At 67.6% G+C, this 54888-nt stretch carries 61 protein-coding genes (1 of these 61 only partly in view); 39 read left to right on the forward strand and 22 right to left on the reverse strand.

The window, feature by feature from the left end; genetic code table 11:
* Positions 1–12: 12 nt before the first annotated feature.
* The 4 genes from BLU84_RS15425 to BLU84_RS15435 all read right to left on the reverse strand — a co-directional run bounded on the left by BLU84_RS15425 (position 13) and on the right by BLU84_RS15435 (position 1619).
* Positions 13–390, reverse strand: coding sequence for a hypothetical protein (locus tag BLU84_RS15425; RefSeq protein ID WP_074869083.1), 378 nt, complete (start codon positions 388–390; stop codon positions 13–15).
* 3 nt (positions 391–393) lie between these two features.
* Positions 394–570 carry a hypothetical protein gene (locus BLU84_RS27225; RefSeq protein WP_170849179.1) on the reverse strand — a complete coding sequence of 59 codons (177 nt, stop codon included), beginning with the start codon at positions 568–570 and terminating at the stop codon, positions 394–396.
* A gap of 3 nt (positions 571–573) precedes the next feature.
* A complete protein-coding gene (locus tag BLU84_RS15430) occupies positions 574–777 on the reverse strand; it encodes a hypothetical protein (protein WP_074869086.1) in 204 nt (67 codons plus the stop codon).
* 308 nt (positions 778–1085) lie between these two features.
* Positions 1086–1619, reverse strand: a complete 534-nt coding sequence (locus BLU84_RS15435) for a helix-turn-helix domain-containing protein (protein WP_170849180.1) — start codon at positions 1617–1619, stop codon at positions 1086–1088.
* 94 nt (positions 1620–1713) lie between these two features.
* On the opposite strand from BLU84_RS15435, the gene BLU84_RS15440 reads away from it, so the two are divergent.
* Positions 1714–1938: a hypothetical protein gene (locus BLU84_RS15440; protein ID WP_074869095.1), complete on the forward strand. Its 225-nt coding sequence runs from the start codon at positions 1714–1716 to the stop codon at positions 1936–1938.
* An 89-nt stretch (positions 1939–2027) separates the two neighbouring features.
* On the opposite strand, the gene BLU84_RS26600 is transcribed toward BLU84_RS15440, so the two are convergent.
* Positions 2028–2333, reverse strand: a complete 306-nt coding sequence (locus tag BLU84_RS26600) for a hypothetical protein (RefSeq protein ID WP_139175035.1) — start codon at positions 2331–2333, stop codon at positions 2028–2030.
* 344 nt (positions 2334–2677) lie between these two features.
* On the opposite strand from BLU84_RS26600, the gene BLU84_RS15445 reads away from it, so the two are divergent.
* The 35 genes from BLU84_RS15445 (at position 2678) to BLU84_RS15615 (ending at position 27798) form a co-directional block, all read left to right on the forward strand.
* Positions 2678–3028 carry a hypothetical protein gene (locus tag BLU84_RS15445; protein ID WP_074869098.1) on the forward strand — a complete coding sequence of 117 codons (351 nt, stop codon included), beginning with the start codon at positions 2678–2680 and terminating at the stop codon, positions 3026–3028.
* Positions 3025–3240 carry a hypothetical protein gene (locus BLU84_RS15450; RefSeq protein ID WP_074869102.1) on the forward strand — a complete coding sequence of 72 codons (216 nt, stop codon included), beginning with the start codon at positions 3025–3027 and terminating at the stop codon, positions 3238–3240. The genes BLU84_RS15445 and BLU84_RS15450 overlap by 4 nt, the downstream gene beginning before the upstream one ends.
* Entirely contained in the window at positions 3237–3455 is a 219-nt protein-coding gene (locus tag BLU84_RS15455; protein WP_074869106.1) for a hypothetical protein, read from the forward strand. Before BLU84_RS15450 ends, BLU84_RS15455 begins: the two co-directional genes overlap by 4 nt.
* A gap of 142 nt (positions 3456–3597) precedes the next feature.
* Positions 3598–4068: an endonuclease domain-containing protein gene (locus BLU84_RS15460; RefSeq protein WP_170849181.1), complete on the forward strand. Its 471-nt coding sequence runs from the start codon at positions 3598–3600 to the stop codon at positions 4066–4068.
* Complete coding sequence (locus BLU84_RS15465; protein WP_074869113.1) at positions 4068–4901, forward strand: YdaU family protein; 834 nt, start codon at positions 4068–4070, stop codon at positions 4899–4901. Before BLU84_RS15460 ends, BLU84_RS15465 begins: the two co-directional genes overlap by 1 nt.
* Positions 4822–5265, forward strand: a complete 444-nt coding sequence (locus BLU84_RS15470; RefSeq protein WP_139175036.1) for a hypothetical protein — start codon at positions 4822–4824, stop codon at positions 5263–5265. Before BLU84_RS15465 ends, BLU84_RS15470 begins: the two co-directional genes overlap by 80 nt.
* 244 nt (positions 5266–5509) lie before the next feature.
* Entirely contained in the window at positions 5510–5827 is a 318-nt protein-coding gene (locus tag BLU84_RS15475) for a hypothetical protein (RefSeq protein ID WP_139175037.1), read from the forward strand.
* A 23-nt stretch (positions 5828–5850) separates the two neighbouring features.
* Positions 5851–6018, forward strand: a complete 168-nt coding sequence (locus BLU84_RS27230) for a hypothetical protein (RefSeq protein WP_170849182.1) — start codon at positions 5851–5853, stop codon at positions 6016–6018.
* Positions 6018–6317, forward strand: coding sequence for a PDDEXK family nuclease (locus tag BLU84_RS15480; RefSeq protein WP_074869123.1), 300 nt, complete (start codon positions 6018–6020; stop codon positions 6315–6317). Before BLU84_RS27230 ends, BLU84_RS15480 begins: the two co-directional genes overlap by 1 nt.
* Positions 6318–6444: 127 nt before the next feature.
* Complete coding sequence (locus BLU84_RS15485; protein ID WP_139175038.1) at positions 6445–6801, forward strand: Ref family recombination enhancement nuclease; 357 nt, start codon at positions 6445–6447, stop codon at positions 6799–6801.
* Positions 6798–7196, forward strand: coding sequence for a hypothetical protein (locus BLU84_RS15490; protein ID WP_074869131.1), 399 nt, complete (start codon positions 6798–6800; stop codon positions 7194–7196). Before BLU84_RS15485 ends, BLU84_RS15490 begins: the two co-directional genes overlap by 4 nt.
* A 104-nt stretch (positions 7197–7300) precedes the next feature.
* Positions 7301–7603, forward strand: a complete 303-nt coding sequence (locus BLU84_RS15495; protein ID WP_074869135.1) for a Gp49 family protein — start codon at positions 7301–7303, stop codon at positions 7601–7603.
* A gap of 7 nt (positions 7604–7610) precedes the next feature.
* On the forward strand, positions 7611–8048 hold the full coding sequence (locus tag BLU84_RS15500) for a lysozyme (RefSeq protein ID WP_074869139.1): 438 nt from the start codon (positions 7611–7613) through the stop codon (positions 8046–8048).
* A gap of 14 nt (positions 8049–8062) precedes the next feature.
* On the forward strand, positions 8063–8305 hold the full coding sequence (locus BLU84_RS15505; RefSeq protein WP_139175039.1) for a hypothetical protein: 243 nt from the start codon (positions 8063–8065) through the stop codon (positions 8303–8305).
* Entirely contained in the window at positions 8302–8616 is a 315-nt protein-coding gene (locus BLU84_RS15510) for a hypothetical protein (protein ID WP_074869145.1), read from the forward strand. The genes BLU84_RS15505 and BLU84_RS15510 overlap by 4 nt, the downstream gene beginning before the upstream one ends.
* Entirely contained in the window at positions 8616–8894 is a 279-nt protein-coding gene (locus BLU84_RS15515; protein WP_074869147.1) for a hypothetical protein, read from the forward strand. Before BLU84_RS15510 ends, BLU84_RS15515 begins: the two co-directional genes overlap by 1 nt.
* Before the next feature lies 1 nt (position 8895).
* Positions 8896–9363, forward strand: a complete 468-nt coding sequence (locus BLU84_RS15520) for a lysis system i-spanin subunit Rz (RefSeq protein WP_139175040.1) — start codon at positions 8896–8898, stop codon at positions 9361–9363.
* Between the two features lie 2 nt (positions 9364–9365).
* Positions 9366–9821, forward strand: a complete 456-nt coding sequence (locus BLU84_RS15525; protein ID WP_074869151.1) for a terminase small subunit-like protein — start codon at positions 9366–9368, stop codon at positions 9819–9821.
* Positions 9818–10615, forward strand: coding sequence for a hypothetical protein (locus BLU84_RS15530; protein ID WP_074869153.1), 798 nt, complete (start codon positions 9818–9820; stop codon positions 10613–10615). The genes BLU84_RS15525 and BLU84_RS15530 overlap by 4 nt, the downstream gene beginning before the upstream one ends.
* Entirely contained in the window at positions 10615–12198 is a 1584-nt protein-coding gene (locus tag BLU84_RS15535) for a terminase large subunit (protein WP_083382673.1), read from the forward strand. The genes BLU84_RS15530 and BLU84_RS15535 overlap by 1 nt, the downstream gene beginning before the upstream one ends.
* The gene (locus BLU84_RS15540) at positions 12198–14288 is read left to right on the forward strand and encodes a portal protein (protein WP_074869157.1); all 2091 of its coding nucleotides are present in this window, start codon (positions 12198–12200) and stop codon (positions 14286–14288) included. Before BLU84_RS15535 ends, BLU84_RS15540 begins: the two co-directional genes overlap by 1 nt.
* 44 nt (positions 14289–14332) lie before the next feature.
* The gene (locus BLU84_RS15545; RefSeq protein ID WP_074869160.1) at positions 14333–15289 is read left to right on the forward strand and encodes a hypothetical protein; all 957 of its coding nucleotides are present in this window, start codon (positions 14333–14335) and stop codon (positions 15287–15289) included.
* An 82-nt stretch (positions 15290–15371) separates the two neighbouring features.
* Complete coding sequence (locus BLU84_RS15550; protein WP_233431161.1) at positions 15372–16520, forward strand: P22 phage major capsid protein family protein; 1149 nt, start codon at positions 15372–15374, stop codon at positions 16518–16520.
* Between the two features lie 71 nt (positions 16521–16591).
* Positions 16592–16912: a hypothetical protein gene (locus tag BLU84_RS15555; protein WP_074869166.1), complete on the forward strand. Its 321-nt coding sequence runs from the start codon at positions 16592–16594 to the stop codon at positions 16910–16912.
* Positions 16913–17332, forward strand: coding sequence for a packaged DNA stabilization gp4 family protein (locus BLU84_RS15560; RefSeq protein ID WP_074869170.1), 420 nt, complete (start codon positions 16913–16915; stop codon positions 17330–17332).
* A complete protein-coding gene (locus BLU84_RS15565; protein WP_074869173.1) occupies positions 17329–18732 on the forward strand; it encodes a packaged DNA stabilization protein in 1404 nt (467 codons plus the stop codon). Before BLU84_RS15560 ends, BLU84_RS15565 begins: the two co-directional genes overlap by 4 nt.
* Entirely contained in the window at positions 18729–19295 is a 567-nt protein-coding gene (locus tag BLU84_RS15570; RefSeq protein WP_074869176.1) for a hypothetical protein, read from the forward strand. The genes BLU84_RS15565 and BLU84_RS15570 overlap by 4 nt, the downstream gene beginning before the upstream one ends.
* Positions 19296–19297: 2 nt before the next feature.
* Positions 19298–19918, forward strand: a complete 621-nt coding sequence (locus BLU84_RS15575; protein WP_139175041.1) for a hypothetical protein — start codon at positions 19298–19300, stop codon at positions 19916–19918.
* Positions 19918–21453 carry a hypothetical protein gene (locus BLU84_RS15580; protein WP_074869183.1) on the forward strand — a complete coding sequence of 512 codons (1536 nt, stop codon included), beginning with the start codon at positions 19918–19920 and terminating at the stop codon, positions 21451–21453. The genes BLU84_RS15575 and BLU84_RS15580 overlap by 1 nt, the downstream gene beginning before the upstream one ends.
* Positions 21453–23468 carry a hypothetical protein gene (locus tag BLU84_RS15585; protein WP_074869186.1) on the forward strand — a complete coding sequence of 672 codons (2016 nt, stop codon included), beginning with the start codon at positions 21453–21455 and terminating at the stop codon, positions 23466–23468. The genes BLU84_RS15580 and BLU84_RS15585 overlap by 1 nt, the downstream gene beginning before the upstream one ends.
* Before the next feature lie 496 nt (positions 23469–23964).
* Entirely contained in the window at positions 23965–24801 is an 837-nt protein-coding gene (locus BLU84_RS15595; protein WP_074869190.1) for a hypothetical protein, read from the forward strand.
* Positions 24801–25919 carry a hypothetical protein gene (locus BLU84_RS15600; protein ID WP_139175042.1) on the forward strand — a complete coding sequence of 373 codons (1119 nt, stop codon included), beginning with the start codon at positions 24801–24803 and terminating at the stop codon, positions 25917–25919. Before BLU84_RS15595 ends, BLU84_RS15600 begins: the two co-directional genes overlap by 1 nt.
* Entirely contained in the window at positions 25919–27025 is a 1107-nt protein-coding gene (locus BLU84_RS15605) for a hypothetical protein (protein ID WP_074869199.1), read from the forward strand. The genes BLU84_RS15600 and BLU84_RS15605 overlap by 1 nt, the downstream gene beginning before the upstream one ends.
* Before the next feature lie 2 nt (positions 27026–27027).
* The gene (locus BLU84_RS25805; protein ID WP_211664556.1) at positions 27028–27399 is read left to right on the forward strand and encodes a tail fiber assembly protein; all 372 of its coding nucleotides are present in this window, start codon (positions 27028–27030) and stop codon (positions 27397–27399) included.
* A 45-nt stretch (positions 27400–27444) separates the two neighbouring features.
* Positions 27445–27798 (forward strand): hypothetical protein, encoded by a 354-nt coding sequence (locus tag BLU84_RS15615; protein ID WP_074869202.1) that lies wholly within the window; start codon positions 27445–27447, stop codon positions 27796–27798.
* A gap of 6 nt (positions 27799–27804) precedes the next feature.
* Here the strand turns inward: BLU84_RS15615 and BLU84_RS15620 are convergent, their stop codons facing one another.
* The 5 genes from BLU84_RS15620 to BLU84_RS26610 form a co-directional block, all read right to left on the reverse strand.
* Positions 27805–28947: a tyrosine-type recombinase/integrase gene (locus tag BLU84_RS15620; protein ID WP_074869207.1), complete on the reverse strand. Its 1143-nt coding sequence runs from the start codon at positions 28945–28947 to the stop codon at positions 27805–27807.
* Positions 28948–29144: 197 nt separating this feature from the next.
* Complete coding sequence (locus BLU84_RS15625; protein WP_233431162.1) at positions 29145–30242, reverse strand: XVIPCD domain-containing protein; 1098 nt, start codon at positions 30240–30242, stop codon at positions 29145–29147.
* A gap of 276 nt (positions 30243–30518) precedes the next feature.
* The gene (locus BLU84_RS26605) at positions 30519–31133 is read right to left on the reverse strand and encodes a hypothetical protein (RefSeq protein WP_139175043.1); all 615 of its coding nucleotides are present in this window, start codon (positions 31131–31133) and stop codon (positions 30519–30521) included.
* Positions 31134–31832: 699 nt separating this feature from the next.
* Positions 31833–32675 (reverse strand): HNH endonuclease, encoded by an 843-nt coding sequence (locus tag BLU84_RS15635; protein WP_074869213.1) that lies wholly within the window; start codon positions 32673–32675, stop codon positions 31833–31835.
* 118 nt (positions 32676–32793) lie between these two features.
* Positions 32794–34581, reverse strand: coding sequence for an SGNH/GDSL hydrolase family protein (locus BLU84_RS26610; RefSeq protein ID WP_139175044.1), 1788 nt, complete (start codon positions 34579–34581; stop codon positions 32794–32796).
* A 541-nt stretch (positions 34582–35122) separates the two neighbouring features.
* Between BLU84_RS26610 and BLU84_RS15645 the strand changes: the two genes are divergently transcribed.
* Positions 35123–36151: a saccharopine dehydrogenase family protein gene (locus tag BLU84_RS15645; protein WP_211664557.1), complete on the forward strand. Its 1029-nt coding sequence runs from the start codon at positions 35123–35125 to the stop codon at positions 36149–36151.
* 7 nt (positions 36152–36158) lie between these two features.
* On the opposite strand, the gene BLU84_RS15650 is transcribed toward BLU84_RS15645, so the two are convergent.
* The 9 genes from BLU84_RS15650 to BLU84_RS27935 all read right to left on the reverse strand — a co-directional run bounded on the left by BLU84_RS15650 (position 36159) and on the right by BLU84_RS27935 (position 43335).
* Positions 36159–37514: a sensor histidine kinase gene (locus tag BLU84_RS15650; RefSeq protein WP_074869224.1), complete on the reverse strand. Its 1356-nt coding sequence runs from the start codon at positions 37512–37514 to the stop codon at positions 36159–36161.
* On the reverse strand, positions 37511–38251 hold the full coding sequence (locus tag BLU84_RS15655; RefSeq protein WP_074869229.1) for a response regulator: 741 nt from the start codon (positions 38249–38251) through the stop codon (positions 37511–37513). Before BLU84_RS15655 ends, BLU84_RS15650 begins: the two co-directional genes overlap by 4 nt.
* Positions 38252–38555: 304 nt before the next feature.
* Positions 38556–39113 carry a thioredoxin family protein gene (locus BLU84_RS15660; protein ID WP_083382677.1) on the reverse strand — a complete coding sequence of 186 codons (558 nt, stop codon included), beginning with the start codon at positions 39111–39113 and terminating at the stop codon, positions 38556–38558.
* 25 nt (positions 39114–39138) lie between these two features.
* Entirely contained in the window at positions 39139–39783 is a 645-nt protein-coding gene (locus tag BLU84_RS15665) for a ferric reductase-like transmembrane domain-containing protein (protein WP_074869233.1), read from the reverse strand.
* On the reverse strand, positions 39780–40568 hold the full coding sequence (locus tag BLU84_RS15670) for an HvfC family RiPP maturation protein (RefSeq protein WP_074869236.1): 789 nt from the start codon (positions 40566–40568) through the stop codon (positions 39780–39782). The genes BLU84_RS15665 and BLU84_RS15670 overlap by 4 nt, the downstream gene beginning before the upstream one ends.
* Positions 40561–41418 carry an HvfB family MNIO-type RiPP peptide maturase gene (locus BLU84_RS15675; protein ID WP_074869239.1) on the reverse strand — a complete coding sequence of 286 codons (858 nt, stop codon included), beginning with the start codon at positions 41416–41418 and terminating at the stop codon, positions 40561–40563. The genes BLU84_RS15670 and BLU84_RS15675 overlap by 8 nt, the downstream gene beginning before the upstream one ends.
* Positions 41419–41517: 99 nt before the next feature.
* Positions 41518–41940 (reverse strand): EF-hand domain-containing protein, encoded by a 423-nt coding sequence (locus tag BLU84_RS15680; protein WP_074869242.1) that lies wholly within the window; start codon positions 41938–41940, stop codon positions 41518–41520.
* Between the two features lie 119 nt (positions 41941–42059).
* Positions 42060–42761, reverse strand: coding sequence for an HvfX family Cu-binding RiPP maturation protein (locus BLU84_RS15685; protein ID WP_074869247.1), 702 nt, complete (start codon positions 42759–42761; stop codon positions 42060–42062).
* Between the two features lie 187 nt (positions 42762–42948).
* The gene (locus tag BLU84_RS27935; RefSeq protein WP_074869250.1) at positions 42949–43335 is read right to left on the reverse strand and encodes a winged helix-turn-helix transcriptional regulator; all 387 of its coding nucleotides are present in this window, start codon (positions 43333–43335) and stop codon (positions 42949–42951) included.
* Between the two features lie 123 nt (positions 43336–43458).
* On the opposite strand from BLU84_RS27935, the gene BLU84_RS15695 reads away from it, so the two are divergent.
* Positions 43459–44061 carry an FMN-dependent NADH-azoreductase gene (locus BLU84_RS15695; protein WP_074869252.1) on the forward strand — a complete coding sequence of 201 codons (603 nt, stop codon included), beginning with the start codon at positions 43459–43461 and terminating at the stop codon, positions 44059–44061.
* Positions 44062–44076: 15 nt separating this feature from the next.
* On the opposite strand, the gene BLU84_RS15700 is transcribed toward BLU84_RS15695, so the two are convergent.
* Complete coding sequence (locus BLU84_RS15700) at positions 44077–44700, reverse strand: LysE family transporter (protein WP_074869257.1); 624 nt, start codon at positions 44698–44700, stop codon at positions 44077–44079.
* Positions 44701–44765: 65 nt separating this feature from the next.
* Between BLU84_RS15700 and BLU84_RS15705 the strand changes: the two genes are divergently transcribed.
* Positions 44766–45695: a LysR substrate-binding domain-containing protein gene (locus BLU84_RS15705; RefSeq protein ID WP_074869260.1), complete on the forward strand. Its 930-nt coding sequence runs from the start codon at positions 44766–44768 to the stop codon at positions 45693–45695.
* A gap of 24 nt (positions 45696–45719) precedes the next feature.
* Here the strand turns inward: BLU84_RS15705 and BLU84_RS15710 are convergent, their stop codons facing one another.
* Entirely contained in the window at positions 45720–50339 is a 4620-nt protein-coding gene (locus BLU84_RS15710) for a non-ribosomal peptide synthetase (RefSeq protein ID WP_074869263.1), read from the reverse strand.
* Positions 50336–54888 carry the 3' portion of a non-ribosomal peptide synthetase gene (locus tag BLU84_RS15715; RefSeq protein ID WP_074869267.1) on the reverse strand. 541 nt of this gene lie beyond the right edge of the window, so only the last 4553 of its 5094 coding nucleotides appear in the window; the start codon falls outside the window, past its right edge; the stop codon is at positions 50336–50338. Before BLU84_RS15715 ends, BLU84_RS15710 begins: the two co-directional genes overlap by 4 nt.

A 54888-nucleotide genomic window follows, 5' to 3' on the forward strand; every position in this document is an offset into this window, starting at 1 on the left:
CGGCCCCGGCGCTCACAGAGCCACCCGCGCACGGCCGCGCTGGAACAGGTCGCCGATGGCCTCGGCGGTGCGGACCTTCCGGTAGCCGGTCTCGTCGCCCACGTCGCGCTTGGCGAAGCGGAGGAGGACAGCGGTCACCAGCGCGTTCTCGCGAGTCTCCAGCGCATGACGATCAGCCGGACGCCCCGTCATGAACGCCTTGACCCGCAGCGCCATCAGCTCGTCAGTGTGGTCGCAGTCGACCTCGTTGATGGCCCGCTCGATCGCGTCCGGGCACTTCTCCAGCTCCGAGACCCGAGCCGAGACGGCCTCGCTGTAGCGGTCCCAGCGCTCGCCCTCGGCGTCGTGCTGGCTGTCGTACTGACGTTGCGCTTGGTGGTAGGAAGCCATGGCTCAGACCTCCACGATGCCGAACCGCAGCGCCAACAGCTGGCGACGGTCGTCGTTGGTCATGCGGTTGCCGTAGTAGTTGCCGCGGATCGCGCTCTGCGCGCGGATTGCGGTCTCTCGGTCGATCTGGCCAGCGCTCAGCGCCAGGCCGATCAGAGCGGAAGCGGCGGAGACGGTCATGGCTCAGGCCTCCGAACCGTCGGAGTTGATCGCGACCGGGAAGGTGCCCCAGTCCTGCTCTTCCATGCGGAAGCACGGGCCGGAGATGGCCTCGACGACCGCCTGCAATTGAGGGGTCACGTATTCGCCGCGATGCACTTCCCGGCGGCAGAACTCGATCAGAACCGCCAGCTGTTCCGGAGTCGCTTCGAAAGTCTGGGTTGCCATGTCCTTGCCCCGTGGTTGCCGGCTCAAGTAGCCGTTTATGGCTAGTACGATACGGCAAAAAACGGCCCTGTCAAGCCGTTTATGGCTAGTCCAATGAACATTTTTATGAATAGGGCTATTCGCCCCGGCGAGGTCTTCCAGGGGGTACGCCTGATTTCCGCAGTTGGTGCGCGGCAGCGCGTGGACGGAAGGGGATGACGTTGCCGCCAGGCCCGAGGATTAGTTCGCGTTGTACTGGTGCTTGAGGGGTGTCAGCCAACCCCTCGATCCTCGCCGCCAAGCGGACTGCTAGTGCCCAAAGTTTGCCATCAGACCACTCGTCCATCGTCGTCATCCCTCGATCTCAGCCACTCGGCTAGCTGCTCTGATGCATCCTCCAGATCGAAATCGGAGGGCCGCAGCGACACGATGTCGTAGGCCTGAGCGAGGGCGGTTCCGTCAGCTGAAACGTCGACCCGTCCACGCAGAATCCGTGACACAAACGACAGTAAGCGCATCGCGTGGCTGAGGGTTACAGGGTCTGGTCGCCCAAGTTGCGACGCTGGATGAGACTGCAACAGCTGTGCTGATGGGAGGCCAAGTGCTTCGGCCATTCGCTGATCAGCAGCTGTCAGAACACGGCCCTTGACGAGGTAGTCCACAGAAACGGTATAGGCATCTGCGATCCGCTCGACGTTGTCGACGCTGGGGTTAACCTCGCCGCGGATGATTCGGCCGATCGTCGCCTGAGGGACGCCTGATTTTTGCTCGAGCGCCGTCTGCGTTCCCAGGTCGGCCGAGACTTTCATAAGGGCATCAATTCGGCGCCCGATATCGGGCCTGGGGGACTTGGGTTTAGCCATGGGCGAATGGTTGCATTCGCGGATAGCCATAAGAGGCTTGCACTAATAGCCATAAACGGCTAATGTCGGTCGGGACACTCAAGGAGGCTGGCCAATGCCATCCCGTAAGCCCGAGCCGATGCTCGATTACATTCGCCGCCGCCTGACTGAGCTTAAGGGGCAGTGGCCAGAGATCAGTCGTCGTGCCGAAGTCCCCTATTTCACGTTGTCCAAGCTGCATTCCGGTGCGGTGAAGAACCCCCGGGTCGAAACCTGTCAGGCGCTGCACGACGCCTTGCGTGCCATGGAGAAACAGCCCCCCAAGGGCGAGGCGGCGTGAGGTGGACGCCTTTGGCCAGGGCCCTTGGGGCGAAGAACACGAGCGAATGCTCGCCGATGCCGCCGAGCGGGCAAAGAAACTCGACCAAATCAGCCCGCTGTTGGCGTACCTGCTCCTGAAGCGGGCTTCGGGAAAAATGCCAGCCATCTTGCTGCCGCCTCGGCCATCGCCGTTTGCATCTGGCGAGTCGTTGCTGGCGGCAATCCAATTGCAAACGCGTCGTTGCTCAGTGCTGCTTCTGACTCCGGTAGCAGCACTTGGAAGGCTGCTTTCACGGATTCTGGGCTGGGGTGCGTCGCGATGAGCGCCCTGATCATCAAGTCCCTGACGTGCCCGACTGTCGTCATGTCCATGACGATGGCTTCCAGTGCCGCTACGCGCTTCTCCAGTTCCATGACGGTCTCCGGTGTAGGTGAGGGTGGGTCGCACCCCCAAGCCTACGCCGGAGCCCGTCGCCATTTCTCGGCTGGCGCGCACTCAGCGGCCTCGCCGACTGGCCCACGGGAATACCACGACCTGCGCAACGCGTCCTTTGGGCGCCGGCGCGGGGCAGGGCAGGCGTCGAATCCGCACGCCGTCCTCGCGTCGCGTCACAGCGAACGCATTGCCGCACACGCGCTTCAACTCCGTCACCGGCTCGACCTTTCCTGACTTCTTCACGGGGCTCGTTCCTTCGGGGTGAGCCCTTTTTATGGCCCACACAACAAAGTTGACGAAAGTTGACGAAGGTAGATCGGCGATGACGTTCCTCCCGAACCGCATTGAAGCGGTCCCGTCTGCAAAGCCCGCAAGCGACGACGTGCTGCGCCTATGCCGCGATGAGCGGGACGCGTTCCTGGTGTCGGTGCAGCTGTCTGGCCTGACCTATCAGGAGATCGGCGCACGCATCGGCGTGTCGAAGCAGGGCGTTCACAAGTGGCGCGAACAGGGTGTCCCGCATCGCCGCACCCGCGCCTTCTGCAACGCCACAGGGACGCTTCTGGTGATCCAGTTCCGGGAGCTGCAGAAGGCCCTGCGCGTCGCCCAAAACCGAGTTCGCGAAGCCGATCGCATCGGCTACATCGCCTCAATGCAAGGGGCCGCGGCATGAGCGCGCTCAACACCCAGATCGGCGGCGACCACTACCGCGGCCGAGCCATCCAGCCAGTCCAGTACATCGAGGCAAACGCCTTGGGGTTTCTAGAGGGCTGCGTAATCAAGCGCCTGACCCGCCACGCCCGCCCGACGGGCAAGGGGCGTCAGGACATCGAGAAGGCTATCCACGAGCTGCAGCTTTTGCTGGAGCTGAGGTATCCGGCATGACCCGCAACCTGACCGACGAAGAGATCCGTCTGATCCCGGACAACGTCCAGGAGGCGCGTATCCGCTTGCTCAAAGCGACGATCCCCGCAGACCAGCGTGAGTTGTCCAGGCACCTCCGCGAGCGTCGACGTCGGGAGCGGGCGCACAAGCGTCGGCTAGCTCGTGAGGCTATTGCCCTCCTGGCTGCAGAAGCTCAGGGGGCCACATGCGCCTGATTTTGGCCCTTGTCCCGTCGCTAGGACGGATGGCGTGACCTCGTTACAAGCCCCCTCACGTGCCGGTAGCTCCGGCGCGGACAGCCCGAACCTGGCGGGTTGGGGGTTCTTTCTTCCAGGGCACCAGGAGACGGATATGGCAATGAAGATTCAGGATTGGGTGATTCGTCGCTTCCCGCTGGAGAAGGCCGAGAGCCCAATTGAGGCACTGTTCTACGCCTCCTTCGTCTTGTTGCGACCTCATCTGAGGCTGCCCGACTCGCCGGTGGTGATCCTCGAGCCTCAGGCAGCGCTCGGCGCTTACCGGGCCGACTTCTTGTTCAAGATCAAGTCGCAAGCCGGCGACGTCAAGCGCTTAGTCGTAGAGCTTGATGGCCACAACTTCCACGAAAAGACGAAAGAGCAGGCCAGCACGGACAAAGCCCGTGATCGATGGATGACGGGCCAGGGAATCGTCGTTCTGCGGTTCAGCGGGTCGGACGTTTGGAACAACCCCTTCGCATGCTGCCAGGAGGTGGCTGATCGCATCTACATGCTGCTCTACGGGGTCAGCAGGAAAGAGGCGGCCGCTCGCGCAGGATTTGAGGCCATCCGGCGAATTCTGGAAGAGTGATGAACTACTACGAGCGCCACCTTGGAGACTACGCGCGCGACACCGGGCACCTGTCGATGCTCGAGCACGGCGCCTACGGCCAGCTGATGGATCGCTACTACGCGACCGAGCAGGGCATCCCGGATGACCAGCGCTATCGCATCACGCGCGCCGCCTCCAAGGCCGAGCGCGCTGCAGTGGACTCGGTGCTCAAGGAGTTCTTCCGACTCGCAGAAGGCGTGTGGGTTCATGGTCGGATCGAGGCTGAGCTGACCAAGGCGACGGATCGCATCAATGCAGCTCGAGAGAATGGCAGGAAGGGCGGGAGGCCCAAGAAAGAAAACCCAGTGGGTTCTTCTCAGAAACCCGATGGGTTTTCGCTGGGTTATGAAAACGAAACCCAGAAAAAAGCTCACCAAGCACCAGACACCAGTATCTATCCAGTAGCTAACGCTACTGGCGCTGACGCGCCGCCGAACGGGCCTCCGTCTGACCCGATCTGGGGATCAGGCCTCGCCTTCCTGATCCGCAAGGGCATCCCCGAGAAACCTGCTCGAGGGCTGCTCGGCCAACTGCGCAAGGCTGCTGGTGACGTCGAGTGCGGGGCAATCCTCGCCGACGCCGAAGCGAAAGACATTTCGGACCCCGCGGCATGGCTGATGAAGGCCGCCGCCAACGCGCGAACCAACCGCGGCCCACCCGGATCACCGGGAGGTAACCGTGCGCCCCAAAGCAAGACAGGACAGGCAATCCAAGCACTCGAGGAGATGAAACGTGGACTGGCTGGGAACGGAAATTCTGACGGGTTTTCAGAAGCTGCTCTGCCTGGGCCTCGATCGGCAGCCGGCTGGTGAGGTCATCCCGGGAACTGTGCGGGCTTGGCTCGAGGCGCTGACGACCGGCCGCGTCTGGGACCAGGAGCGCGATACGGCGCGGATCCGGCAGGCATTCGTGCTGCTGGCTCAGACCCAGCGCACCTGGCCGGCGCCGCGGGACTTCCTAGACGCACTGCCTCCCTCGCCGATGCCGGTGCTCAGGCTGGCTCGCCCGGCCTCCAACCCCGAGGTGGCCAAGAAGGCCTTGGCCGAGATCGGGCGGATGGTTGGGTCGAGTGGCCCGGCTGAGCCTAAGGCGCCTCGGCAACGTCAGCCCGAGGCCATCCCGCTCTCCCAGGTCCAAGCCGAGCTCGAGCGCCACTACCGAGGCGACAAGTCATGACCGCGGGCTGGAACGCGATCCCGCTGCCGAGCCCCTGGCGAGTCCGCCAGCTCCCACTGGGCGAGCGCCGATCCCGCCAGATCAGAGCCCTGTATGCGGAGCGCTGCAGCCCCGCCGAAATCGCTGCGCACTTGCAGATCGGGGTCGACGAGGTCCGTCGAACTCTGCATCGGCCAGGGCGTGAGCACTAACCAATCCGCCGGCATCGCGCGCGCGCGAACGGCACCGACCGGAGCAACAACCGATGAGCGATCCGACTGACTTCCGTACCCGTATCGCGAACCTGATGGGCGAACTGGAGATCGAGCTAGCCTCGGTCGATCCCAGTGAAATGGTGGCACGCAAGAAGCTGCTCGATGAGGTCGTCAGCCGTCTCGCCAATGTTTGGTGGGGCTCTGAGCGTCCGCAGCCGTCAGGAAACGCCGCTACGCCGGCCGCGAGCCGGTCCTGGCGCGACGCCTACGAGGGCGCGCGCGAGGACTTGCTCGACTGGAAAGACCGAGCGCTACGCGCTGAGGCTGCGTTGCAGGCGCGCGGGACCGTTCTGGGGCGGGACATTTAAACGAGCGGCACGAGGAGAGATCGATGGCTGAGCGCGAACAACGACAGCTGCCGCCGAATTGGCCATTCGCGACGGCTGAGGAGCTTGCGGCACACCGCGACCTGCAGCAACGCGGCTATGCGCTCCTGCGTCAGGCTCACGAGCGGTTCTCGGATGCCCATGAGCGGCGACGCGAGGCGGCCAAGCAGTGATGCGGCCCAAGGCCCGCAAGGACGCCAACCACGCGAGGATCGCGCGGCACTTCGAAGCGCTGGGCTGCAGCGTTGTCGAGCTGCCGCACGCCGGCGTCGCCGGCTTCCCTGACCTGGTCGTGGGCTGCATCGGGCTCAATCGCCTGGTCGAGATCAAGAACCCCGAGACCGCCTACGGCCGCGCCGGCCTCAACCCCAACCAGCAGGCCTTCAACCGCGACTGGCGAGGCGAGCCCATGTTCGCCGTGTGCAGCGAGGACGAGGCTACGGCGCTGGTGCAGAACTGGAGAAGGCCATGAGTGAATCAAAGGCTGTGCTTATCGCCGTCCTGCTGTCGCCAGTTAGCGTGGCGTCGCTGCTATTCGGATTCTGGCTTGGCGGCCTTCGACTTGGCAGATTTCTTGACAAGCGGAGAGGCGGCAAGAAGTGAAGCGAGGCCGATCAACCGGCGCACCGACCAAGGCTCAGGTCGAGCGCTTCGAGATGATTCGGGAGTGCGGCTGCGTGGCCTGCCTGATCTACGGCCTAGAGACCTACCCAGAGATTCACCACCTCACCGTCGGCGGTCGCCACGGCCAGAAGCGGCGTGGGCACGACTTCACCATCGGGCTCTGTTCCTGGCACCACCGCGGCGATCCGGGCTTCAGCACCCGCGACCTGTGCGAGCTCGCCTACGGCCCCAGCTACGCCCTACAACCCAAGCGATTCCGCGAAACCTTCGGCCAAGACGACGAACTCCTGGCCTACCAAAACAGGCTCATCGGCCAAAGCGAGGCAGCATGATCGACCGAACCGCACTCGAATCCCGCCTTCGCAACTGGGCCGAGGAATACGGCGGCAGCAAGTACGCCAACGTTGGCTGGCCGGGCCAGAACATGATCCAGACGCTGGTGGAGCACAAGGGCTTCGTGCCGGACTCCCGCGGCTTCATCCCGGTGCCGATCCGCTCCCAGGCCGACGAGGTCGAAACCGTAGTCCGCGAGATGGAGCAGGGAGACTACATGCGCCAGGCCAAGGTGCTGCGGTGCGACTACTTCCACCCGGGCATGGCGATCGATGCCCGGCTCTACGCGATGCGTCGGATCGGCCTCGGCATCAGTCGGACGGCCTACTACGACCTCCTGGCTCAGGCGAAAGCGATGGTGGCCGGAGCCTTGTCAACGGCGAAGGCTGCCTAGGGCTTGCGTCCGGACGAAATGTCCGAATAATCAGGCAACATCGAGCACTGACCCTCAAGCCCTGGCGCGCAAGCGCTGGGGTTTTTCCGTTTCTGGAGCCCAAAATGACTGACCAGCAGATCGAGAACGAGATCCAGTCCAAGGGCTTGACCGCGCCGCGCGTTACGCCTGCCGATGTCGAAGCCGCCATCGTGGGCGAGACATACACCGTGTTGCCGAACGGCCGCACCACGGTATGCCAGCTCACCCTCGCCAATGGGTTCACCGTCGAGGGGCTTTCGGCAGCCGTCAGCCTCGCGAACTTCGACGCCGAGATCGGCCAAAAGATCGCGCGACAGAACGCCGTGAGCCAGGTGTGGCCGCTGCTGGGCTTCCGTCTGGCTGACAAGCTCGCCGAGCACGGCTGATACGGCGATGTCCGCCCTGGCCCAAGCTGTCGCCCTCATCAAGCGCTGGGAGGGCTGCAAGCTCGTGGCGTATCCGGATCCGGCGACGGGCGGTGATCCGTGGACCATCGGTTTCGGCGCCACTGGGCCGGGCATCAGCCGCGGTGTCCGCTGGACGCAGGCACAGGCTGACGACCGCCTCGCGCGCGACGTCGACCGGTTCCAGAAGGGCGTGGCTTCGGTGCTGAAGCGTCAGGCCACCGAGCAGCAGCTCGGCGCCATGACCAGCTTGGCCTACAACATCGGCGTCAAGGCCTTCACGAGCTCGACGCTGCTCCGCAAGTTCAACGCTGGCGACGTAGCCGGCGCCGCGGCTGAGTTCCTGCGCTGGAACAAGGCTGACGGCAGGGTCATGCGTGGCCTGACGAATCGTCGCCAAGACGAGCGAGAGGTGTTTCTGTCGTGAACGACTCGATGGACGTGATCGTCCGCCTACTCGCCATCGTGGTGCCGGTCCTGACGATGGTCATGGCCGGCCTGATCGGCTGGGTGTGGCTGCTCTGGCAGGACCACAACAAGCACAAGCTGTACTGCGCCGAGAACCTGCTGAAGTCCGGTGCGATGCAGGAGGTCAAGGACGAGATCCACGGCCTGCGAAACATCGTCTACCAGATCGCGCTGAAGATGGACGTGCCGGTCTTTACGGAGCCCTACCGCCGATGAGCGAGGAGCTGGAACTGGCCCGGGAGTTCCGCGTGGGCATGGAGCGTCTGGAGGTGGCCTTGAGCCGCCTGGACCGGGGCAACGGCAGCAACGCGACGATCAACGTCAACGCCGGCGGCATCGGCGTCTGGCTCGCGGCTACGTGCTGCCTGGCGATGCTAGCGGCAGGGTTCGTCGGCGGCCTGTGGATGGTCAGCGATCGCGCCGAGATCCGATCCCAGTTGCGCGAGCGCCGCGACGGCGAGAACGCCATCCGCGCCTACATCAACACTGGCGTCCTGAAGCCCAGGGCCGAGCCGGAGAAGAAGTGATGTCCGAGGAAGAGATCATCATCATCGGTGGTGGCCCCAAGAAGCCGCCGCAGCCGCTGACCAGCCTGAAGCCGCAGGGCGTCGAAGGCGCGAAAGTCATGGCCAAGAAGTACACGACCTACGTCTGGGGCTTCGTGGCTGCGCTGCCGACGCTCTACACGAGCCTGCTGGCGCTGGGCCCGGTCCCGGCGAGCATGGAGCGGATTCTCTGGGGCACCGCGGCCTTCGGGCTGTTCTGCTCCTGGGTCCGCCAGCGCGTGGACCATCCGGGCGAGTGACGTGACGATCCTGGCGCGCGTTCTGCTGGCGGCACTCGTGGCCATGGCAGTCCTGGCGCTGTGGCAGCGCGGGTCGCTGGCGAAGGCTGAGCGCGCCCAGGACATCGCCCAGGCTGCCCAGCGCCTCGCCGAGGCCGAGCGCGACAACGCCAACCACCTCATCGCCGTCGAGCGCCAGCGCGCCGACAAGGCCAGCGCCATCGCGGCCAGGTTCGAACAGGAGAAGCGAGATGCTGAATCGAAAGGTGCGGCTGTCGCTGCTGACCTGCGCGCTGGCAACCTCCGGCTGCAGCAGCGTTGGGCCGGCTGTGAAGCCCGAGTGCCCGCGGCTGGCGCCGGTAGCCCCGAGCCTGATGCAGCCGCCGCAGACCGAGCAGAAGGTGCGGCAGATCTTGTTCGAGTCGCCGCCGAGTGCGACGCCACCGTCCGCGGGCTCCAAGCCCAGGTGACGGCGGATCGAGGCCAATAACCATGCGCGCGACCAAGTACACCGCCGAGCTAGCCGCAGAGATCATCAAGCGGATCAGCAACGGCGAGACCCTGGCCGAGATCTGCCGCAGCGACCACATGCCAGCCGTTCGGACGATCAGCGACTGGAAGGCGGCGAACCGGGCCTTTGACAAGGACATGCGCGAGGCCCGAATCCTTGGCTTCGACGCCATCGCCGAGCGCACCCGCCTCACTGCTCGTGGCAAGACCACTGTGGATGGGGGCGACTCCTCCGGCGACGTGCAGCGCGACAAGCTCATCATCGAAACCGACATCAAGCTCCTCGCCAAATGGTTCCCGCAGCGGTATGGCGACAAGGTCCAGCTCGAGCACAGCGGTGAGATCGGCGCCAAGACCGACAACGAGATCGATGCTCGCATCGCTGAACTGCTGGCGAAGTTCGGAGCCGACGAGAAGCCAAAGAGGAAGCCGCGATGACGACTTTTCGGCCCATCGCCGACGCCGGCGTAGCGTTCTCGTTCCAGCAGTTGGGTGGCAGCCCGCAGTTACAGGGTTCGAATGTCGTAGCCACTGAGGACGAAGGACCTTCCTGGACGATCCTGTTCGATGACGAGCAACCGCGCCCTGTCCGCATCACGATTCAGTCCTACAACAGCGTGCGACGGCAGTTGAGTGAGGCCCCCAGCTTCTTCGAGCTCTACGCAGGGTCTGACCCAGCAGTCATCGTCACCAACCAAATTCCAGACGACGCGACAGAGTTCGTCCCGAACCCGGTTTCAGGGTCATACGGTCAGGTGGTTTACACCGCTGGCTTTGGTAGCGAGTTGTCCCGCATCGAGACCTTCTCGATGCTGGTCGAAGTAGACGCAGCGCCCGCTGAAACCTGCGAGGAGCTTGGACGCGTCTCGCGCTGCTACGTCTCGGCACACGACCGATCCCGCATCCACGACACGCGTCTCTACCCGACCGAGAAGCGGTGCCTGGTCGCCAATTTCAACGGCGCCGTCGCCAAGGGTCGCACGATCGTGAAGGCCGAATGGCGCATGCAGCCGGTGCTGGCGGTGTCGATGGCCAACCCGGCCATCGATGGTCGCGAGGCGAGGGTCATGATCCAGGCCGCCTACCGCGGCGAAACCTCGATCAAGTGCACGGTGACATTCGACAGCGGCGAGATTTACACCCAGTTGTTCCGGGTGCTCACGCTGCCGGGGCCGTTCTTCGGCGACGAGTTCACGACGGGCGGCCCAGCCTTCTTGCAGGTGACCGCGTGATGTTCGACGCCGCGACCGACGACGAGCGCCGCGAATTGCACGCTCTGCTTGAGGAGAAGGAGCGGCGCGTCCTCCGCGTCGAGCCGGACCTGGCCAATTTCGCAAAGGAATGCCTGCGAATCCGCGCCAAGTCGGGCAAGACCCAGGCGTTCCGGTTCAACCGCGCCCAGGCCTTCATCCACGAGCGTCTGGAAGAGCAGCGCGCGAGAATCGGTCGCGTTCGCGCGCTGATCCTCAAAGGGCGCCAGCAGGGCTGTTCGACCTATGTCGGCGCCCGGTTCTACCGCAAAACAACCCTCGCGACGGGCATCCGCACCTTCATCCTCACCCACGAGGATGCGGCCACGCAGAACCTGTTCGAGATGGTGAATCGCTACCACGAGAACTGCCCGGACGGCGTGCGCCCAAGTACAGGCGCGGCGAACGCCAAGGAGCTGTTCTTCGATCAGCTCGACAGCGGCTACAAGGTCGGCACTGCCGGGACCAAGGGTGTCGGCCGGTCGAGCACCATCCAGTTGTTCCACGGCTCCGAGGTTGCGTTCTGGCCACACGCTGACACGCACGCCGCCGGCGTGCTTCAGGCGGTGCCGGACGAGCCAGATACAGAGGTGATCCTGGAGTCGACGGCGAACGGCATCGGCAACCTGTTCCATCAGAAGTGGACTGACGCCGAGCGCGGCATCGGCGATTTCATCGCTATCTTCGTGCCCTGGTTCTGGCAGGACGAGTATCGCAAGCCGGTGCCGGATGCCTTCGTCAAGTCCGACGAGGAAACGCAGTACGCCGCCAACTATGGCCTGGACGACGAGCAAATCGCCTGGCGGCGCAACAAGATCGCAGAGCTGAAAGACGCGACGCTGTTCAAGCAGGAGTACCCGGCGACCGCGGCCGAGGCCTTCCAGATGTCGGGCCACGACAGCTTCATCAAGCCGGACAAGGCGGCCACAGCGCGCGCGGCGAACCTGGAGCCCTCGGGCCCACTGGTGATCGGCTTCGACCCGGCGCGGTTCGGCGAGGACGGTTCCGCGATGGCGCGCCGACGTGGCCGGAAGGTCATCAAGGTCGATCGCCGGGAAAAGCTCTCCACGATGGAGGGCGCCGGCTGGGTCAAGCAGGTGATTGACACCGAGAAGCCGGCCCGCGTCTTCATCGACGTGGGCGGGCTCGGCGCCGGCGTATACGACCGGCTGGTCGAGATGGGTTACGGCGACATCGTGCGCGCAGTTAACTTCGGGAGCGCGCCGCTGGAGCCGCCCAAGTTCGACGAGCACGGCCGAGAGATCGGCGGCGGCCCGGCCAATCGCCGCGCGGAGATGTGGATGGCGTCACGCGACTGGCTCGACCAGGAAGGCGGAGCTGACATCCCCGACGACGACGCGCTGCAGGGAGATGCCTGCGGGCCTGGCTACAAGTACGACAGCAACTCGCGCGTCCTGATCGAACGAAAGGAAGACATGCGCCGCCGTGGCGTGAAGAGCCCGGACGGCTGGGACGCCGTCGCGCTCACCTTCGCCGAACCCGTGGCTGTGGCCACTCGCGTCGCGATCCCCGACATCGCTGACTGCCCGGTGGACTATTACTGATGAACGACACCGCGAAGGCCACACGCCGAAAGGACACGGACGGCATCGACGAGATGCGCGACCGGTTCAAGAAGGCGAAGGAGTACTGGCAGCCGAAGTTCGATGAATGCCTGGCCGATATCAAGTTTGTGGTCGTGCCTGGCCACCAGTGGGACGACAAGCTCAAGAAGCGCCGCGGCAACCGGCCGACCTACGAGTTCCCCAAGCTGCGGATGCACACGCAGCAGGTGATCAACGAGATGCGACAGACGCGGCCGCAGGGCAAGGTGCGCGGTGTCGAGGAATCGGACCGCGGCCTGGCCGAGTTAATGCAGGGCATTTGCCGCAACATCGAGGCGACCAGCGACGCCGACACCGCGCATGACATCGCTTTCGAACCGGCGGTTCAGGGTGGTTTCGGCGCTTGGCGCATCTGCACCGACTACGCCAACGACGACGACTTCGACCTCGACATCATCATCGAGCCGATCTGCAACCCGTTTTCTGTGTTCTTCCAGCCGGCGGCAAACAAGATCGATCGCCGCGACGCCGAATGGTGCTTCGTGCTTGACCGGATCGCCAAGGCGCAGTTCGAGCGCGAACACCCAGGCGCCAGCGTGTCGGACTTCGACCAGGACGCGGCCTGCGCCGATTGGCGCGACCGCGACCTCATCCAGCGCGCCGAGTACTGGTACAAGAAGCCGATGAAGCGCGAGCTGTTGGCGATCAAGGGCCCGACCGGCCAGTTGGAGGTCGTGTTTTCCGATGACGCCAAGCTCGACGACGCCACCGCGGGGCGCCTGGGCATCCAGATCATGCGCCGCCGCGTGGTGAATTCGCACAAGGTCTACATGCGGCTGACCAATGGCCACGAATGGCTGTCGGAGCCCTACGAGTTCCCATCGAAGTTCATCCCGATCATCGTGTGCTGGGGCAACATCCAGAACATCGATGGGGACGACTACTTCAGCGGCATGGTCCGCTATGCGAAGGACGGTCAGCGCCTGCACAACGTGCACCGGACCGCGGCCGTCGAAGCAGTCGCCAAGGCCCCGAAGGCTCCCTTCATCGCCACGCCTGAGCAGATCGCTGGCCTGGAGTCGATGTGGAATGCCGCCAACGCTGAGGACCGACCCTATCTGCTCTACAAGAACGTCGATGGGCTGCCTGCGCCCCAGCGCACGCGTCAGGCCGAGGTGCCTGCCGCGTTGATCCAACTGGCCGGCATGGACAACGACGACATGAAGGCGGCGACGGGGCAGTACGATGCCAGCCTCGGTGCGCGATCCAACGAGACCAGCGGCATTGCGATAAACTCGCGCAAGCAGCAGGGTGCGACCGCTACCTTCAACTACATCGACAACCTCGTGCGCTCGATCCGCTACGAGTACCAGATCTTGGTCGACATGATCCCGCGGGTCTACGACACCCCGCGCGTGGTGCGCGTGCTCGGCGACGACGGCGGCGAGAAGTGGCGGCAGCTGTATCAGACCGTCGAAGACCCTGAGTCCGGCCAGCAGATCACGCTGAACGACATCAGCAAGGGCAAGTACGACGTCGCGGTGACGGTCGGCCCGAGCTACGCCACGCAGCGCATGGAGGCCGTCGAGGCCTTCACCCAGCTCGCTGGCCAGCTCGGCAGCAGCTTCCCCGCGATCGCGCCACTGGTCGCTTACCAGGTCATCAAGAACCTGGACCTGCCGGGCAGCGATGAGGTCGAGAACGCACTGCGCAAGACGCTGGTGGAGCAGGGCATCATGCCGCCGCGTGAGGGCGAGGAGCCGCCCCCGGCGCCACCGCCGGATCCGCGACTGCAGGCCACTGTCGACAAGATGATCGCCGACGCCGACAAGGCGCGCGCCGCCGCGCGGCAGTCGAACGCCAACGCCGCCAAAACCGAGGCCGAGACCCCGACCGTGCAGCCGCTGGCCGAGGCCGACTACGCGAAGACCATGTCTGAGGTCGCAGCCAGCCAGATCGTGGGGCTGACCCGCGCCGGCCGGATCGGCCAGGCCATGGGCCTACCACCCGACCAAGCATTCACCCTGGACGAACCGGAGCCCGCGCAAGCGGGCTTCGCCGCATCTGGGGCCCCCGAATTCACGGGCTGAGCCCGTCCGCTACGGCCCGGTTCGGCCGATCCCCCGAGGACGCAATGAGCGACAACACCAGCACCGCGCAGAGCGGTGGCGGCGAAGCATTGGCCGCGCAGCCCCAGCAGCCCACCCAGCAGCCAGCCGCGCCGGCACGCGCGCCGCGCAACGACGCGGAGGCAGCCCAGCAGGCCGCGGCCGCGACCGAGGCGCAGCAGCAGGCCACCGAAGCGGAAGCCGCAAAGAGCGAGGCAGCCGCGAAGGAACACAAGAACCGCACGCGCAGCTACATCGAGCGCCTGCAGCAGGAAAACGCCGAGTACCGCCGCCAGCTCGCCGGTGGCGGCCAGCAGCAGCCGACCCAGCGCCCTGCGCAGGGATCCCAGCAGCAGCCGGCCAAGGCGCCGCCGACGCTGGAGGAATGCGACTTCGACCACGAGCGGTGGCTGAAGGAGCAGGTGCAGCACGGCGTCCGTGAAGCGCTCGCGTCGAGCCAGAGCGAGCAGCAGCAGCGCCAGGCCAACGAATCGGCCGTCAAGACCGAATCCGCCTATCAGGCGCGGGCGAACGAGTTCGCCGAGCAGCATCCCGACTACGACGAGGTCGTCTACAGCATCCCCTACGAGCTGTCGGAGCAGTTGCAGCTCGCGATCAAGACCCACGAGAAGGGTCCGGAGATCGCCTATTTCCTCGGCAAGAACGATGACGAGGCCTGGTCCATCGCCAGCCTACCGCCGCACCTCGCGGCCGCCGCTGTCGACCGCCTCGCCAAGCGCCTGACCGGCGCCAACGCTGCCGCGCCGCAGCAGCCCCAGAACGCCGCCGCGGCGGCCGCGCCCGCGCAGCCCAGCGCGCCCCAGACGCCGCCGGTCGCTGCCGCGGCGCCCGCCAAGCAACTCACCAACGCCCCGCCCCCGGCGCCCACGCTCGGCGGCCGCTCTCCGACGGATACCCCTTCGGAAAAGCTGACCGACGACCAGTGGGCGAAGCGCGAACTCGAGCGCCGCCGGAAGCGCTAAGGGCTCCCGACTACCGAATCAGAGGAAACCCACCATGGGACAGGCTCTCACCCACCAGATGATCGCGCGCGAAGCTGCGCTCATGCTGGTCCAAGAAAACCCCGTCGTGAAGAACGTCAACACCGACCGCAAGGTCGAGTTCGGCGAAGAGGTCAACGGCTACAAGAAGGGCGATACGGTCCGTATCAAGGTCCCCCCGGTTCCGGTCGTGTTCGACGGCTCCGTGTTCGCCAACGGCGGCAGCGCGCCGCTCGCCCAGGAAACCGAGGTCGCGCTGACCCTGGACACCCAGAAGCATGTCGCGCTGACCTTCGGCGCGAAGGAAAAGACCCTGGATCTCTCGGACTTCCGCGAGCGCTTCCTGCGGCCGGCGATGAACTCGCTGGGCGCCGTGGTCAACGCGGACCTGCTCACCCGGATGAAGAACCAGACCCCGAACGTCGTCGGAACCTGGGGCACCATCCCGGCCACGCGCACGACCTATCGCAACGCCAGCTCCACCCTCGACCGCTTCCTGGCGCCGACCGACAACCGCAGCATCCACTTCACCTCCGATGCCAACGACGCGCTGGCCGAGGCCAACGCGACGTTGTTCCACAGCAAGCAGGAGCTGGAGGCCGAGTTCGACAAGAACGCGGTCGGCATGTTCGCGAACCTGCAGTTCTACACGCAGCAGTCGATCCCGGTTCACACCAACGGCGCCGGCACGGGCTACGTCACCAACGGTGCCGCCCAGACTGGTGCGCTGCTGGCGGTCGACACCGGTACCGGCGCGGTCACCAAGGGCTCGGTGATCACCATCGCCGGCGTGAACGCGGTGAACCCGCTCACCGGCGAGGACATCGGCCGGCCGCGAGCGTTCGTCGTCACGGCCGACTTCGCCGGCGGCGCGGGCAACATCGCCATCTCGCCGGCGATCGTGCAGAACACCACCAGCCAGCGCGGCAACGTGACGGCTCTCCCCGCAGACGGCGCCGCGGTGACCATCTTCGGCACCGCCAGCCAGTCGAAGGCCCAGAACCTCGCGTTCCACAAGGATGCGTTCGCGGTCGCCTTCGCGCCGCTGCCGGTTCTGGCGTCGTGCGAGGGCTACACCGCCACGATCAACGGCATCAGCGTCCGCGTGATGACCTTCGGCGACGGCTACCAGGACAAGGAGCACACCCGTATCGATGTGCTCTACGGCGAAAGCGGCGTGCGCACCGATCACGCCGCGCGCGTCACCCAGTAAAGCCGCCGCGTCAGTGGCGATTCGAGGCGCCTTCGGGCGCCTCGTTCTTTTGGGGCCCAGGAGTCCAGACCATGAAGCAGAGCTACCCCCGCATGCTGTATCCGGCCGGCGACGCCGCGGCCGATCCGGTGATCGTGAACGACGAGGCCGAGGAGGCTGCGCGCCGGAAGGACGGCTATCAGCGCCTGGGCGATCAGCCGAAGGCGAAAGAATCGAAGCCGGCGGCGCCGCCGACGCCGCCGGCCGATTCGCCGAAGTCCGGCGAGACGGCCAAGGGCGATACCCCGCTCGACGCGCCGGCCGACGCCGCTACGGCGCCGGTGACCGCCAGTAAGCCCGAGGCGCCCAAGCGCGGCCGTCCGCCGAAGGCCGCCAAGACCAAGGCCAAGTAAATGACCGCCGTCGCCGACATCATCCGCGACGCGCTGTCGCACCTGCGCGTGCAGGATCCGCGGCAGCCGGTAAAGCCCGAGAACGCGCGCGACGCGATTCGCGCGCTGAACCTGATGATGGCGGCGTGGGAAGTCGAGGGCGTCTCGGTCGGCTGGTCCGCGGTCGTAGAGCCCACCGACGAACTGCCAGCGCCGCCGGAGGCTGAGGGCGCCATCGGCTACAACCTCGCACTTCGGCTGCGCCAGCGCTTCGGCGTCCCGCTGCAGCCCGACCTGGTGGGGCTGGCGCGCGACACGCTCGCCACGCTGCACGCGCAGGTGCTGGCCAACGTGTTCGTTCGCGTCAGCTACGAAGACCTGCCGTCCGGCGAAGGCCAGCGCTACGGCCGCGGCGACTGGCGCGAGGGCTTCACCGGATGAAGTGGCGACCGCTCCAGATCGTCGGCGGCGCCTATTCCGACGACACCAAGCCGTGGACCTGCCAGGACGCGGTCAACTGGCTGCCGCTGCAGGCCGAGCGGCCCGGCGCGCGCTCCGACGCGATCATGCGCAGCGCGCCTGGCTTCCGGCAGTTCGCCACCACGCAGAACAAGCCGGTGCGCGGCTCTCATGACGCCGAGGGCCTGTTCCTGGTCGTCGCCGGTACGACTCTTTACCGCATCAACCCGGACGGCACCTCGACTTCGCTGGGCAGCATTCCGGGCGTCAACCGCGTCTCGATCGCGCACAACCAGATCGAGAACGGCAACGAAATCGTGCTCGTCAACGGTCAATCCGGCTACGTCTTCAACACCACGACCAGCACGCTGGTCCAGATCACCGACGAGGCTTTCCCGGGCTCCTACATCGTCGACTTCATCGACGGTTACATCCTCGGCGTCGACCCGTTCGGCCGGTTCTGGTTCACAAGCGACCTGACCCAGGCGACTCAGTACAACAGCCTGGACCGCGCGGACGCCGAGGCCGCGCCGGACAAGATCGTCTCGCTGATGGCGCTGGGCGACCTGGTTGCCGTGTGGGGCGAGCGCACGCTGGAGTTCTTCCAGAACACCGGCGCGACCACCGGCACGTTCCAGCGCGTTTCGAACCTTTCGCAGAACATCGGATGCGCATCGCCGTATGCGCGCGCGCAGCTCGATAACTCGGCGTACTGGCTTGGCGACGACGGCAACGTCTACCGGCTCCAGGGCACGTCGCCGGTGCGCATCAGCACCGCGGCGATCGAACAGGCCATCTCCGGGCTGAACTGGAACAACGCCTTCGCGACCACGTTCGAAGACCGCGGCCACAAGGTCTTCTACCTGACCTTCCCGGACGGCAACACCTGGGGCTACGACGTGCTGTCGCAGGAGTGGCACCGGCGCGAGTCGCACGGCATGTCGCGTTGGCGCCTGAGCACGCTGACGCGTTGGCGCCGGCGCTGGTACGGCGGCGACATGCAGAACGGCAAGGTTTACCTGCTCGACTGGGACGAGATGACCGAGGATGGGCAGCCGCTGACCTCGATCCGGCGCACGCCGGTGGCGCACGCGGACGGCAATCCGATCATCGTCGACGGCTTCAAGGTCGTGTTCGACGTCGGCCGTATCCCTGTGGGCCTGTCCGACCATTCCTGTGCGATCAGCTACAGCGACGACGGCGGCCACAACTGGTCGTATCCGGCCATCGAGTCGATCGGCGCGGCTGGCCAGTACCGGCAGACCGTCGAGGTGACGCAACTCGGTATGGCCGAGACTCGAGTCTGGGAAATCCGCGTGAGCAGCCCCGGCAAGCGCGACGTGATCGCAGCCTCCTGGCAGGCCGGGGTGGCCGACTCGTGAGGATCGCGACCGGCCCTGAGTTCCTGGAGTCGATCGCCAACCATCCGCGCGTCTTCCCGTCCGTTTCGCGCGCCGGCGACGGGCCGATCTCGCTTGCGGCGGCGTGGCCGGAATGCATCGGGATCGAGTTCGACACCGGTGGCTGGCTCGCGCATCGGCTCGCCCCGGGCCTGTACGAGCTGCACACCCTGTTCCTGCCGAAGTCGCGCGGCGTGCGGGTGGCGGCGGCGCAGATGCTGCGCTACCTGTTTTGCGCGCGCGACGCCATCGAGCTCGTGACGCGCGTCCCTGCGGATCTTCCGCACGCGCGGCGCCTGGCCGAGTGGGGCGGCTTCCAGCATCAGTTCACGCGGCCGGCGTCCTGGCCGCGCGCCGCCGGCGCGGTCGACGTCGACCACCTCCGGCTGCCGCTCGACACCTGGATCACGCACGGGGCGGCCGACGCCGTCGCGGCTTATCGCGCCTACCTCGACACCTGCAACCAACTGGGTCAGCCGGCGAAAGGCCGCTGGGCCTGGGACCGCTTCGCGATCTTCGCGGGGCTCGAAGAATCGGAGAACTGAACATGCCCGCAGCAGCAGTGGGACTGGCCGGTGCGGCCATCAGCGCCTACTCGCAGAACCGCGCCAGTAAGAAGGCCGCGGGCGCGCAGACGGCCGCGAACGATGCCGCCATCGCCGAATCGCGACGGCAGTACGATCAGAATCGCCAGGATCAGATGCCGTGGCTGGAAACTGGCCGCAACGCGCTCGCGCGACAGAACGCATTTCTCAACGGCGATACCAGCGGCTTCGATAACTCGGCCGACTACAAGTTCGCCGTCGACCAGGGGTTCAAGGGCCTCAACCGCGGCCTGGCGCGCAACGGCGCGCTTTGGTCCGGCGGCGGCGACGCCGACCGTATCGCGCTGGGCCAGGGCCTGGCCACCCAGTACGCGAACAACTACTGGAACAAGCTCGCCGGGCAGGCCGGCCAGGGCCAGCAGTCCGCGCAGAGCCTGGGCGCGTTCGGTCAGAACGCGGCCAACAACGTCGGGAATCTGCTGGTGAACAGCGGCAACGCGCGCGGGTCGGCCTACCAGCAGCAGGGCGACACCATGTCGCAGCTCGTCGGTGTCGCCGGCAACGCGGTCGGCAACTGGCTCGGCCGCCGCAACAGCACCGGCTTCAACCTGGGGGGCTACTGATGGCCACGAATCTGCTCGGCCTCAACGACTACATCCGCAAGGGCTACGAGGAGGGGCGCGCGCAGGGCGATCAGCAGCGCCTGCGCGGCCTCGCGCCGCAGGTGCTCAGCGGCGACGCCGGCGCGACTGCCCAGGCCTACGCCATCGACCCGCAGGCCGCCCAGGCCTACGAAAAGGGCGCCGACCGCATCGGCACCCAGGTCTACAACGTCGCCAGCAGCATCAAGCGGCTCATGGGCGCCGGCCAGGAAGCCTCGGCCGCGAATCTCTATCGCCAGTTCGCGAACTCGTCCGGCGTGCGCATGCGCTTCCCCGACATCCCGCGGGACTGGGACAAATCGTCGATCATGCCGGTGGTCGATCAGATCATGGCGCAGACGATGGGCGCGAGCGGCGCCCCGACCAACGAGATGCGAACCTTCAACGCGATGACCGAGGGCTTCACCCCCGAGGACCGGCTGAAGGCGCAGCGCGTCAACGCCGGGCTCGACCCGCGCGCGGTCACCGGCGCGGTCAAGTTCGGGACTATCGTTGGCGCTGACGGCCGCACGCGCGCGACAAGGCAGAACCCCGCGACAATGGTGATGGAGGTCTACGACGACGCGGCCGGCGACTTCGTGCCGCTTGGAAGCGGCGCTGGAGCCGCTTCCGTGCCGCCTACCAGCGGCTCTGGCATTGCTCTGGCGCCGGCGCGTGCTGGCGGGAATACCAGCGTCGCCCTCGACGGTGTTCCGCAGGAACTGCAGCAGCGCATGGCCAACATGGCCGCGCTCATGCAGCAGGCCGGCTACCCCGCCGAGCAAATCGATGCCTGGATGGGCTCGCAGTTGGACGGCCAGACCCGAAACGTGAGCCCGCAGCAATTCGCCGCGCCGGCGCCTCGGCCTGCCGCCAGTCCCGCGCTGGGCGTCAGCCGCTCGCCCGAGGAGCAGGCCGCGCTCACCACCACCGCCCAGGAGCAGGCCAAGATAAACGCCGAAATGGGCGCATACACCCGTATGACCGGTTTGGAGGCCGATCGGGCGGCCGCGGTCGAGGGCGCCAAGGCCGGCGCCAAGACGCAGGCCGAGGTCTCCGCGCAGCGGGGCACCCGCGCGCGCGACGCACAACAGGTGCTGATGTTGCTCGATGAGGCCGAGCGCCTGATCCCACAGGCTACCGGTGGATCCGCCGGGGCGCTGATCGATCAAATTGCCGGCGCCGCAGGCCACGCGACTGAGGGAGCAAAGGCGACGGCTGCGTTGCGCACGATCGCTGGCCAGCTCACCTCAAAGCAGCCGCGCATGGAGGGTCCGCAGTCCAACGCTGATGTCGAGATGTACAAGCAGATGGCCGGCGACCTGGCCAACCCAAACCTGCCGCGAGAACAGCGCCTAGCAGCAGCGAAGCAGATCCGGCGCCTTAACCTGAAATACGCGTCGCAGAACTCATCTGGCGGTACCAGCGGCCAGGGACCGGCTGTTGGCGCAGTGGAGGGTGGCTACCGCTTCAAGGGCGGCAATCCTGCCGACCCTAATGCCTGGGAGCGCATCTGATGGCAGGCCCGTGGGAGAAGTACCAGCAGGCGGCCGCTGCCGCAGCAGTATCAGCGCCGACTGACACGCCGGCAGAAGGCCCTTGGACGCGCTACCAGCAGCCTGCTGCCGACTTCAGCGACGTTCACGCTGGCGTGTCGTCCACCGACCATGCCAGCCCCAGCGTCGATCGCTATGCTGCAGCCGGTATCAATCCGAACATCAATCCCGCGGACGGCGAATCGTTTCTCGACAACGTCGCTGCGGGGTTCGGTTCCAGCTACGTCGATCTCAAGAACTCAGCGCGCCAGCTGCTCGTCAACAACGCGGCGCGGCACACCGGTGCCCTGCGCGAACTCCAAGAACAGGTCGGCGCTATCGAACCGGCCAAACGTCTAATCCAGGGTGCGGACAACGCCGCACAGTCCTATCGTAAGGGCGTTCAGGCCGAGATCGACGAGAAGAAGCGCAACGACGAGAGCCTGCGAGGAACCGGCGGAGGCTTCACTGGCAATGCGCTGGGCCTGCTAAGCCAGGTGCTTCTCCCCGCAAGCGGACTGCGCGTGGCTGCGGCTGGCCCCGGCGCCGCGTCAAGCGGCGTCAATGGCTTGCTATTGGGGGCTGCGCGCGCGCTGATGCCCGCGACCATTAAAGGGTCTGCTGCCCAGGGCCTCGTGCTTGGCGCCCTGCAGCCTGTCGCCAGCGACGACAGCCGCGGCGTCGACACACTGATTGGCGGCTTGGCCGGCGGCGCTGGCGCGACACTTGGCAAGGGCATCGGCGCTGCGGCGTCTGCGGCCTACCAAGGGACGCGAAATCTCCTCGCACCGACCGTCGCCAATATCGAGCAGCGTGTCGCTCAAGTTCTACGTCAGGAGGCGGCTAATCCCGGGCTGCTCCTGTCTGGGCAGCCGTCGCCGATCCCCGGCGTGCAGCGGACGCTAGCCGAGGAAACCCTAGATCCTGGTATAGCGCGTCTTGAGCGACTCTTGCGGAGTAAGGGGGGAACTTGGGGCGACCTGGATCGGGCGAACAACGACGCGCGCGTGTCCGTGATCCAGCAGTTTGCTGGAGATCGTGCAGCCATCGAATCGGCGAAAAGGCAACGGAGCGCCGCGGCGAAGCCGCTGCTTGACCAAGCCCTGCAAGTCACCGGCGTCGACATCAATGCAGCGGTGAAGACCCTAAAAGACGCAGCCCGTGGCGCGGAAGGTCGCCCAGCGGTGCAGGAAGGATTGGCTCGCGTAGCTTCTTTGCTCAAGCGGGCTGCACCCGGCGGCCAGGGCACTGTTGCCGAAGATCGTCTGAGCGTTCTGTACAACGTGCGCAAAACTATAGACGACATGCTCGCCGGCAAATACGGCGGAGAATCGGCAGCGGCGCTGGCTGGTTCGCGTGAATTGATGGGCGTGAAGGAGTCACTCGACGACGTCATGATCGCGGCTTCGCCGGAGTTTGGTCAGTATCTCGACGCCTTCCGCAAGGGGTCGATACCGATTGGTCGAATGCAGATCGGGCGTGAATTGCTGGAAAAAGGCGGGGCGGTCCCCGATGCCGTCTCTGGAAACATCGTTCTTACGCCTGCGCAGTTTTCGAAGGCGACGCGAGATATGGATCGCGTTGCGGCGAAGGCGACAGGGTTCAAGAAGGCAGAAGCGGATCGATACCTTCAGCCTGCGGATGAAGCCTCAATCGCGGGCATTCAAGATGATCTGCAGCGCCGCGCTTTCGCAGCCAGCGCCGGCAGCGGCGGGAACTCGCAGACCGCTGAGCGATTGCTGGGTAATGAGCGACTCACGAAGGGAGTAACGGGTCGCGTTGCATCGCGCATCCCGCTGTTCGGCGCTGCCTCCGAGTATCTGCGCGAAGCGGGCCAGCAGCGCCTGGAGAGCAAGCTCGCCGAGGTTCTGATGAATCCGAAGCAGGCGAAGTCAATCCTTACGAGGCTCCCACCCAATGATCGGCGCGCTCTCCAGGCTGCGCTGACCCGGGCGGGCAACTACGTGGGCGCCGTCAGCGCGAACGCGAACGAATAGCCGGTTTTTGATGCGGCCGGCCGGAAGCGCGTACCAAAGAACGATCGCCAAAACGCGCGCGCTTCCCCAGAAGAACAGCAACAGCAAGATTCCGAGCACCGGTTTCAGCATCAGTCCTGCAATCCACGGATGTTCGGTTACGAATTGGTCCATAGCTCATTCCCCCCAGCTGTACCCATTGGCTCCGCAATTCCTTTCGAGCGAGTTCATCACCTCGTCGGCGGAAAACTCCTTTTTTCGATATGAGTCGACGTTGGCTTGCACTATTGCGCGACAGTTTTTGGGCAGACCGGTCTCGCCGTAGGTCGGCTTCGCATTTGGGTCGAGCCTGTCGCATCCACTGACAGCCGCGGCGATAGCAATTCCTGAAAAAAACTTTCCCCAACCATCCATGACCCGCACCCGCTAGGGCGCCCCACGGCGCCGGCGCGCCAATCCTACCCCAGCCCCCCAGAGCCCCGCCAAGTGCGGGGCTTTCGCTTTTGGAGCCCCCGCAATGGCCAGCTTCCGCATCCTCGACCGGCTGCGCGTCTTCTACAACCTGAACGGCACCGCGCCGGCGTCTGGCGGCCGGGTCGACTTCTTCGAAGCCGGCACGACCGCCCCGAAGGCGGTTTACGCCAACCCGGAGCTGAGCGTTTCGAACGGCAGCACGATCCAGCTCGACGCGGCCGGCCGGCTGCTGCTCGACTGCTGGGGGGAGGGCGCCTACAAGGTCCGCCAGTACGACGAGGATGGCACGTTCGTCGCCGAGATGGACGATGTCGAGATCCCCGGCGGCGCCGACCTGCAGATCCCGACACCGCTGGAGTCCGGCGCGGTGCTGTCGAACAACGGCTCCATCCTTCTCTGGCTGGCGACCCTGCTGATCCCCGATCCGACCGGGCAGGCCAATAAGGTCCTTTCGAATAACGGCGCTGGCCTGCTGTGGAAGGAGATCAACATCCCGACGCCGCCGGCGCCGGACATCGTGCTGAGCGGTGACGGTGCGTCAGGTCTCTTCCGGTTCGGCACCAGCGCGGTAGCGAAGAAGGCGGTGATCCTGTTCGGCAGCGATAGCATGCCAGCGAGCGGCCAGATCCAGGCGGCGGGCAGCTTCAGTTTCAAGCTGGGCACCGACCCGTTCTCGTTTGATGAGCCGCCGCGGGTGTTCGTGATCCCGACCACCTCCGCAGCGACATCCCAAGGCGACATCCCTGGCTGCGCGGTCGTGGGGTCGACAACGACCGGTTACGCGGTGGCGATGTCGACGACCTTCGGGCAGACCAGCGCGCGCATCCAGTCGCCTGTGCCATTCAACTTCGTCGCCATCGGCTTCAAGACGGTGCCTTGATGGCTGACCTAGGCATTCCGCGGCCAGGACATCGGCTATTTGAGGTCGACCGGTTCGGCACACCACTGCCGACGAAGGACTGGTATCGCTTCTGGCAGCAGATCGCGGAGCGCGCTCTCGCGGCGGGCGTGCCGCTATCCGACTTCACCAGCCTGCTGCTGTACCTGGGCTCGGACGATGGCACGCTTGCCGGGCTTCCGCCCTACAACCCGGGCGGCGGCGGCCTGCCGGCGAACGCCAACGTCCTCGGAACCCTGTCCGTGGAGACCAGCGGCGCGCTGTCGCAGGGCGTCGTGCTGGTCAACCTGATCAACGACGTCGACATCCCGGCGCCGACGACCTACTACGGCGCCGACGGCACCGGCGCCAAGGGCTGGTTCCCGATCGCGGATGCCTTCGCCGCGCAGCCCGAGATCACGCTGACGGTTGGCTCCGACGGCGTCACTACCATTTCGATCACGCCGGTTCCCGACAGCGGCGCCGGCACGCTGCAGGCGATCACCCGCAACAGCCTCGGCCAGGTGACCGGCACGCGCGACGCGACAATCACCGGCACGGCAGACCGCATCAACGTGGCCAACGGCGACGCCGCGGCCGGGCTGCCCACGATCGACCTGGCCACGGTGCCCAACACCGCCGGTGGCGTCTTCCGCGTCTTCGACGTGGACAACTGGGGGCGCGTCACCGCGCGCACGGCGCGCACGATCAGCGGCACGGCGGGACAGGTCGCGGTCACCAACGGCACCGGCGCCGCCGGCGACCCCACGGTAGCGCTGGCCCCAGTGGCGAACGCTGGTGGCGGCACGCTGCAAAAGACCACCTTCGATAGCTTCGGCCGCGCCTCGGGCTACAGCGCCGCCACTACCGATGACCTGACCGAAGGTGCCGGGAATCTCTGGTTCACCGCGGAGCGCGCGCAGGACGCCGTTGGCGCGGCCATTGCGGCCGGCACCGGGGACGGAGTGACGCTGTCCTACAACGACGCCGGCAACGCGATCAACGCCACCAACACCGATAAGGGCAGCGTGGCCGTCGCCGCGCACGTAGCCGCGGCCGACCCACACCCGCAGTACACCACCACCGCCGAGGCCCTGTACCTCGTCTCGCTGAGGTTCTGATGATCCTTCTGAACAACCTCCAGTCGCTTCAGGTCGTGCTGGCCGCCGCCGTGGCGACGGCGCAGCCGCAGTTCTATGCCGGCTATGTCGACCTCGCGGCGGGCGCCCTGAGTACGCCGGCGCCGGTGACCGGCACGACCAACAGCACGACCGCGGTGACTTGGGTTACGGCGCCAGCGGCGAGCACCACGCGCCAAGTCAAGGCGCTCAGCCTCTACAACGCCGACACCACTTCGGTCACGGCGACCGTGCGGGTCAACGACAACGGGACGATCCGCATCCTACTGGTGGCCACGCTGTTGCCTGGTCAGACGCTGCAGTTCGTCGACGGGGTGGGCTGGACAACGCTGCCAGCGGCGGCGGCGCTGGTCATCGGCAACGGCTTCAAGAACTACCTCGTGAACGGCGACTTCGCGCTCAACCAGCGCGCTTTCGCTGGCGGCGCGCTGGCGGCGGGAATCTACGGCTTCGACCGCTGGAAGGCCGGCACCGGCGGCTGCAACGTCAGCCTGAGCGGCGGAGTGCTCACCCACACGTCGGGCCCGCTGGCCCAGGTAATCGAAGCGCCGCGGCTCAATAGCGAGGTCATCACCGTTTCGGTCGAGGATCCCAGTGGCAGCATCACCGTCAACGTCGACGGCCAAACCGGAACGATCACCGCCGGCAGCGGCCGCCGCGGCGTGCAGATCGTCGTCCCAGCCGGCAGCACCGGAAATGTCACCCTGACGCTGACCGCGACAGGCGTTACCTACAAGCGCGTCCAGCTTGAGCGCGGCGGCGCCGCGACCGGCTTTGAATGGCGGCCAGCATCAATCGAGGTCCTTCTCGCCACGCGCTACTACCAGTCGAGCAAGTCGTTCGCCTCCGGCGCTTACTGGACCGGACAGGTCACCAGCGGCAGCGCATACGCGGCTGCGCGCGCCTTCGCGACCCAGATGCGGGCCAACCCATCAGTGGCGCTCAACAGCAAGGCCGGTGTCAATTTCGACACGACGACCATGTCCATCATCGACGCTGACGTTGCAGGCTTCCGATTCCAGGCCACGGCCAACGGCACGGGCGCTGGCACGATGCTGGCTCAGTGGACTGCAGACGCGGAGCTATGACCATGTACCGACTTACAGACGATCCGGACACCGTGCTGCGGCTCGATACCGACACCCTGATCCCGCGCGGACACCGCTGGTGGGCCGAGTATGAGGCGTGGCTGGCTGCCAGCAATGAACCGGCGCCAGCGCCGGACACGCGGGCAACCGAGGCTCGCGCGCGGCGCGATGCGCTTCTGCGGGCAAGCGACTGGACCCAGCTCGCGGATTCGCCACTCTCCATCGCCGATCGGCAGGCATGGCTAGCCTACCGGGTTGCTCTGCGAGACCTGCCGCGCCTGCCGGGATTCCCAGACATACCATGGCCGCAGCCGCCGGCTATGGGCGAGGGGACCGCCGATGCTGGGGATGCGCTGGGGATGCGCGCTGCCTGACCGCCGGTCTCAGCCTGGGCGACGGGCGCGCCTACGATGCCCGGCATGGACCCCGCGCTGCGTCAGCCCTACATCTTGCCGGACCGCTTCGAATGGGCGAACTCGGCGCACACCGATTTCCGCGAGGCCCACATCATCGTGTATCGGCGCGAGCGCTGGGTCGCGGCCGCGCTGCCGCGCAAGCGGGGCGGGGGCTGGGAGGCGTTCACCGGCATGTACCGGCGGATGATTAAGGTCGCGTCCTGGCACAACTTCGAGCGCGAGGCCGAGGCCGTCCGCTGGATCGCTGTGTGGGTGACCAAGTACGAGCGCCAGATCGTGCGCGAGATGCCGACCGGCGATCGCCACCCTCCGGTGGCGCCGCGGTATGTGCTGGAGCGCATGAAGCACGGCCGGTGATCCCCCTCAACCAGCGCAGTGTGCGGCCCAGGCCTCCATCAACTCCCGGCGCTTGTCCAGCAGCGCCCCCCGGCGGTAGGCCGCTTCTGCCTTTTCCTTGATCGTGTGCGCCAGCGCCATTTCGATGACATGCCGAGGGAACGACGTTGTCTCGTATGCCCAATCGCTGAAAGTTGAGCGCATCCCATGCACTGTGTAGGGCTGGCCGAGCCCGCGCGGCGGCGTCCGCTGCAGCAAGAAGAGCATGGTGTTTTCGGACAGGGGGAAGGGCGGCTTGGTTCGCGGCAGAGCGGCCAGTATGGCGATCGCAGCATCCGAGAGTGGGATCGAATGGGCTCTCCCCGCTTTCATGTGCTGCGCTGGCCGGTTCCAGACCTTGGATGCCAGATCGAATTCTGCCCATGTGGCAGATGTCACCTCGGCCGTCCGTGCCGCGGTGAGGATGGTGAACTCCAGTGCTCGCCGGCCAGCCCCGGCCTCCGCGCGCAACAGGCGCATGAAGGCGGGCAGGTCAGGGTAGGGCATCGCAGGGAAGTTGCGCTTCTTCGCCACCTTGCTGGGCTTGGCCAACAGCTTGTCCAAATGGCCCTTCCAACGAAACGGATTGTCCCCGGCGACCAGGCCCGAGACGCGCGCAAAGTCCCAGACGCGCTCGCAGCGGCCACGCAGGCGCGTCGCCGTCTCCGTCTTGTTTGACCACAAGGGGCGAAGGCAGGCGAGAGCCGCGGCCGTATCGATCGATTTGATGGGGGTCTCGCTACCCGGGCCGTAATCGGCCAGTGACTGCTCCCATTGCTGAGCCTGCGCTGGCGTCTTCCAACTGGGTTTCAGGCTGGCAATCAAGGCCTCGCAGGACTGCCCCCAGGTCGCACCGGTGGACGCACGAGCTTGGATACGAAGCTCGATGGGGTCTTTCCCATCCGCCACGAGCCGGCGCGCTTCGTACGCCCGCTGGCGCGCATCCTGAAGGCTAACCGCCGCCACAGGGCCGATGCCCATCTCCCGCCGTCGGCGCGAACGCTGGAAGCGGAAGATCCACGACCGCGCTCCTGTTGGGGTAACCTGCAGATACAGGCCGCCGCCATCAGCGTGATACCCGGGGCCCAGGGTCTGAACCTGCCGAGCCGAAAGCCGCTTTTCTCCGCGCATTCCTACCCACCACTCTACCCACCACTTGCTACCGGACCATATTGGAACGCAGTCGCATGGGTTGGGATTCGAATCCCTTCGCTATCAGCGTCTTGCGGAACTAATCGGAACCGGGCGGAGTTCCATTAGCGGCCACTCTCTCCGCCAGATTTCACAAACCCCTGATCTTTCAGGGGATCAGCTCGCAAACGCCAGGCCTAGAGCGATAGGCTTGGACCGCCCTGACGCGGATTGTCCTGCTGAACCTGTTGCTCCTGTTGCTGCTCGATCGCTTGCTTCTGCTTGATACGCTCAGCCTGCTCTAAGTTGTGCTGAGCGGGTTGCTGGCAGGCCTGCCGACCGTCCACTTGAGCATGGAAGAACGGCCCCTTGTCGCCGTATGGCGCATAGACCGCGAAGACATTTTCCGCGCCGTCCTGCCCCATGCCGCCACAGACCATGTCTACACGTTGGAGCATGGGATCCGAGGTCTTTTCTTTGAACAGTGCGCCGGCAACATTGCGGCTCTTTTCGTCGTCCCACTGGCCAGTGCCACGCACCCACTCGTGGATACGATTGAAGGTTTCGAAATCTGAATGTGCAGGATTGTCAGCCAGCAGTGGCTTCTTTTCTTGCGTAATCGCGATATCTGGTTGCTGGCTAGAACCATCTCCAAGCTGCTGAATTCCAATCGATCGGCGCTGGCCGTTGGAAAGGTCTATGAAGTCGAAGGCGTTCCCTTTTCCGCCCAGATCGACACCTGCGTCTTCCACCCTTTGCTTGGCGGTCTTTAGGGAAGACAAGTTGACTTCGATCTGCGGCATCGCTTGTGTGGTTCCGCGGCCGTAGTCCTTCCATGCATCTGATGCGGCGCCGAGAGCGTAAGCCGCATAGTTGTCGTCGTAGTTAGATGTGCCTTTCAGGCCCAGGGTCTTGGCGCCTTTGTCGAAATGACACACGGCAACGCGTTCGACCGCAGGGCTATCGATCTTGCCGCCGGTCAGTTGAAATCCATTGGCATTTAATTGAATGCCGGCGTCAAGCTTTCCCTTGTCAATGCACTCGGTTCCCGAATCGGCGCGCTTCAGGAAGGCGTTCATATCGAAGTTGCCGTTGTTGGACTTGGCTACTCGACTTGCAACCGAATTCATTGATACGAGTTCGGCAAGTGCCTCGTTATGCCGGAAATCTTCAATGGCGCGCTTGGCGGAAGGAGTGATATCAATGCTGCTCTCACCATCCCGAGTTGCGGTCTTGACCATCTGGTCAATTTCATAGGCGTAGCGGTATTCAGTGATCTCAGCAGACCTTGCCATCAGTGCATGACCGGTTTCATGTCCGATGACGCTGGTCAGGGCATCAAACCGCGCTTCTTTTCGCTCGATCGCGAAATACTCCGGATTGATGCTGATCGTGCCTTTTCCCTGCTGTAGTGACCACCCTCATGTGGGTCTTGGGACAGCGAAAAACCTCTGAGCCGTTGATCTTCGATCGCCTTGAGCATGACGCTCTGTAAATAGGGGGAGCTGTCGACCGCAGCCCGCACATCGGCAAGAGCCGATGTTGGAAGATCGGATTGCCCGATAACCCTCTCAATCCTCGGGTCGGCCATCTTGCTTGGCTTCCAAATCAAAGTTGATCTGCCAGATGCATGCCGAGGTGTATCTATCGAGGTCCAACTGCACGAACCCTTTTAAGGGGCCCAAGTCCCTTGAGAAACTCATGCTCGGATCCAGCCCCTGGGGGGCTCGTTTGCCCTTGTAGCCCGCTGCTTCCAAATGCTGGGCGAGGCGATCGAAGTTCAGTGCGCAGGGCTGGCTTTCGGATTGATCGATACGAATGGATACATGTTGCCCCGGAGCGGTCGGATACAGGGTCTCTATCTCAACGGTATAGGTGCCCGAACCGAGCGCGCCGCGGGCGCCGGCTCGCTTGCCATCATCATAAGAGGCAAGTGCAATGCCCAAGGTTTGACCAACGAACAGAGGCTGCGTTTGCTTCACTTCCCGAAGCTCGCCAGCCAGGCGCACGATACCGGCCTCTAGTGTTGCGGGAGTAAGGTCAGGTGCTTGAGGCGGTGCCGGTTGTTCTGTAGACGGCGCTTGGCCTTGTTTATCAGTTGAAGCAGCCCTAGCGGCTTCGTCGACTGCAGCGGCGGCCCTATCCTGTTCGGCCCGGGCATCCTGAGGTGAGGGGGATCCTTGCATGGGGTTCTCCAGTGCGGTTCGATCATCGGATGGCGCTTGTGCGCATGCCAACAGCCCTGTGGTCATGGCTAGAAGCGCGACATTCGTAACGCAGAGGAGAAAACGAGAGCTCCCGTTGCTATTGATACCCATAGCCAATGCCTGGAAATGGTTGCTGGAACTAAGCATAACGCCATTCCCTTAAGGCAGAGAACACGCCGTGGGTTGCGTAGTCTCAGCTTTGAAGAGCGAGGTGCGGTCGTGTGCCCATGTGCAAGGGAAAATCACAAACGCAGTGGAAGATGCGAGGCTAAGATTGAATTGAATCAGCCAAACGCTTTTCGTCGACGCAATGCGGTTCTTCATAAACAACGCCCCCGACATGCGGAGGCGTTTGATAGATCCGGCGGCGGCCTTACTATCTCTGAAGCGGCAGCGCGTTGTATCTAGCAACGGCTGCGAGCGGCAGTAGCAGCTACAGACCCAGGCATCGACCCCAAGCAACAATCTAAAGCTGATCCTGAAGTCTGCAACCCCTCGCACCGAGCCTAGGACACCGGCAGCCGAACGGTGGCCCGATTAGCTCGCGCCCGGTGACAATCCGGGGCTGACCGCGGGGAAGCGGAAGGCTGCCTTAAACGGCCGGAGAGAATGTTCGTAACCCACGGTTCGCGCTCGCTTCCGTAATCTACCGCCAGTTCGCCGCAAGACGGCTATCGCCTACACGGTTGAGCCCGCGAGCTGGGCGGACAGCTCGGCTTGTATAGCGTCTCTCTTCAAACCGTAATGGGCTTGGCGGTGATGGTCCGGGCAAAGGGCAGCCACATTGCTGGGGGCGTCGATACCGCCTTCGCACAACGCGATCACGTGATGGGTCTCGAGATAGATGCTGCCCGCCATCGTTTCGAACCCTGGCGCGCCGCAGTATTCGCAGCGCCCCGAGGCTCGGTCGAGCACCTGTCTTCGCACTGCGGAGCTGCGGTCGTAGACCTTCGACAGGCGCAACTCGCGCTGAAGCGATGCGGAAACGGCGTCGAACTGGTCGATGTACTTGGGTGCGGCGAGTCCGCGTTGCAGCACGCAATCCCCGTTCGTCCAATCGTAGGACACCACGTGCCAAGGCTCGGGATCGAGGAGGCGACGTTCCACCTTGGACGATTGGTCGTTGCGGGCGGCGAGGTCGGCCTGCTGGCCATCTACGATGATGGCGCGTACGGACAATTTCTCGCGAAACGCCTTTTGAAGGCCTTCGTCCAGCGATCGGGCGCGCCGGGCGATCACCGAGCGCGTGTTCGGATACTCGTGATTCTTCGCAATCTGCCACAGGTTTAGCTTCTGGATCCAACGCGCTTGCGCATCGATCTCGATGTTCGCGAACCACAAGCACACGACGATTCTGTCGGGAGCGACAAAGACCCATTCATAGCAGTATTTGGGGTTAGCGGCGGGATGCCGTCCGTCGTAGTTGGCCCAATCGCTGACGTCCACTCCCGCGTCGCGTACCAGGTCCATCACCAAGCGCAGTTCCGTCGGGCGCAATATGTCTAGTGGGTTGGTTGTCATGGAGGATCGTTGCCTGGAGCGGTTGGTGATGGCCGGACCTCATCGGCTCTGTGAGCCGTCTAGGGTTGCGGGATTGGTTGCGGCCGATATTCTCGCTCGCCTAGCGAGCAAGGTGCAGTCATGGCGCTTGCGCAGTGGCGACACGAAGTAGTCGGCAGAACTCGGGCTGCCCGCGCCACTGCTCACGCAAGCCGCAAACCACGGCATCGGCCAGATTTGCGTGGTACTCCGCGGTGGGATGGAAGCTGCCGCGGACCATCGCGTTCCAGCCGGTCAACCCGAAACGGTTGCGATTGAGGATCAGGGCCGTGTCGTTGGAAGAGCGGAACCAACGATTGCGGACCGCGTAAGGCTGAAAATCCGCAGGATCGACGCCGTCCCAGCCGCCTTCTGGGCGCGGTAGCGGCCACTGCAGTTCCTGTTCGGAATGGGCGCTGTTCTCGGGTTGGACCGCACAGATGCCGTGGCGCTGGCCGAGGCGTTCGGGTGCATCGATGAGCCTCATCTCCGGACCTCCGGCGGTCGACCAAGTCCGCCCGACTTCTTCGGCCGATTCACGTACCCGCCGTTGGATCGGACGAATGATGTCGTTGCGCGCCTGCTCCTGCTCGGCCGGGACAATGCCAGGCTGGGCCATGAAGTTGAACGGTCCGTCGAGCAGCTTAAGCACCTGAAACGCCGAGTTCCGGCAATAGCCATCTTTGCCGGACGCATACTCTGGCGCGCATTGTGCCTGAACGCCTTGCGCGCAGGCGCTACCGTCTTCGCGCTCGAGCGGGTCGGCGTAGCTCGTCCACAGCACTTGGGTTTGCGGTCCCAGCGCAAGGCGTTCGGACAACCTGGAAAAGCTCTGGGCGAAATTGCGCTGAAGATTTGTTTGGATCACCGCGCTGCCTCTGGCGCTGCCTTGAGAGATGCCGAGCATCCCACGCAGCCGCCATTGGCCGAGGGAGCCCAGCCACGACCGCCCTTTAGCTGGCATAAGCATCTGCATGATCGCCTTGCTGAAAAGCGCATCGTTTCCGCCTAGTGACACCATCACGATTTCCGGAGCGCGATAGCCGCCGTCGTTGGAGAGCGCCGCGCGTGCGGCTTCGATCTGCGAGGACTTGAGCCGCTTGGCGCGTTGGCCGGAGCGGGTTTCAGCCAGTTCGCGTTGCCCGCTCAGATAGAAATCGCCGGTCACGGCGCCACTGCATGCCAGAGGCACGAAGCGCACGACCCGATGGTTGCTTTGCGCAGCCAACCACAGCGCGGAGACATTTTGATAGCTATACAGAGAGCGGTGGCAGCGGTAATCGAGCCATTGCGCCGGCGAAGCCAACGCCCGTCCAGTTTGTATCCAACGGGCCTTGGCATCGGTAAGCCGGCGCCAGTCGTCGCCTTCGGGCCTGAGGTAGCGCGCCGGTTGGTCTGGATTGCCTTCGCCGGAGGCATACGAATCGCCCAGGCCCAGCACGAGCAGGTCCTCAACGCGCGCGGGCGAACCGGAGCGCAAGAGGGATCCATCGGGCAACGCGACTTCGATCACGGCGCCGTCGGGATAGGGAATCTCCAACGCCGCCTCGTCGGAGCACGGCGCGTCGGCTCGGGAGTCTCCGGCGGTCCAATGGCACTGTCCCTCGATGCCGGGTGCGATCAGCCGTGCGAGGACGCGGTGGCTCTTGGGACGAGATGCGAAGCCGGGTCGAAACTGTTCTCGCGCTTCGTCCCACTGAGTGCCCGTTTCGCCGGGCCAGGGAAACGGGCCGTTTCGAGCCAGGCGCGAGTACCAATTGCTCGGCGATTCGGCCGGCCCGGGCAGCAGACTGGTGACCAGGGCGGGATCATCGATCAGCGGATAAGGATTCTCCACCCACCAGACGATCGCAGCGGGTTGCGCGGCCGCGTGTGTAGCGCCCAACAAGGCGATAAATCCTAGTGTCCATCGAAGCATTTGCCTTCCCCCTCGGTCTTGGCGAACGACATGCGGACGTGCGGCCAGAGCGGGACCGCGCCTTCGGACAGTCGGACGAGCGGACGAAGCGAGGGCGACGAGCCTGTATGTGGTCGCTGATCGGGAGGCGGCTGCCGGTGCGGATAAGCCGGTAGGGCGTCCATGTCCATGTCCCCTGCATGAAAAGATACTGCGCTTGCGTCGAGTAGCCGACAACCCTCCAACCGACGTACGGTCGCGCAAAACATCGCGGCGATCTGAGGACAACGAACGATTGCATTCAGACCGGCCAGGCACCGTCAGTGCGGGGCGGGCGTTCGGTCTCGTTCCTGCACTTGCATCGCACGCAACGACGAAACTCGGTGGGCGCGCGCGAAGTTCCACAAGCCCTGTCCGAGGCAGCGTGATACCCAGCAATGGAGACTAAAGATTCTGACAGCGCGGATGCGGTGGATCGCTTTCAATGCGCTTCAACCCACTGCTAGCGAAGAGAGCCTTTATGGCCGCAACCATGCTCAGTACCATCGCCGTCTTCGGCGCCTACGGCCACACCGGCCGCTTCGTCGTCGCGCGCTTGCGCGAGCGCGGCTGGCGGCCGCGCCTGTGCGGGCGCGATCCCGTCAAGCTGACGCAGGCGGCGGCCGCGTGGCCGGACAGCGAAACCTGCGTGGCCCGGATCGACGATCCGGCCTCGCTCGATGCCGCCCTGGCCGGTTGCGCCGCGGTGCTGAACTGCGCCGGGCCGTTTTCCGACACCGCCGCGCCGTTGATCGAAGCGGCCTTGCGCGCTCGTATCCCTTATCTCGACACCGCCGCTGAGCAGCAGCCGGTGTTGGCGGCGTTCGAGCGCTACGACGCTGCGGCGCGCGCGGCCGGCATCGCGGTGGTTCCGGCGATGGCGTTCTACGGCGGCCTCGGCGATCTGCTCGCGACCGCGGCGATGGGCGATTGGGATCGCGCCGATGCGGTCGAAGTCGCGGTGGCGCTGGACGGGTGGCATCCGACCGCGGGCACGCGCATCACCGGCGAGCGCAACACGGCCAAGCGGCTGGTGATCGAGCGCGGCGCGTTGGCGGAACTGCCGAGCCCGCCGCCGCAGCGCGATTGGACGTTCCCGCCGCCGTTCGGCGCGCAGGCGGTGGCCGCCGTGCCGATGAGCGAAATCGCGCTGTTGTCGCGCCATCTGAACATCGGCAGCGCGATGGCTTATCTGGATCGGGGCTCGCTGCGCGATGTGCGCGATCCGCAGACGCCGGCGCCGGTCGCCGCCGATGCCAGCGGGCGGTCGGCGCAGGTGTTCGCGATCGAGGCTTCGGTGCGGCGCGGCGGGCAGGTGCGGCGGTTGGGCGCGGCCGGCCGCGACATCTATGCGGTGACCGCGCCGCTGCTGGTGGAGGCGATGGAGCGGGTGCTCGACGGCCGTTGCCGCGGCGTCGGCGTGCGCGCCGCGGGCGATGTGTTCGATGCGGCGGATTTTCTCGCCGCGCTGGCGCCGGAGCCGTTGCGCCTGTATCTGGGCGGCGACCCGGGCGTCGAGTGAGCGTGGCTCAGTCGCGTCCCTGCGCCGGCAACCACAGCGACGCGCGCAGGCCGCCGCCTTCGCGCTGCGACAGGCTCAGCCGTCCGCCCAGCGACGACGCCAGTTGCTGGGCGATGGCCAGGCCCAGCCCGGTGCCGCCGGTGTCGCGGTTGCGCGAGGCTTCCAGGCGGTAGAACGGCTGCATCACCGCGTCGAGTTCCTCGGCCGGAATGCCGGGGCCGCGGTCGAGCACGTCGATGCGGAAACCGTCGTCGTCGCAGCGCGCGACTTCGACCTCGGCCGCGTCGGCGTACTTCACCGCGTTGTCGATCAGATTGCAGGCCACCCGCCGCAGCGCGTGCACGCGCGCGACCAGCGGCGCGCCGGCGCGACCGGACAGGGTCACCGCCTTGCCGGTGTCCTGGTAATCGCAGACCACGCTGTCGAGGAAGGCATCGAGGTCGAGCCGGATCGCAGGTTCCGCGGTGCCGTGGGCGCTGCGGGCGTAGTCCACGCCTTCGCGCACCAGGTGCTGGATCTGCTCCAGATCGTCGAGCAGGCGCGTGCGTTCGGGCGATTCGTCCATCGCCTCGGTGCGCAGGCGCATGCGCGTGATCGGGGTCTGCAGGTCGTGCGAAATCGAGGCGAGGATCTGCAGGCGCTCGCGCAGATAAGCGGCGATGCGGTCCTGCATGGCGTTGAACGCGGCCGCGGCCTGGGCGACTTCGGTCGGCCCGGTTTCGCCCAGGCGCTTGCCGCCGCTGGCCGGGCTCAGCGCCTGCGCGGCCTGCGCCAGTTGCTCCAGCGGCCGCGTCGCCAGCCGCACCGCCAGCCACGCGCACAGCACCAGCAGCGCCAGCTGCGCGGCCAGCACATAAGGCAGCCATTGCGCGATCGGCATGGTCGAGGGCATCACCTCGATGGTCAGCGGCCGGCCGTCGCTGAGGGTGAGATGGATCTGGAAGCGCTCCGGGCGCCGCTCGACGGTTTCGGTGCGGATCGGGTAGCGCGAACCCAGCACGCCGCCGACCATCTGGGAAATATCCTGCGCGCGTTCGCTGAGCTGCGGCGTTCCGGGCTCGCCGGCGCTGAGCAGGTAGTGGTAGGTGCGGCGCTTGAACTGCGGCAGCCACTGCGCGCGCTCGTCCGCGGGCAAGCGGTCGAGCATCGCCACCGTGGTGCGCACGTCCAGCTCGAGGTTGCCGAGCATCATCGAGGTCGCGGTGACGTAGCGCTCGTAGAACAGCAGCGAAAACGACAGCGTGTGCGCCAGCGCCAGGCCGGCGAACAGGATCAGGTACAGCCGCGAGGCCATGCTGCGCGGCAGCCAGCCGCGCGCGCGCCGCGGCGCGGCGTCGCCGGGATCGGCGCCGGCGGCGCTCATGAGCCTTCGCCGACCAGGGTGACCGCTTGCGAGAACACATAGCCCTCGCTGCGCACGGTCTTGATGTAGGACTGATCGCGCGCGTCGTCCTGCAGGCGCTGGCGCAGGCGGCTGACCAGCAGGTCGATGGAGCGGTCGAAATGCTCGGCGTCGCGGCCCTGGGTGAGGTTGAGCAACTGGTCGCGGCTGAGCACGCGCTGGGGATGGTCGAGAAACACCCGCAGCAGGCGGAACTCGCCGCCGCTGAGCGCGATCGCGGTGCCTTCGGCATCGAGCAGGTGGCGCGCGGTGGTGTCCAGGCGCCAGCGGCCGAACGCGATCAAGCGCACGGCTTCGCTGACCCGCAGGTTCGGCGGCAGCATGCGCGTGCGCCGGATCACCGCGTTGATGCGCGCCAGCAGTTCGCGCGGCGAGAACGGTTTGGCCAGATAGTCGTCGGCGCCCATCTCCAGGCCGACGATGCGGTCGGTGGCGTCGTCGCGCGCGGTCAGCATCAGTACCGGGATCGCCTTGTGCGGGCCGGCGCGCAGGTTGCGGCACAGCACCAGGCCGTCGTCGCCGGGCAGCATCAGGTCGAGCACGATCAGGTCGATGTCCTGCGCCTCCAGCGCCGCGCGCATCTCGCGTCCGTCGGCGGCGGTGCTGGCGCGCAGGCCGTTCTTGCGCAGGTAGTCGGCGACCATCTCGCGGATGTCGCGGTCGTCGTCGACGATCAGGATGTGGTCGCTGGGTTTCATGGCCGGTCCAATGGAGCATTGCGGGCGATTATGCACTCGGGCAGGGCGCAGCGATGGCGGACGACGACGCACTGTAGGACGAGGACGCAGTCGTGCAATGCGGCATCCCCCCATTTCCCGTCATTCCGGCGAAAGCCGGAACCCATTTTGATCTTGAGTTGGATGTTTCCCGACACGCGTAACGTGGGCGCAAAGTCAAAATGGATTCCGGCTTTCGCCCGAATGACGGGGTTTTGGAGCTTTTGGAGCTTTTGGAGCTTTTGGAGCTTTTGGGGTTTTGGGGCTTTGGGAGCGCCGGGGCGGCTCAGCGCTGCGCCAGCAACTCGCGGATCATCGCCTCGGTCTGCTCGTAATCGCCCTCGCCGTAATGCCGGTAGACGATGCGCCCGTCGCGGTCGATCAGGTACAGCGCCGGCCAGAAGCGGTTGCCGTAGGCGTTCCAGGTGGCGTAGTCGTTGTCCTGGGCGACCGGATACTCGATCCCCAGGCGCTTCACCGCAGCCTGGACGTTGCCGCTGAGATGCTCGTAATCGTATTCGGGCGTGTGCACGCCGACCACGGCCAGGCCTTGCCCGGCGTAGCGCCGATGCCACTGGTTGACGTGCGGCTGCACGTGCAGGCAGTTGATGCAGGCGTAGGTCCAGAACTCGACCAGCACCACCTTGCCGCGCAGTTGGCTCATGCGCAGCGGTGCGCTGTTGATCCAGCGGTGGATGCCCTGGAAATCGGGTGCCGGCGGCGCCGGCTGGCGCGCGCTCGGCTGTACCGGTTCGGCCTGCGCGCCGGGCGTGCAGGCCACGGCGCCCAGGCACAGGCTCAGCGCCAGCAGCAGCGGTTTGATCGCGATGGGGGTCTTGGGCATGGCGGGGCTCCTGGGACGGGACGATTCAGTACAGGCGCGGCGCGACCGCCGCGGTGGTCGCCGCGCGGCGGCGTTTCTGGCTCAACGCGAGCTTGCCGACCAGCCGCACCGCCACCGCCGCGATCAGCAGCGCGAACGGCAAGGCGTAGGTCGGGTTCATAGGTATGCGCTTGAAGTAGGACAGCGCGAACACCACGGCCAGCACCCACATGCCGCTGGTGTGCAGGCGCTTCCAGGCGCTAGCGCTCATGCGCCGCGCGACCGGCTTGAACGAAGTGATCGTCATCGCCAGCAAGAACAGGTAGCCGATGCTGCCGGGCAGGTTGGCCAGGCCGGTACGGCCGGGCCAGAACTCCGGCGCGAGCCGGCCGTAGGCGTAGATCACGACGGCGTGGACCAGGTGCGAGAACGCGAAGCCCAGACCGATGTAGCGCCGCTCGCGCAGCAATGCGGAACTGGTCGGGCCCGGCAGCAACGTGGCCAGGGCAGAAGCGGTGAAGGCCAGCAGGAACAGGGCGAAGGAACTGCGCGCGGTCGCGCGCACGGCGCTGTGCACGCCTTCGACCAGATCGGCTTGCGAGGCGATGCTCAGGCCGGTCATGGCCAGCACGGCGACGGCGATCAGGCTCCACAGCGGCCAGCCGCTGAAGTACGGGCGGGGAGGGTTCATTGGCAGCTCCTGGCGGCGCAGGGTGGGGAGAGGTCGGAATCGTCGGCAGCGATGCCGAGCACGACGCCCTGCGCGCGCCACGCCTCCAGCGCGGCGCGGCCTTCGGCGAACAAGGCCTCGGCGGGCGCGCCGGCTTCGGCGGCGAGCGCGCGCAGGTGGTCGGCGCCGCTGCGGTGGTGCGTGCGCAGCGAATCGAGCAGGCGATACGACAGCGGCGCCAGTTGCGCGAAGCGCACATCGCCGTCGCGGTCGCGGTGCACCAGCAGCAGGGTCGGGGGCTCCGGCGCGCTGAGAGGCCGGACCTCGGGGCCGATCTCGTGCACCGGCCAGCGATAGGCCAGCGGCCACGCCCACGGCGCCAGCAGCGGCACGCCTTCGAGCAGATCGCCGTCGGCGTGGTGCGCGGGCGCGGCGTCGTCGCAGGCCAGCAGCGCGGCCTCGGCCCACTCGTAATGCGCCAGCTCGGCCAGCCACGGCGCGCCGGGCACCGCGCTGGCGTCAGCATGCAGGAACTCGACGAACTCGCCGCCGACCTGCGGGAACAGCGGTGTGGCGCAGCGGTGCGCGGCGAAGAAGCGCCGCACCAAAGCGCGCCACGCCTCGTCGCCCAGCGTCGCGCGCAGCACCGGGAAACCGCCGGCGAGCAGGCCGTCGATCGAGCCGATCAACAGCTCGCGATAGATCCGCAGACGCCGCTCCTCGATGCCCGGCGGCGGCGCGTGGCGCTCCGGATCGCGCAGGTGCCGGGTCAAGGCGAACTGCTGGTGGCGCAGGCGCTCAGACATGGGCTGCCTCCGCACGCTCTGGCGCGCTTTCGGCGGCGGCTTGCAGCGCGCGGATACGTTCGACCTCGGCCAGCAGTTCGCTCAGCGGTGGAAAGCCGAAGTCGCGTTCCAGCAAGGTCGGGCGCACGCCGAACCGCGCGTAAGCCTCGGCCAGCAGCTGCCACGCTTCGTCGCGCACCGGCGCGCCGTGGGTGTCGATCTTCAATCCGCTGGCGTCGTCGTAATGGCCGGCGACATGCAGCGAGGCGATGCGCGCGGCCGGCAGTCGCGCCAGGAAGGCGCGCGCGTCGTAGCCGTGGTTGTGGGCGTTGACCTGCAAGTTGTTGACGTCCAGCAGCAGGTCGCAATCGGCTTCGGCCAGCACCGCCAGGATGAAATCGATCTCGGCCAGCGCCTGGTGCGGCGCGGCGTAGTAGGACACGTTCTCCACCGCGATGCGCCGGCCCAGCGCGTCCTGGGCCTGGCGGATGCGCGCGGCGACGTGGCCCACGGCTTCGTCGGTGAACGGAATCGGCAGCAGGTCGTAGAGATGGCCGTCGTCGCTGCAATAGCTCAGGTGTTCGCTATACAGCGCGATGTTGTGGCGATCGAGGAAGTCGCGGGTGCGGCGCAGCAGGTCGACGTCCAGCGGCGCGCTGCCGCCCAGCGACAGCGACAGGCCATGGCAAGTCAGCGGAAAGCGCGCGGCCAGCTGCGCCAACGCCGCGCCGGCGCGGCCGCCGACGCCGATCCAGTTGTCGGGCGCGCATTCGAGGAAGTCGACGGCGCCGTCGTCCATCGCCGCGAGCTGCGGGAGCAGCGCGCGGCGCAGGCCGAGGCCGGCGCGGATCGGGACGGGGGTTGCGGTCATGGGAACTCTCGCGTGCGTGGCAGTGGCGGGCAAGAAGCCCCTTCCCGTGGGGGAGGGAAGGGGCTGTGGATCAGGCGGTGCGCTGTGGTCGGTCGCGGCTCAGCGCTTGCCGCCGCACTTGCCCTCGCCGCACTTGCCTTCGCCGACGGACTTGCCGGCGGCCTTGCGCGCGGCCTTCACCGACTCCAGCGCTTCGGGCAGCGAGATGGAGCCGTCGCGGTTCTTGTCGATGGTGTCGAACTCGGCGGCGCGATCCGGTGCACGGGCGACGAACTCCTCGCGCGAGACCTTGCCGTCGTGGTTGGCATCGGTCTTGGCGAAGCTCTCTTCGCCGCACTTGCCCTCGCCGCATTTGCCTTCGGCGGCCTTGGCGGCATGGCCGGCGGAGACGAGATAGCCCTGGGCCAGCGGCTGCGAAGCGAAGGCCTGGCCGGCCAGCAGCAGGCCGCCGCCGAGGGCGACGCCGAGCAGGCCGAGGGTGCGGGCGGCGTTGTTGCGACGAGCGTGGGTGTTGTGCGACATGGTGGTTCTCCAGAAGGTGCGGACGAGCCGCGGGAAAGCGCGCCGCGATGGCGGCGCGGAAACGAACGGGGACGGAGCAGGGGAGGGAAACGGGACGAGCGCTTTGGCGCGCGTCGGCCTCAGCCGCGAACCGCGGCGGTGTTGCGCAGCGGCAGGGCGCGGCGCCATTGCGCCGTCAGCGCCAACGCGGCGGCCAGTGCGATCAACGCGGCGCCGAACCACGGCAACAGCAGCGCGGTGGGCAGGCCGAAGCCGAGCGCGATCAAGGCCCAGGTGCGGCGGTCGGCGGCGGCGTCAGCGACGGCGCCGCTGCGCGAGCCGAACGAACGCGCGATCAGGTGATCCAGGCTCAATCGCCCACCGCCGCCAAGCGCGAGCGGCAACAGCATCGCCAGATAGATCAGCGGCAGCTTGTAGTTGCCGTGGCCTTGGTCGCTGATCGCATAGCCCTGCCACAGTTCGGACAGACTCGACCATTGATCCGGCCAGTGCACCGCGTGGATTGCGACCACGGTCAGCACCCAGAGCGCGAATGCGGCGTAGCGCGTGCCCAGGCCGATCAGCAGGGCCAGTCCGCCGATCAGCTCCAGCCAGGTCGCGGCGAACCACGAGGCGTCGGCGCCGAGCAGCGAGAACGGCCAGGGGAACTTGTCGCCGAGTTCGGCGAACCAGTTCTCGCCGTTGAACTTCTCCAGGCCCGATTCGACGAATTCCCAAGCCAGCAGCGCGCGCAGCGCAGCCGGCGCGATCCAGGCGCCGGCCGAGTCGACGCGCGAGAACAGCGGGGTGGAGATGGCGGGAGAAACGCTGGAAGGCCGCATGATTCGCTCCTGGAGATGGCGCCCGGTGGGTGTGGCGCTATTTCGCAGTGGCGGGGTATCGGCAACGTGTCGGCGCGGCGGCGGTTTTGTCGCCTAATGTCGCGGTGCGGCGGGCGGATACATTGGGATACAAAGCGGGGCGGCGCGGCCGTCCGCGCTAGGCGCGTAGGCTCAGCGGCGGCCGGCCTCAGGCGGCCGCGTCGTCGGCGTCGTTGCCCGCACGCGCGGCCTGGCGCTGGCGCGACCAGACGAAGATCGCCTCGAACACCGGCCGCAGCCGCAGCGTGTCGTCGGTGATTTCGTACTCCACCCGCGGCGGAATTTCGGGATAGACCGTTCTGCGCACCATGCCGTCGCTTTCCAGCTCGCGCAGTTGCTGGGTCAGCATGTGCTGGGTGACGCCGGGAATCGCGCGTTTGAGCTCGTTAAAGCGGTGCATGCGCTGGCTCAGCAACCACAGGATTTCCAGCTTCCATTTGCCCGCGAACGCGCCGAACGCAGCGCGGATCTCCGCGTGGCTTTCCTCGACGCGGTCGGCGTGGGGGGCGCAGCTGTCGACAGTATGGTCGGGCATACCTAGTCCGGAAAATCATCCTTCTTGTGAGGATCACTATACGCCAATAGATTCCACGGCAAGCGAGAAACGCCTGGGTTTGCAGGGGTTTTCGCGGCCCTTTCCCTATCAGGCGACCCGTCCATGAATATTCTGCACATCGATTCGAGCATCCTCGAGGACCAGTCGGTCAGCCGCAAGCTGTCGGCGGCGATCGTGTCCCGGCTGCGCGCGCTGAGCCCCGGCGCAGGCGTGGTGTACCGCGATCTCAACCTCGATCCGCTTCCGCAATTGAACACCGCCAACGCCGCGGCGCTGAATCCGGCCGTGCCGGCCGACAGCATCGAGGTGCGCGCGCTCAACGTCGCGCTGGAACAGGTGTTGGCCGCCGACGCCATCGTCATCGGCGCACCGATGTACAACTTCAGCGTGCCCGCGCCGCTCAAGGCCTGGCTCGACGCGCTGGCGGTGCCGGGCAAGACCTTCAGCTACGGCGACGGCGGCGTGCGCGGATTGCTCGGCGAAAAGCGGGTGATCGTCGCTTCCAGCCGCGGCGGCGTGTACGCGCCGGAGTCGCCGATGGCGGCGCTGGATCACCACGAAAGCTATCTGCGCGCGTTCTTCGGTTTCCTCGGCGTGACCCGGCTGGAGTTCGTGCGCGCCGAGGGCGTGCGCCTGGGCGAGGACGAGGCCCAGCGCGCGGTGGCCGGCGCGCTGGAGCAGGTCGAACGGCTGCGCGCGGCCTGAGTGCGGGCGGCGGGCTCAGCGCCGCAGCGCCGAGCCCGCCAGCAGCGCGCCGAAGCCGATCAGCAGCGTGCCGAAGGCGCGGTCGATGCCGCGCCGCCAGCGCAGCAGCCGCGCGCGCACCGCGCCCTGCGAGAGCAGCAGCGCGACCAGGGCGAACCACAGCAAGTGCGCGCCGGAGACGAAGGCGCCGTAGCCGAGCTTGGTTTGCAACGGCGTGTCCGGGCCCACGACCTGCAGGAACAGGCTGACCACGAACACCGTGCACTTGGGATTGAGCGCATTGGTCAGAAAGCCGGTGCGCAGGGCGGCGAGGTCGCCGTTGCCGGCCGGGGGCGGCGCGGCCGGCAACGGCTCGTCGTCGTGGCGCGCGCGCAGCAGCTTGATTCCCAGCCACAGCAGGTACAGCGCGCCGAGCAGCTTGAGCGCGGCGTACAGCTGCAGCGATTCGCGGATCACCAGCCCGACCCCGAGCAAGGTGTAGCCCACATGCACCCACACGCCCAGGGCGATGCCCAGCGCGGTCAGCACGCCGGCGCGGCGCGATTGCAGCAGGCTGTTGCGCGAGACCATGGCGAAATCGGGCCCCGGGCTGATCACCGCCAGGCTGGTGATGGTGACTACGGCTAACAGTTCCTGCATGGTCGGTTCGGGCGTCGGCTCGGGTTTGCGGCTAAATTAGGCCCAGGCCAGCGGAGCGGCAAACGATGAATTCTCACGACGATGGTGAGCTGGGCTCACTACCGGCCTGGCGCGAACGCGCCGCGCTGCCGCCGCTGGGCGCGCTGCGCTGCTTCGAGGCGGCCGCGCGTCTGGGCAGCTTCACCCGCGCCGCGCGGGAGTTGCACCTCACCCACGGTGCGGTCAGCCGCGCGGTGCGCTCGATCGAGGACGCGCTCGGCGTGGCCTTGTTCGAACGCCGCAACCAGCGCGTCCACCTCACCGCCGCCGGCGCGCGCCTGCGCGATGCCGCCGCCGGCGCGTTCGAACTGCTGGCCGCGACCGTGCGCGAGTTGCGCGAGCCGCCGCGCAAGCCGGCGCTGGTGGTCTCGTGCGAGCCGACGCTGCTGATGCGCTGGCTGATTCCGCGCTTGCCGGCGTTCCAGGCCGCGCATCCGGGCATCGCGCTGCAATGGTCGGCCGGCGGCGGGCCGGTCGGATTCGGCGAGGTGGATCTGGCGATCCGCCGCAACGATTTCGCCTGGGGCCGCGACGTGCACGCGCAGCATCTGTTCGACGAGCGCGTCGGCCCGGTGTGCAGCCCGGCCTATCGCGCCGGCCATGTCGCCGGGGCTGGACGCAGCGCGCGCTTCGGCGCGGGCGTGTGCCTGTTGCACAGCGCGACCCGCGCCGGCGCCTGGAGCGAGTGGGCGCGCGCGGCGCGACGCAAGCGGCCCGCTGCGGCGATGGAGCAGACCTTCGAACACTTCTACTTCAGCCTGCAGGCCGCCGCGGCCGGCGTCGGCGTGGCGATCGGGCCGTGGCAGCTGGTGCGCGACGAGATCGAGTCCGGCGTGCTGGCCGCGCCGCTCGGGTTCGTCGCCGACGGCAGCGCGTACTACTTGTTGTCGCCGACGCCGGCGCGCGCCGGCTCGCCGGCGGCGCTGCTGGCGCAGTGGCTGCGCGCGCAGGCCTGAGCGCGCAGCCGTGGCCTGACGCGGTCAGCGCGCTCCGATCAGCGCGCGCCGGCGATGTTCGACATACGCACGCAGCAACGCGTCGTCCAGCGGCGGACAACGCTGCATGCCGATCAGCTCGGTCACCGCATTGCCGATACGCTCGTCCTCGAACACGCTGATCGTGTCGTTCCTGCCGCCGCTGTCGGCGAGCTCGGCGGCGAGGATCGCGGCGACGTCGGCCGTGGCCGGGTCGCGCGCGCACCGCGCCAGCCAGTCGCGATACTCCAGCCGCCGCACCGGCGCGCCGTCGCTGGCGGCGATGGCGTCGAGCAGCCGCTGCAAGGGGAACGAGTGCGGATGCAGCAGATTGAGGCTGCGCCCGTCCAGGCCGTCGCGCAGCGACAGTTCGACCAGGAACGCGCTCATCCAGTCCACCGGCAGCCAGTTCAGGGTGTCCTCGATGTCCGGCACGCAGCGGTGGCGCAGGCAGGCGTCGACGAACAGGCTCCAGGTGTCGCGGTCGTTGCCGGCGGCGGTGGCGCTGTCGCCGCTGATGTGGGTGGGGCGATACACCGCGAACGGCAGGCCGCGCGCGCCGCCGACGCGCAGCAGGCGTTCGGACACCCATTTGCTTTGCGCATAGCCGCTGCGCAGGTCTTGCCAGCGCTCGAACAGAGCTTCTTCGTCCAGGCCGGCGGCGGCGCGCGGATCGCGCGGCGGCAGCGCGGCGATGGTGGACACGTAATGCAGGCGGGTCGGCGCGCCGCGCGCGGCCAGCCGCAGCAGCTCGACGGTGCCGAGCACGTTGGCGGGCTTGAGCGTGCGGTAGGGATGCAGCGAGTGGACCCAGGCGCCGTTGTGGTAGATCGCGTCCAGGCGTTCGCCGAGCGCGTCGAACCGCGCCGGCGTCAGGCCCAGCGACGGCGCGGCGAGGTCGCCGGGTTCGATCTCGATGCGCTCGAAGTCGATCTGGTCGAAGCCGCAATCTTCGAGCAGGCCGAACCCGGCCAACGCATTGCGCAGGCGCAGGCGGCCCTGGCCGGCGTCGTCGCAGCGCAGCAGGCAGTGCACGCGCGCCGGCGTGCGCCGCAGCAGTTCGCGCAGCAGGTAGGCGCCGAGGAAACCGTTGGCGCCGGTCAGCAGCACGCGCTGCGGCGCGTTGTGCGGGCGCGCCGCACCGTGGCCGCGCACCTCGTCCGGCAGCCTCGCTTCGGCGGGCAGGTCGGGGCGTTCGCGCATCGTTGCGGGCGCGGCCGGCGTCAGCAGGCCGGCCATCTCGTGCAGCAGCGGATGCAGGAACACCTCGCTGACCGGCACCGGCGCGCCGGCGTGCCGGCCCAGTCGCGCGGCCAATCGCGCGGCCAGCAGCGAGTGGCCGCCGAGTTCGAAGAAGTGGTCCTGGCGGCCGATGCGCTCGTGCCCGAGCAGTTCGCGCCAGATCCGCGCCAGCTCGGTTTCCGCGCCGGGCCGCGGCGGCTCGTCGTCGCGCCGGGCCAGATCGCTGCCGTCCGGCGCCGGCAGCGCGGCGCGGTCGAGCTTGCCGTTCGGCGTCAGCGGCAGCTTGTTCACGGCGACGAAGGCCGAGGGCCGCATGTACTCGGGCAGCGCCGCGGCCGCCGCCGCACGCAGTTGCGCGGCGAGCCCGGCGTGCGGCTGCGAGGGATCGGCGGCGACGACGTAGGCGACCAGGCGCGTATCGCCGGGACGGTCTTCGCGCGCGATCACCGCGACTTCGGCCACGCCCGCCTGTTCGGCCAGGCGCGCTTCGATTTCGCCGGGCTCGACCCGGAACCCGCGGATCTTGACCTGGCGGTCGTTGCGGCCGAGGAACAGCAGGCTGCCGTCGTTGCGGTAGCGCGCCAGGTCGCCGGTGCGGTACATGCGCGGCGCGTGGTCGTCTGCGGCGCGCGTGTTGGCGAACGGGTCGGCATCGGCGAAAGGATCGGTCAGGAAGCGCTCGGCGCTGAGCCGCGGCTGCCCGCGGTAACCGTGCGCGACCGCGGCGCCGCCGACGTAGAGCTCGCCGGCCGCGCCCAGCGGCGCCGGCCGCAGGCGCGAATCGAGCAGATAGACGCGGGCGCCGTCGATCGGGCGACCGATCGGCGCCAGTTCCTCCCAGGTTTCCGGCGCGCCGGTCAGGGTGTGCGCGGTGGCGACGTGGGTTTCGGTCGGCCCGTAATGGTTGTGCAGGCGGCAATGCGGCAGGCGCGCGAACATGCGGCGGATCTGCGGGGTGATGCGCAGCGCCTCGCCGGCCACGGCGATGTCGCGCAGGTGCCGGTCGAGTTCGCGCGCCTGCGCCGGTTCGCAGTGGACGACGGCTTCGGCCAAGCCTTGCAGGGCGATGTAGGGCAGATGCAGGCGCTGCACGCGCTGTTCGCACAGATGCGCGAGCAGGGCGGGAAAGTCCAGGCGCAGCGGTGCGTCGGCCAGGACCAGCGCGCCGCCCTGGCCGAGGCAGCCGAAGATTTCCTGGAACGCCACGTCGAACCCGAGCGCGGCGTATTGCAGCGTGATCTGCCCCGGCGGCAGCGCGCGCGCCTGCCAGTGCAGCAGGTTGCGCAGGGGGCGGTGCGGCATCAGCACGCCCTTGGGCGTGCCGGTGGAGCCGGAGGTGTAGATCAGATAGGCCGGCGCGTCGGGGTCGTCGTCGTCGGGCGCGGGCGCGGCGTCGTCGCTTGGCGGCGCGCAGTCGGCGTGCGGATCGAGCGTCGGCGGCAGCGTCGCGCCGCAGCCGGCCAGCGCGTCGAGCCCGGTGGCGTCGGCCAGCAACAGCGTCGGCGCCGCGTCGGCGAGGATCTGGCCGAGGCGTTCGCGCGGGTAGTCCGGATCCAGCGGCAAATACGCGCCGCCGGCCTTGAGCGTGGCCAGCATTGCCGTCACCGGCGCGATGCCGCGCGCCAGGCATAGCGCGACGATGCCGCCGCGGTGCAATCCCGCCGCGCGCAGACGCGCCGCCAGCGCGTCTGCGCGGCGGTCGAGTTCGGCGTAGTCGAGCCGGTGTTCGCCGTGGATCAGCGCGATCGCCTCGGGTTTGGCGCGGGCCTGGCGTTCGAACGCGCGGTGCACGGCTTCGTGCGGCGAGGGTTGTGTCGGGTGCGGATCGCGAGCGTGTGGTTCTGTCTCGGGCGAGATCGGGCCCGGCGCGTCCTCGTCTCCGCCGCTGCGGTTGAACCCGCGCAACTGCAGCTCGCGTTCCGCCGCATCGGTCAGTTCGACCGCGTCCGGCGCGCAGCCGGCGTCGGCGATCATCGCCCGCAACATCGCGATCAGATAGCCGACATGGCGCTGCATGGTGTCGGCGTCGAACAGCGCGCGGCTGTAGTACAGCTCGCCGCCGATGCCGTCGCCGTCTTCGCGCAGGTGCAGCTCCAGGTCGAACTTGAGCGTGTCGCCGAGCAGTTGCGGCGGATCGGCGCGCACGCCGTCGAAAGCGAACGCCGGCGGCGCGTTGCTCTGCCAGGCCAGCAGCGCCTGGAACAGCGGCGTGGCGTCGAGCGTGCGCTGCGGCTGCAGGCGTTCGACCACGCGCTCGAACGGCAGCTCTTGACGGTCCTGCGCTTCCAGTGCGGCGTCGCGCGCGCTCTCCAGCAACGCGCCCAGGCTCGTCGCGCCGGCCACATCGATGCGCAGGGCCAGGGTGTTGACGAAGAAGCCGATCAGCGGTTGCAGCAGGGCGTGGCTACGGTTGGCGGCGGGGGTGCCGATCACTACTTCGTCCTGGCCGGACAGGCGCGTCAGCACCGCGGCCCAGGCCGCTAGCGTGGTCATGAACGCGCTGGCGCCGTGGGCGCGGCCGACGAGCTTGAGCGCGGCGGTCTCGTCCGCGCCGAACCGCACCGGCAGGCTCGCGGCGGCGAAGGACTGTTGCGGCGGCCGCGGCCGGTCGGTTGGCAGCTCCAGGCGCGGCGGCGCGCCGCTCAGGCGCCGGTGCCAATAATCGCTTTGCGCGTTCAGGCGCGCGCCGTCGCAAACGCGGCGCTGCCATGCCGCGTAATCGGGGTAGTGCAGTGCCAGCGGCGCCAGCGGGTCGGCGCGGCCGGCGGCGAAGGCGTTGTAGAGCGCGCTGAGCTCGCGCGCCAGCACATCCAGCGACCAGCCGTCGCAGGCGATGTGGTGCTGGGTCAGCAGCAGTTCGTGTTCGTCCTCGCCCAGGCGCAGCAGGCGCGCGCGCACCAGCGGACCGGCGGCGAGATCGAACGGTGCGTGCAGTTCCTCGGCGGCGATCCGCGCGCGCGCGGCCTGCGCATCGGCGCGGCCGCGCAGGTCGTGCTCGCGCAGCGGCAGGCCGTGTGCGGCCGGCAACAGCCGCGCCACCGGCTCGCCGTCGTGCGCGGGGAACACGCTGCGCAGGGCCTGATGGCGGGCGAACAGGCGATCGAGCGCGCGTGCGAGCGCGGCGCGGTCGAGCGCGCCGCGCAGGCGCACGGCCAGCGGCACGTGGTAGGTGGCGCTGACGCCTTCCAGCTGGGCCAGGAACCACAGCCGCTGCTGCGCCGAGGACAACGGCAGTTCGCCGTCGTCGGCGTGCGCGCGCGGCAGCAGCGGCGGTTCGGCGGCGGTCGCCGCGTCCTGGTCGAGATCGAGATCGCGGCGCAGATCGCGCAGGCGCTCGGTCTGGGCCGGGTCGAGTTTGCCGAGGATGGCTTTGATCGAGGTCACAGCGAATCTCCCGTGTCGTGTTCGCGCAGCGCGACCGCCAGCACCGCTTCGGCGAATCCGGCCAGGCGCGGGCGCCGGAACAGCAGCGACGGCGCCACTGCGACGTCGAGTTCGTCGCGCAGCCGCGCCAGCAGGCGCATCGCCAGCAGCGAGTGGCCGCCGAGTTCGAAGAAATCGTCGTCGCGGCCGACGGCGTCGGTCTGCAACAGTTCCTGCCACCACTGCGCGAGCACGAGTTCCAGTTCGCCGCGCGGCGGCGCGTAGGCGCGGCGGGCGAAATCGGCGTGGTCGGGTGGCGGCAGGGCGCGGCGGTCGAGCTTGCCGTTGGCGTTGAGCGGCAGCGCGTCCAGGCGCACGCAGGCGGCCGGCAGCATGTAGTCGGGCAGGCGCGAGGCCAGGTGCGCGCGCAGCGCGCCGGCCACCCCGTCGCTGTCGGCGTCGGTCACGACATAGGCGATCAGCCGTTTGCGGCCCGGCTCGTCTTCGCGCAGTGTCGCCACCGCTTCGCGCACGTCGGGGTGTTCGCGCAGGCGCGCTTCGATTTCGCCCAGTTCGATGCGGTAGCCGCGCAGCTTGACCTGGCCGTCGTCGCGGCCGAGAAACATCAGCTCGCCATCTTCGCGATAGCGCACCCGGTCGCCGCTGAGGTACATGCGCGCGCCCGGCGTCGGGTCGAACGGATCGGCGAAGAAGCGTTCGGCGCTGAGTTCGTCGCGGCCGAGATAGCCGCGAGCGACGCCGGCGCCGCCGAGGTAGAGCTCGCCCGGCGCGCCCAGCGGCAACGGCCGGCGCTGCGCGTCGAGCACGTAGGCGCGGGTGTTGGCCAACGGCCGGCCGATCGGCGCGGGCGCATCGCCGGGCCAATGCGGCGGTGGTTCCCAGGCGGTCGCCAGCACCGTGGTTTCGGTCGGCCCGTACACATGTACCGGCCGCGCGCCGCCGCGTTGCAATGCGCTCAACACGCCCGGGGGCACCGCTTCGCCGCCGACCAAGAACAGCGGCTTGGTCGCGAATTGGGGCAAGGCTTCGCGCCCTTGCAGGAACGCCGGCGGCATGTAGCTCAGGCCGATGCGCTCGCGCGCGATCCAGTCCAGGTAAGCGCCGGCGTCGGCGCGCTCCTCGGCGCCGGGAATGCACAGCGCGGCGCCGCGGCTCAGGCTCAGGCCGATTTCGATCAGGCTGGCGTCGAAGCTCAGCGACGCGAACTGGGCGATGCGGCTGTGCGCGTCGATGCCGAAGCGTTCGGCCTGGCTGTGGGCGAACTGGACCAGGTTGCGGTGTTCGATCATCGCGCCCTTGGGCTCGCCGGTGGAGCCGGAGGTGTAGACGATGTAGGCCAGATGCTGCGGGCCGACCTCGGCGCGCGCCGTCGACGCGGCGTCGCGCTCGTCGTTCGCGCGCTCCAGCGCCGCGCCGTCGAGCGCCAGGGCCGGCCAGTCCGAATCGAGGCCGGCCGCGGCCAGCGCGCGGCGTCCTTCGGCGTCGGCGAGCAGGCACACCGGCGCGGCGTCGGCGAGCACGCGCGCGCTGCGTTCGCGCACGTGGGCCGGATCCAGCGGCACGTAGGCGCCGCCGGCCTTCAACACCGCCAGGATCGCGACGATGGCGTCGAAACCGCGCTGCGCGCACAGCGCCACGCGCCGGTCGGGGCCGACGCCGGCGGCGATCAGGCGGGCGGCGAGGCGGTCGGCGGCGGCGTCGAGCGCGGCGTAGCTGAGCGTCGCGCCGGCGCATTCCAGCGCGGTGGCTTGCGGCGTGCGCCGCGCTTGTTGTTCGAACAGATGATGGAAGCAGGCGTCGCGCGGATAGTCGGCCTCGGTGCGGTTCCAGTCGTGCAATTGCAGCCGGCGTTCGTCGGCGTCGAGCAGGTCGATGCCGGCGACCGGGCCGGCGGCATCGGCGGCGAACGCGCGCAGCGCGGCGAGCAGGTAGCCGCGATGGCGTTGCATCGCCGCGGCATCGAACAGCGCGGTGGCGTAGCGCAAGCCGCCGACCAGGGCGTCGTCGCGTTCGCCCAGCTGCAATTCCAGATCGAATTGGGCGCCCGGCAAGTCCAGTTCCAGGATCTGCGCGTCCAGCCCGGGCAGAGGCGGCGCCGCGGCCGGTTCGCCCTGCCAGGCGAGCATGGCCTGGAACAGCGGCGTGCGGTCGGCGCGGCGCGGCGGACGCACGGCTTCGACCACGCGCTCGAACGGCAGCGCGTGGTCCTGGGCGTCGAGGGCGCAGCGGCGCGCGCGTTCGATCAGCGCGTCGGAGTCGGGATCGCCGGACAGGTCGATGCGCAGCGCCAGGGTGTCGACGAAAAAGCCGACGGCGCTTTCGCTGTCGGCCAGCCCGCGCTGCGCGTTAGGCGCGCCGATCACCAGATCGTCCTGGCCGGACAGGCGCGACAGCACCGTCGCCCACGCCGCCAGCACCAGCGCGAACACGCTGGTGCCGGCGCGGCGCGCGCGCCGGCGCAGCGCCTGACTGAGTTCGGCGTCGACGTGCAGCGGCAGCATCGCGCCGGCGAAGTCCTGCTGCGGCGGTCGCGGCGCGTGCGTCGGCAGCTCGAGCAGCGTGGGTGCGCCGCTCAGGGTGCGGCGCCAGTAGTCCAGCGCTTCGGAGTCCTCGTCATGGCGGCGTTGCTGCCAGGCGGCGTAATCGGGGAACTGCCAGGGCAGCGGCGATAGCGGATCGGGCGCACCGGCGGCGAAGGCGGCGTAGAGCGCGCCGAGGTCGCGCAGCAGCGGCGGCAGCGATTCGCCGTCGGCGACCAAATGATGCAGCGTCAGCAGCAGATGGAATTCGTCGGCACCGGTGCGCGCCAGCCACGCGCGCGCCGGCGCTTCGCGTTCCAGGTCGAAGGCACGACACGCCTGTTCTTGCAGCGCGTCGCGCAGGGCCGCGTCCGGATCGGCGGACGCGCCGAGGTCGAGCGCGCTTTCGCTCCACGCGAACGGCGTACCGGCGGGCAGCGGTTGCAAGCGCGGTTCGCCGTCGAGGGCGACGAAGCGCGTGCGCAGGCCGACATGGCGCGCGCTCAAGGCGTCGAGCGCGCGCCGCAGTGTGGCGATGTCGAGCGCGCCACGCAGGCGCAGCAGAACGGGGATGTGGTATGCGGCGCCGAGGTCTTCGAACTGGCTCAGGAACCACAGTCGGCGTTGGGTCGAAGACAAGGCGCCGGCGGCGTCGCCTTCGCCGGCGCGCGGTGGCTCGCTCGCGGCAGAGGCGTCGGCGCGCAGGGCGTCGAGCGCGGCGGCCTGCGCGGCCAGGGTCGGATGGTTCCAGATCGCGCTGACCGGCAGCTCCACCCGCCATTGCCGCCGCAGCGCGCCGAGCAGGCGTGCCGCGCTCAGCGAATGCCCGCCGAGGGCGAAGAAATCGTCGTCGCGGCCGATGCGTTGGCGGCCGAGCAGCGCCTGCCACTGCTGCGCGAGTTCGGTTTCGGTGCCGGGTAGGGGCGAGCGGTAATCGCGCTGGGCGTAGGCGGCCGCGTCGGGCGTCGGCAACGCAGCGCGGTCGAGCTTGCCGTGGGTGCTGCGCGGCAGCGCGGCGAGCGCGACGATCGCCGCCGGGCGCAGCGGTTCGGGCAGGCGCTGGCGCAAGTGTTCGCGCAAGGCGGCGGCGAAATCCGCCGCGTCGCCGCCGTCGCCGGCCACCGGCGCAGCGTAGGCGATCAGTTCCAGCGCGCCGTCCGCGCCGGTGCGGGCGACGACGGCGGCCTCGCGTACGCGCGGATGTTCGGCGAGTTGCGCGGCGACTTCGTCGGGTTCGACCCGATGGCCGCGGATCTTGACCTGATCGTCGTCGCGGCCGAGGAACTCCAGTTCGCCGCCGGGCAGGCGCCGGGCGCGGTCGCCGCTGCGGTACATACGCGCACCGGCGGCGAAGGGATCGGTCTGGAAGCGTTGCGCGCTGAGTTCGGCCCGATGCAGGTAGCCGCGCGCCGGCGCGGCGCCGCCGATCCACAGTTCGCCGGCGTCGCCGTCGGCGACCGGCTCGCCTTGCGCGTCGAGCAGATACAGGCGCGCGCCGTCGATGGCGCGGCCGATCGGCACATGCGCCGGCGCCGCGGCCACGTCGCGCGCGGCCAGCACGTGCGCGGCGACCACGTGGGTTTCGGTCGGGCCGTAGTGGTTGTGCAGGCGGCAGTCGGGCAGGCGGGCGAACATCGCCCGGATCGGCTCGGTCAGGCGCAGTTGCTCGCCGGCCACGACGACGTCGGCCAGCTGCGCGCGCAAGGCCGAAAACGTCGTTTCGTCGGCCCCGGCCAGTGCGTCGGCGAGCGCGCTCAGCGCCAGGCACGGCAGGTGCAGGCGCTGGATGCGCCGCTGCGCCAGCGCGCGCGCGAGCGCGGCGAAGTCGCGGCGCAGCTCCGGTTCGGCGACGACCAGGGTCGAGCCGCCGCACAGCGCGCCGAAGATTTCCTGGAACGCCACATCGAAGCCGAGCGCGGCGAACTGCAGCACGCGCTGGCCGGCGCGGAACTGGCCGCGTTGCCAGCGCAGCAGGTTGAGCAGCGGCGCGTGCGGCATCGCCACGCCCTTGGGGCGGCCGGTCGAGCCGG

The organism is Lysobacter enzymogenes (genome assembly GCF_900106525.1).
Lineage (GTDB): Bacteria > Pseudomonadota > Gammaproteobacteria > Xanthomonadales > Xanthomonadaceae > Lysobacter > Lysobacter enzymogenes.

Excerpts from the sequence above, each read along its gene's own strand:
- BLU84_RS15695 (WP_074869252.1), top strand. The coding sequence starts at position 43,459 with ATGAATATTCTGCACATCGATTCGAGCATCCTCGAGGACCAGTCGGTC.
- BLU84_RS15580 (WP_074869183.1), top strand. The coding sequence starts at position 19,918 with ATGGCCACGAATCTGCTCGGCCTCAACGACTACATCCGCAAGGGCTAC.
- BLU84_RS15525 (WP_074869151.1), top strand. The coding sequence starts at position 9,366 with ATGCGCGCGACCAAGTACACCGCCGAGCTAGCCGCAGAGATCATCAAG.
- BLU84_RS15675 (WP_074869239.1), bottom strand. The coding sequence starts at position 41,418 with ATGACCGCAACCCCCGTCCCGATCCGCGCCGGCCTCGGCCTGCGCCGC.
- BLU84_RS15680 (WP_074869242.1), bottom strand. The coding sequence starts at position 41,940 with ATGTCGCACAACACCCACGCTCGTCGCAACAACGCCGCCCGCACCCTC.
- BLU84_RS15625 (WP_233431162.1), bottom strand. The coding sequence starts at position 30,242 with ATGGCAAGGTCTGCTGAGATCACTGAATACCGCTACGCCTATGAAATT.
- BLU84_RS15435 (WP_170849180.1), bottom strand. The coding sequence starts at position 1,619 with ATGGCTAAACCCAAGTCCCCCAGGCCCGATATCGGGCGCCGAATTGAT.
- BLU84_RS15595 (WP_074869190.1), top strand. The coding sequence starts at position 23,965 with ATGGCCAGCTTCCGCATCCTCGACCGGCTGCGCGTCTTCTACAACCTG.
- BLU84_RS15450 (WP_074869102.1), top strand. The coding sequence starts at position 3,025 with ATGAGCGCGCTCAACACCCAGATCGGCGGCGACCACTACCGCGGCCGA.
- BLU84_RS15430 (WP_074869086.1), bottom strand. The coding sequence starts at position 777 with ATGGCAACCCAGACTTTCGAAGCGACTCCGGAACAGCTGGCGGTTCTG.
- BLU84_RS15600 (WP_139175042.1), top strand. The coding sequence starts at position 24,801 with ATGGCTGACCTAGGCATTCCGCGGCCAGGACATCGGCTATTTGAGGTC.
- BLU84_RS15700 (WP_074869257.1), bottom strand. The coding sequence starts at position 44,700 with ATGCAGGAACTGTTAGCCGTAGTCACCATCACCAGCCTGGCGGTGATC.
- BLU84_RS15565 (WP_074869173.1), top strand. The coding sequence starts at position 17,329 with ATGAAGTGGCGACCGCTCCAGATCGTCGGCGGCGCCTATTCCGACGAC.
- BLU84_RS15460 (WP_170849181.1), top strand. The coding sequence starts at position 3,598 with ATGAAGATTCAGGATTGGGTGATTCGTCGCTTCCCGCTGGAGAAGGCC.
- BLU84_RS25805 (WP_211664556.1), top strand. The coding sequence starts at position 27,028 with ATGTACCGACTTACAGACGATCCGGACACCGTGCTGCGGCTCGATACC.
- BLU84_RS15645 (WP_211664557.1), top strand. The coding sequence starts at position 35,123 with ATGCTCAGTACCATCGCCGTCTTCGGCGCCTACGGCCACACCGGCCGC.
- BLU84_RS15480 (WP_074869123.1), top strand. The coding sequence starts at position 6,018 with ATGCGGCCCAAGGCCCGCAAGGACGCCAACCACGCGAGGATCGCGCGG.
- BLU84_RS15655 (WP_074869229.1), bottom strand. The coding sequence starts at position 38,251 with ATGAAACCCAGCGACCACATCCTGATCGTCGACGACGACCGCGACATC.
- BLU84_RS15440 (WP_074869095.1), top strand. The coding sequence starts at position 1,714 with ATGCCATCCCGTAAGCCCGAGCCGATGCTCGATTACATTCGCCGCCGC.
- BLU84_RS26605 (WP_139175043.1), bottom strand. The coding sequence starts at position 31,133 with ATGCAAGGATCCCCCTCACCTCAGGATGCCCGGGCCGAACAGGATAGG.
- BLU84_RS15660 (WP_083382677.1), bottom strand. The coding sequence starts at position 39,113 with ATGCCCAAGACCCCCATCGCGATCAAACCGCTGCTGCTGGCGCTGAGC.
- BLU84_RS15670 (WP_074869236.1), bottom strand. The coding sequence starts at position 40,568 with ATGTCTGAGCGCCTGCGCCACCAGCAGTTCGCCTTGACCCGGCACCTG.
- BLU84_RS15650 (WP_074869224.1), bottom strand. The coding sequence starts at position 37,514 with ATGAGCGCCGCCGGCGCCGATCCCGGCGACGCCGCGCCGCGGCGCGCG.
- BLU84_RS15495 (WP_074869135.1), top strand. The coding sequence starts at position 7,301 with ATGACTGACCAGCAGATCGAGAACGAGATCCAGTCCAAGGGCTTGACC.
- BLU84_RS26600 (WP_139175035.1), bottom strand. The coding sequence starts at position 2,333 with ATGGAACTGGAGAAGCGCGTAGCGGCACTGGAAGCCATCGTCATGGAC.
- BLU84_RS15425 (WP_074869083.1), bottom strand. The coding sequence starts at position 390 with ATGGCTTCCTACCACCAAGCGCAACGTCAGTACGACAGCCAGCACGAC.
- BLU84_RS15465 (WP_074869113.1), top strand. The coding sequence starts at position 4,068 with ATGAACTACTACGAGCGCCACCTTGGAGACTACGCGCGCGACACCGGG.
- BLU84_RS15500 (WP_074869139.1), top strand. The coding sequence starts at position 7,611 with ATGTCCGCCCTGGCCCAAGCTGTCGCCCTCATCAAGCGCTGGGAGGGC.
- BLU84_RS15540 (WP_074869157.1), top strand. The coding sequence starts at position 12,198 with ATGAACGACACCGCGAAGGCCACACGCCGAAAGGACACGGACGGCATC.
- BLU84_RS15605 (WP_074869199.1), top strand. The coding sequence starts at position 25,919 with ATGATCCTTCTGAACAACCTCCAGTCGCTTCAGGTCGTGCTGGCCGCC.
- BLU84_RS15515 (WP_074869147.1), top strand. The coding sequence starts at position 8,616 with ATGTCCGAGGAAGAGATCATCATCATCGGTGGTGGCCCCAAGAAGCCG.
- BLU84_RS15685 (WP_074869247.1), bottom strand. The coding sequence starts at position 42,761 with ATGCGGCCTTCCAGCGTTTCTCCCGCCATCTCCACCCCGCTGTTCTCG.
- BLU84_RS15530 (WP_074869153.1), top strand. The coding sequence starts at position 9,818 with ATGACGACTTTTCGGCCCATCGCCGACGCCGGCGTAGCGTTCTCGTTC.
- BLU84_RS15490 (WP_074869131.1), top strand. The coding sequence starts at position 6,798 with ATGATCGACCGAACCGCACTCGAATCCCGCCTTCGCAACTGGGCCGAG.
- BLU84_RS27225 (WP_170849179.1), bottom strand. The coding sequence starts at position 570 with ATGACCGTCTCCGCCGCTTCCGCTCTGATCGGCCTGGCGCTGAGCGCT.
- BLU84_RS15475 (WP_139175037.1), top strand. The coding sequence starts at position 5,510 with ATGAGCGATCCGACTGACTTCCGTACCCGTATCGCGAACCTGATGGGC.
- BLU84_RS15635 (WP_074869213.1), bottom strand. The coding sequence starts at position 32,675 with ATGACAACCAACCCACTAGACATATTGCGCCCGACGGAACTGCGCTTG.
- BLU84_RS15575 (WP_139175041.1), top strand. The coding sequence starts at position 19,298 with ATGCCCGCAGCAGCAGTGGGACTGGCCGGTGCGGCCATCAGCGCCTAC.
- BLU84_RS15445 (WP_074869098.1), top strand. The coding sequence starts at position 2,678 with ATGACGTTCCTCCCGAACCGCATTGAAGCGGTCCCGTCTGCAAAGCCC.
- BLU84_RS15705 (WP_074869260.1), top strand. The coding sequence starts at position 44,766 with ATGAATTCTCACGACGATGGTGAGCTGGGCTCACTACCGGCCTGGCGC.
- BLU84_RS15560 (WP_074869170.1), top strand. The coding sequence starts at position 16,913 with ATGACCGCCGTCGCCGACATCATCCGCGACGCGCTGTCGCACCTGCGC.
- BLU84_RS15545 (WP_074869160.1), top strand. The coding sequence starts at position 14,333 with ATGAGCGACAACACCAGCACCGCGCAGAGCGGTGGCGGCGAAGCATTG.
- BLU84_RS15550 (WP_233431161.1), top strand. The coding sequence starts at position 15,372 with ATGCTGGTCCAAGAAAACCCCGTCGTGAAGAACGTCAACACCGACCGC.
- BLU84_RS15510 (WP_074869145.1), top strand. The coding sequence starts at position 8,302 with ATGAGCGAGGAGCTGGAACTGGCCCGGGAGTTCCGCGTGGGCATGGAG.
- BLU84_RS15620 (WP_074869207.1), bottom strand. The coding sequence starts at position 28,947 with ATGCGCGGAGAAAAGCGGCTTTCGGCTCGGCAGGTTCAGACCCTGGGC.
- BLU84_RS15665 (WP_074869233.1), bottom strand. The coding sequence starts at position 39,783 with ATGAACCCTCCCCGCCCGTACTTCAGCGGCTGGCCGCTGTGGAGCCTG.
- BLU84_RS15455 (WP_074869106.1), top strand. The coding sequence starts at position 3,237 with ATGACCCGCAACCTGACCGACGAAGAGATCCGTCTGATCCCGGACAAC.
- BLU84_RS15585 (WP_074869186.1), top strand. The coding sequence starts at position 21,453 with ATGGCAGGCCCGTGGGAGAAGTACCAGCAGGCGGCCGCTGCCGCAGCA.
- BLU84_RS27935 (WP_074869250.1), bottom strand. The coding sequence starts at position 43,335 with ATGCCCGACCATACTGTCGACAGCTGCGCCCCCCACGCCGACCGCGTC.
- BLU84_RS15535 (WP_083382673.1), top strand. The coding sequence starts at position 10,615 with ATGTTCGACGCCGCGACCGACGACGAGCGCCGCGAATTGCACGCTCTG.
- BLU84_RS15555 (WP_074869166.1), top strand. The coding sequence starts at position 16,592 with ATGAAGCAGAGCTACCCCCGCATGCTGTATCCGGCCGGCGACGCCGCG.
- BLU84_RS15615 (WP_074869202.1), top strand. The coding sequence starts at position 27,445 with ATGGACCCCGCGCTGCGTCAGCCCTACATCTTGCCGGACCGCTTCGAA.
- BLU84_RS27230 (WP_170849182.1), top strand. The coding sequence starts at position 5,851 with ATGGCTGAGCGCGAACAACGACAGCTGCCGCCGAATTGGCCATTCGCG.